General features: G+C 35.9%; 47 protein-coding genes and 1 riboswitch. Of the genes, 14 read left to right on the top strand and 33 right to left on the bottom strand.

What is annotated here, in order from left to right:
- Positions 1–162 precede the first annotated feature (162 nt).
- Both VB248_RS19620 and VB248_RS19625 read right to left on the bottom strand, forming a co-directional pair.
- Entirely contained in the window at positions 163–603 is a 441-nt protein-coding gene (locus VB248_RS19620) for a putative toxin-antitoxin system toxin component, PIN family (RefSeq protein ID WP_323298530.1), read from the bottom strand.
- Complete coding sequence (locus VB248_RS19625; protein WP_323298531.1) at positions 587–790, bottom strand: hypothetical protein; 204 nt, start codon at positions 788–790, stop codon at positions 587–589. Before VB248_RS19625 ends, VB248_RS19620 begins: the two co-directional genes overlap by 17 nt.
- Positions 791–1,001: 211 nt before the next feature.
- On the opposite strand from VB248_RS19625, the gene VB248_RS19630 reads away from it, so the two are divergent.
- A complete protein-coding gene (locus VB248_RS19630; protein WP_323298532.1) occupies positions 1,002–1,880 on the top strand; it encodes a helix-turn-helix transcriptional regulator in 879 nt (292 codons plus the stop codon).
- Between the two features lie 13 nt (positions 1,881–1,893).
- Entirely contained in the window at positions 1,894–2,313 is a 420-nt protein-coding gene (locus tag VB248_RS19635) for a DUF983 domain-containing protein (RefSeq protein ID WP_323298533.1), read from the top strand.
- A gap of 145 nt (positions 2,314–2,458) precedes the next feature.
- Here the strand turns inward: VB248_RS19635 and VB248_RS19640 are convergent, their stop codons facing one another.
- From VB248_RS19640 to VB248_RS19650, 3 genes are all read right to left on the bottom strand, one after another.
- Positions 2,459–3,898, bottom strand: coding sequence for a DUF1501 domain-containing protein (locus tag VB248_RS19640; RefSeq protein ID WP_323298534.1), 1,440 nt, complete (start codon positions 3,896–3,898; stop codon positions 2,459–2,461).
- 204 nt (positions 3,899–4,102) lie between these two features.
- Positions 4,103–7,408, bottom strand: coding sequence for a DUF1553 domain-containing protein (locus VB248_RS19645; RefSeq protein WP_323298535.1), 3,306 nt, complete (start codon positions 7,406–7,408; stop codon positions 4,103–4,105).
- Between the two features lie 182 nt (positions 7,409–7,590).
- On the bottom strand, positions 7,591–9,708 hold the full coding sequence (locus tag VB248_RS19650; RefSeq protein WP_323298536.1) for a peptidylprolyl isomerase: 2,118 nt from the start codon (positions 9,706–9,708) through the stop codon (positions 7,591–7,593).
- A 774-nt stretch (positions 9,709–10,482) separates the two neighbouring features.
- Between VB248_RS19650 and VB248_RS19655 the strand changes: the two genes are divergently transcribed.
- From VB248_RS19655 to VB248_RS19665, 3 genes are all read left to right on the top strand, one after another.
- Entirely contained in the window at positions 10,483–10,965 is a 483-nt protein-coding gene (locus VB248_RS19655; protein ID WP_323298537.1) for a hypothetical protein, read from the top strand.
- Between the two features lie 39 nt (positions 10,966–11,004).
- Positions 11,005–11,382: a VOC family protein gene (locus VB248_RS19660; RefSeq protein ID WP_323298538.1), complete on the top strand. Its 378-nt coding sequence runs from the start codon at positions 11,005–11,007 to the stop codon at positions 11,380–11,382.
- Positions 11,383–11,444: 62 nt separating this feature from the next.
- A complete protein-coding gene (locus VB248_RS19665; protein WP_323298539.1) occupies positions 11,445–11,951 on the top strand; it encodes a hypothetical protein in 507 nt (168 codons plus the stop codon).
- Between the two features lie 49 nt (positions 11,952–12,000).
- On the opposite strand, the gene VB248_RS19670 is transcribed toward VB248_RS19665, so the two are convergent.
- The gene (locus tag VB248_RS19670; protein WP_323298540.1) at positions 12,001–12,438 is read right to left on the bottom strand and encodes a GNAT family N-acetyltransferase; all 438 of its coding nucleotides are present in this window, start codon (positions 12,436–12,438) and stop codon (positions 12,001–12,003) included.
- A gap of 573 nt (positions 12,439–13,011) precedes the next feature.
- Complete coding sequence (locus tag VB248_RS19675) at positions 13,012–13,797, bottom strand: hypothetical protein (RefSeq protein WP_323298541.1); 786 nt, start codon at positions 13,795–13,797, stop codon at positions 13,012–13,014.
- A gap of 182 nt (positions 13,798–13,979) precedes the next feature.
- On the opposite strand from VB248_RS19675, the gene VB248_RS19680 reads away from it, so the two are divergent.
- On the top strand, positions 13,980–14,144 hold the full coding sequence (locus tag VB248_RS19680) for a hypothetical protein (RefSeq protein WP_323298542.1): 165 nt from the start codon (positions 13,980–13,982) through the stop codon (positions 14,142–14,144).
- A 56-nt stretch (positions 14,145–14,200) separates the two neighbouring features.
- Here the strand turns inward: VB248_RS19680 and VB248_RS19685 are convergent, their stop codons facing one another.
- The 18 genes from VB248_RS19685 to VB248_RS19770 form a co-directional block, all read right to left on the bottom strand.
- The gene (locus tag VB248_RS19685; protein ID WP_323298543.1) at positions 14,201–15,049 is read right to left on the bottom strand and encodes a prephenate dehydrogenase; all 849 of its coding nucleotides are present in this window, start codon (positions 15,047–15,049) and stop codon (positions 14,201–14,203) included.
- 288 nt (positions 15,050–15,337) lie between these two features.
- Positions 15,338–16,516: a pyridoxal phosphate-dependent aminotransferase gene (locus tag VB248_RS19690; protein WP_323298544.1), complete on the bottom strand. Its 1,179-nt coding sequence runs from the start codon at positions 16,514–16,516 to the stop codon at positions 15,338–15,340.
- A gap of 253 nt (positions 16,517–16,769) precedes the next feature.
- Entirely contained in the window at positions 16,770–17,090 is a 321-nt protein-coding gene (locus tag VB248_RS19695) for a type II toxin-antitoxin system PemK/MazF family toxin (RefSeq protein ID WP_323298545.1), read from the bottom strand.
- Positions 17,077–17,313: a hypothetical protein gene (locus VB248_RS19700; protein WP_323298546.1), complete on the bottom strand. Its 237-nt coding sequence runs from the start codon at positions 17,311–17,313 to the stop codon at positions 17,077–17,079. Before VB248_RS19700 ends, VB248_RS19695 begins: the two co-directional genes overlap by 14 nt.
- Before the next feature lie 123 nt (positions 17,314–17,436).
- Positions 17,437–19,785 (bottom strand): ChbG/HpnK family deacetylase, encoded by a 2,349-nt coding sequence (locus VB248_RS19705; RefSeq protein WP_323298547.1) that lies wholly within the window; start codon positions 19,783–19,785, stop codon positions 17,437–17,439.
- 89 nt (positions 19,786–19,874) lie between these two features.
- The gene (locus VB248_RS19710; protein WP_323298548.1) at positions 19,875–20,948 is read right to left on the bottom strand and encodes a CHC2 zinc finger domain-containing protein; all 1,074 of its coding nucleotides are present in this window, start codon (positions 20,946–20,948) and stop codon (positions 19,875–19,877) included.
- A gap of 110 nt (positions 20,949–21,058) precedes the next feature.
- The gene (gene atpH / locus VB248_RS19715) at positions 21,059–21,595 is read right to left on the bottom strand and encodes an ATP synthase F1 subunit delta (RefSeq protein ID WP_323298549.1); all 537 of its coding nucleotides are present in this window, start codon (positions 21,593–21,595) and stop codon (positions 21,059–21,061) included.
- Positions 21,596–21,717: 122 nt separating this feature from the next.
- Complete coding sequence (gene atpF / locus VB248_RS19720) at positions 21,718–22,212, bottom strand: F0F1 ATP synthase subunit B (RefSeq protein ID WP_323298550.1); 495 nt, start codon at positions 22,210–22,212, stop codon at positions 21,718–21,720.
- 202 nt (positions 22,213–22,414) lie between these two features.
- Positions 22,415–22,660 carry an ATP synthase F0 subunit C gene (gene atpE / locus VB248_RS19725; protein ID WP_323298551.1) on the bottom strand — a complete coding sequence of 82 codons (246 nt, stop codon included), beginning with the start codon at positions 22,658–22,660 and terminating at the stop codon, positions 22,415–22,417.
- Positions 22,661–22,784: 124 nt separating this feature from the next.
- On the bottom strand, positions 22,785–23,852 hold the full coding sequence (atpB, locus tag VB248_RS19730; protein ID WP_323298552.1) for a F0F1 ATP synthase subunit A: 1,068 nt from the start codon (positions 23,850–23,852) through the stop codon (positions 22,785–22,787).
- A gap of 105 nt (positions 23,853–23,957) precedes the next feature.
- Positions 23,958–24,320, bottom strand: a complete 363-nt coding sequence (locus tag VB248_RS19735; RefSeq protein ID WP_323298553.1) for a hypothetical protein — start codon at positions 24,318–24,320, stop codon at positions 23,958–23,960.
- 156 nt (positions 24,321–24,476) lie between these two features.
- Positions 24,477–25,820, bottom strand: a complete 1,344-nt coding sequence (accC, locus tag VB248_RS19740) for an acetyl-CoA carboxylase biotin carboxylase subunit (protein WP_323298554.1) — start codon at positions 25,818–25,820, stop codon at positions 24,477–24,479.
- 89 nt (positions 25,821–25,909) lie between these two features.
- Complete coding sequence (accB, locus tag VB248_RS19745) at positions 25,910–26,392, bottom strand: acetyl-CoA carboxylase biotin carboxyl carrier protein (RefSeq protein ID WP_323298555.1); 483 nt, start codon at positions 26,390–26,392, stop codon at positions 25,910–25,912.
- 19 nt (positions 26,393–26,411) lie between these two features.
- On the bottom strand, positions 26,412–26,975 hold the full coding sequence (gene efp, locus VB248_RS19750; protein WP_323298556.1) for an elongation factor P: 564 nt from the start codon (positions 26,973–26,975) through the stop codon (positions 26,412–26,414).
- 172 nt (positions 26,976–27,147) lie between these two features.
- Entirely contained in the window at positions 27,148–28,143 is a 996-nt protein-coding gene (locus tag VB248_RS19755) for a beta-ketoacyl-ACP synthase III (RefSeq protein WP_323298557.1), read from the bottom strand.
- Between the two features lie 96 nt (positions 28,144–28,239).
- The gene (plsX, locus tag VB248_RS19760) at positions 28,240–29,178 is read right to left on the bottom strand and encodes a phosphate acyltransferase PlsX (RefSeq protein ID WP_323298558.1); all 939 of its coding nucleotides are present in this window, start codon (positions 29,176–29,178) and stop codon (positions 28,240–28,242) included.
- Positions 29,179–29,353: 175 nt separating this feature from the next.
- On the bottom strand, positions 29,354–29,548 hold the full coding sequence (gene rpmF / locus VB248_RS19765; protein ID WP_323298559.1) for a 50S ribosomal protein L32: 195 nt from the start codon (positions 29,546–29,548) through the stop codon (positions 29,354–29,356).
- Between the two features lie 68 nt (positions 29,549–29,616).
- Complete coding sequence (locus VB248_RS19770) at positions 29,617–30,234, bottom strand: YceD family protein (RefSeq protein ID WP_323298560.1); 618 nt, start codon at positions 30,232–30,234, stop codon at positions 29,617–29,619.
- 115 nt (positions 30,235–30,349) lie between these two features.
- On the opposite strand from VB248_RS19770, the gene VB248_RS19775 reads away from it, so the two are divergent.
- On the top strand, positions 30,350–30,991 hold the full coding sequence (locus VB248_RS19775) for a phosphatase PAP2 family protein (RefSeq protein WP_323298561.1): 642 nt from the start codon (positions 30,350–30,352) through the stop codon (positions 30,989–30,991).
- 5 nt (positions 30,992–30,996) lie between these two features.
- Here the strand turns inward: VB248_RS19775 and VB248_RS19780 are convergent, their stop codons facing one another.
- On the bottom strand, positions 30,997–31,764 hold the full coding sequence (locus VB248_RS19780) for a response regulator transcription factor (protein ID WP_323298562.1): 768 nt from the start codon (positions 31,762–31,764) through the stop codon (positions 30,997–30,999).
- A gap of 33 nt (positions 31,765–31,797) precedes the next feature.
- Positions 31,798–33,486 (bottom strand): sensor histidine kinase, encoded by a 1,689-nt coding sequence (locus tag VB248_RS19785; protein WP_323298563.1) that lies wholly within the window; start codon positions 33,484–33,486, stop codon positions 31,798–31,800.
- Between the two features lie 454 nt (positions 33,487–33,940).
- Between VB248_RS19785 and VB248_RS19790 the strand changes: the two genes are divergently transcribed.
- Together VB248_RS19790 and VB248_RS19795 are read left to right on the top strand one after the other, a co-directional pair.
- Positions 33,941–34,954, top strand: a complete 1,014-nt coding sequence (locus VB248_RS19790; RefSeq protein WP_323298564.1) for a right-handed parallel beta-helix repeat-containing protein — start codon at positions 33,941–33,943, stop codon at positions 34,952–34,954.
- A gap of 55 nt (positions 34,955–35,009) precedes the next feature.
- Positions 35,010–44,585, top strand: coding sequence for a T9SS type A sorting domain-containing protein (locus VB248_RS19795; protein WP_323298565.1), 9,576 nt, complete (start codon positions 35,010–35,012; stop codon positions 44,583–44,585).
- A 294-nt stretch (positions 44,586–44,879) separates the two neighbouring features.
- Here VB248_RS19795 and VB248_RS19800 read toward each other — a convergent pair whose 3' ends face one another.
- The 3 genes from VB248_RS19800 to VB248_RS19810 all read right to left on the bottom strand — a co-directional run bounded on the left by VB248_RS19800 (position 44,880) and on the right by VB248_RS19810 (position 48,503).
- Positions 44,880–45,959 (bottom strand): homoserine O-acetyltransferase family protein, encoded by a 1,080-nt coding sequence (locus VB248_RS19800; RefSeq protein ID WP_323298566.1) that lies wholly within the window; start codon positions 45,957–45,959, stop codon positions 44,880–44,882.
- Between the two features lie 45 nt (positions 45,960–46,004).
- Positions 46,005–46,262: a hypothetical protein gene (locus tag VB248_RS19805; protein ID WP_323298567.1), complete on the bottom strand. Its 258-nt coding sequence runs from the start codon at positions 46,260–46,262 to the stop codon at positions 46,005–46,007.
- 107 nt (positions 46,263–46,369) lie between these two features.
- Positions 46,370–46,498, bottom strand: a riboswitch (SAM riboswitch).
- Between the two features lie 379 nt (positions 46,499–46,877).
- A complete protein-coding gene (locus tag VB248_RS19810; RefSeq protein WP_323298568.1) occupies positions 46,878–48,503 on the bottom strand; it encodes an amidohydrolase family protein in 1,626 nt (541 codons plus the stop codon).
- Positions 48,504–48,596: 93 nt separating this feature from the next.
- On the opposite strand from VB248_RS19810, the gene VB248_RS19815 reads away from it, so the two are divergent.
- From VB248_RS19815 to VB248_RS19825, 3 genes are all read left to right on the top strand, one after another.
- On the top strand, positions 48,597–49,478 hold the full coding sequence (locus VB248_RS19815) for a hypothetical protein (protein ID WP_323298569.1): 882 nt from the start codon (positions 48,597–48,599) through the stop codon (positions 49,476–49,478).
- Positions 49,479–50,118: 640 nt separating this feature from the next.
- Complete coding sequence (locus tag VB248_RS19820; RefSeq protein WP_323298570.1) at positions 50,119–50,832, top strand: hypothetical protein; 714 nt, start codon at positions 50,119–50,121, stop codon at positions 50,830–50,832.
- A 224-nt stretch (positions 50,833–51,056) separates the two neighbouring features.
- Complete coding sequence (locus VB248_RS19825) at positions 51,057–51,938, top strand: Rpn family recombination-promoting nuclease/putative transposase (protein ID WP_323298571.1); 882 nt, start codon at positions 51,057–51,059, stop codon at positions 51,936–51,938.
- An 82-nt stretch (positions 51,939–52,020) separates the two neighbouring features.
- On the opposite strand, the gene VB248_RS19830 is transcribed toward VB248_RS19825, so the two are convergent.
- Both VB248_RS19830 and dnaG read right to left on the bottom strand, forming a co-directional pair.
- Complete coding sequence (locus tag VB248_RS19830; RefSeq protein WP_323298572.1) at positions 52,021–52,521, bottom strand: SixA phosphatase family protein; 501 nt, start codon at positions 52,519–52,521, stop codon at positions 52,021–52,023.
- A gap of 21 nt (positions 52,522–52,542) precedes the next feature.
- Positions 52,543–54,615, bottom strand: a complete 2,073-nt coding sequence (dnaG, locus tag VB248_RS19835; protein ID WP_323298573.1) for a DNA primase — start codon at positions 54,613–54,615, stop codon at positions 52,543–52,545.
- 197 nt (positions 54,616–54,812) lie between these two features.
- On the opposite strand from dnaG, the gene VB248_RS19840 reads away from it, so the two are divergent.
- Positions 54,813–55,628 (top strand): hypothetical protein, encoded by an 816-nt coding sequence (locus VB248_RS19840; protein ID WP_323298574.1) that lies wholly within the window; start codon positions 54,813–54,815, stop codon positions 55,626–55,628.
- A 119-nt stretch (positions 55,629–55,747) separates the two neighbouring features.
- On the opposite strand, the gene VB248_RS19845 is transcribed toward VB248_RS19840, so the two are convergent.
- On the bottom strand, positions 55,748–55,960 hold the full coding sequence (locus tag VB248_RS19845) for a hypothetical protein (RefSeq protein ID WP_323298575.1): 213 nt from the start codon (positions 55,958–55,960) through the stop codon (positions 55,748–55,750).
- Positions 55,961–56,226: 266 nt separating this feature from the next.
- On the opposite strand from VB248_RS19845, the gene rimO reads away from it, so the two are divergent.
- Complete coding sequence (rimO, locus tag VB248_RS19850; protein WP_323298576.1) at positions 56,227–57,537, top strand: 30S ribosomal protein S12 methylthiotransferase RimO; 1,311 nt, start codon at positions 56,227–56,229, stop codon at positions 57,535–57,537.
- The last annotated feature ends 134 nt before the right edge of the window (positions 57,538–57,671 follow it).

Consider the following 57,671-nt stretch of genomic DNA (forward strand, 5'->3'; position numbering starts at 1 on the left):
AGATGTGCCTTGGGCATAATAAAACCTCCTGTTTTTTGTGTTTGTCGTAATTCACAAAATAAACAAGGAGGTTTTTATTTGTCAAGTCATACCCAAAATTCGGGATGACTCATGTTGTATAGTAGAATTGGTGAAATTCTATTATCAAAAACTTTAACACTCTTAATATTCTGAGACGTAAGTATTTAAAATCTCAAGAAATTTTTCGGCTTTAATAAGATTGATTGGAGGGAAAGGCAACTCACTCAGAAATGAAAAGTGTTTATCATTTGTAACTAAGTAATCTGCCTGTGAAGCAACAAAAACATCTACAAATTTATTATCGTCAGGGTCTATATCAATCAAATTCCACTGATAGTACACGTTCTGATGATGAATGTTTTCTAAATGTAGAATTAATTCAAAAACATCATTTACAGTTTGTTTATCATATCTTTTTGAAATAATTTCATCATATTCAGCAAGTATTTCAGTACTGATTACTAATTCAAATGTTTGATTTAGTAAAGCATCAAAAATTAATGCAAATGGCGATTTGGGTGCTAACGACACTAAAAACACGTTGGTGTCAAGCACAATCCGAAGTCTATTGCTCTTCTTCATTAAGCCAATTGTTCATCGTTTCTTCACTATATCCTTTTTCTTGCCAAATTAAATCAGTTCTTTTTCGGATTCTTTGAGCAAAAAATTGTGTAAGTACTTTCTTTAATTCACCAAGTTCATCATCTGGCAACTGATAAGCAAAAGTATTTAAAAGCTCTACTTGTACATTCGTTAATGCTGGATTCATCATCTTTAAGGTTTATTTTATTACAATATTAATATTTATTCATACTTATCTGTATGATGCAGTTTGAATTTTATCAAACTGTTCGTCCATTATTTATGGAATGGAGTATCTTTTTCGCACAATCAGTAATTATTACCATTGATAGTCGGCTTTACACCATAATTCCTTTCATTTTCTGCTATACCTTTGGCATATCAAACCAATCAAAAAAATGCCCTTAACGAAGCCCAATATTCCACTTGTTGATATACGTACTTTGTCAGAACACAAAGAGGATGTTTTTCTGATTAGTCGCTTTGGGAGTTATTTAGCAAAACATCAAAATTTACATTTGGCTCACCGTCATAGTTTTTATCATTTGGTATTTTTCACCAAAGGTGCTGGTTTTCACACGATTGACTTTACAAGATTTGAAACCAAGCCTTATCAAATTTACTTTATGATTCCCGGACAAGTACATAGTTGGAGTTTTGAAGGTGAAATTGATGGCTACGTCGTGAATTTTTCACCTGCATTTTTTCAGTCATTTTTGTTGCGTCCTGATTATTTAGATTCCTTTCCTTTTTTTAACAATATCGTTCAAGACAGTGTGATTAATTTAGAAAGTCCACTGAATGAAAAAATCAAAGGACTTTTTGAAGAAATCATTCTTCACGACAGTCAAAAAGAAGTATTTCAAAATGATATTATCAGGGCCTTACTCTTGCAAATTTTTATTCTGATAGACCAAAATCACTTTGCCTCTAAGCCACAAACCATTCCACAATACAATTATGCTTTGCTAAAAAACTTTCAGAAGTTGATTGAAAAAAATTATACCAACCTAAAGCTACCAATGGAGTACGCAGATTTACTCTACATTACTCCCAACCATTTGAATGCACTTTGTAAAGAACATTTGGGGATTCAGGCGGGAGAAGTCATTAGAAATAGAATTATTCTGGAAGCAAAAAGGCTGTTAATCAATCAGCAAACAAGTATTAGCGAAATCGCTTATTTTTTAAACTTCAAGGATAATTCGTATTTCTCCAAGTTTTTTAAAAAACAAGTTGGCATTACACCAGAAGAGTTTAGAAAAAAAACACATTAATCATTTAAAATCCATGAAAGACTATCAAAATATTCAGTTTGACAACCAACGTTCACGTTTTCAAGCCATTACAGAAATGCGTTGCCCGCAGTGCCGTCAAGGTAAAATGTTTAAATACAGCAATTGGCGAATAGACAAATTTGATGATATGCACCAAAATTGCCCAGTTTGTAATTTACATTTTGAAGTAGAACCCGGCTTTTGGTACGGAGCAATGTTTGTGAGTTATGCCTTTTCAATTTTGATTTTAGGCATTTTAGGACTTATTATTTATTGGGGCTTCGGTGACCCTTCTATTATGGGCTACATTATACCGATTCCGATTGTATCCTTGTTGGCTGTTCCTTTTAATTTCAGAATGTCGAGAAGTGTGTTTTTACACTTATTTGGTTTTGTGAAATATAAGCCCGAATTGGGGAAATTGGTAGCCTAAGGATTATGGTTTTGAAGTCTTGCTTTTTATAAATTGTTTTTCACGTGGCGGTAACTTTTACGGTTACCGTTGCTTATTTTGGTCAAACGGTAACCGCAAGGGTTACCGCTACGGATTTCATCTAATAATCAAAAAATTGAAAAACTTACACTAAAATTGGTCGAACTACTTTTCCTGAAACATCTGTTAAACGATAGCGTCTTCCTTGATGTTTGAAAGTCATTTTTTCATGGTCTATACCCATTAAATGCAATAAAGTAGCTTGGAAATCATGAACATGAACAGGGTCACGGACGATATTGTAGCCAAATTCATCAGTTTCGCCATAAGTCATACCTTTTTTTACGCCAGCCCCAGCCATCCAAATCGTAAAACATCTTGGATGATGGTCTCGCCCATAATTATCTACCGTCAATTTACCTTGTGAATAATTAGTTCTTCCGAATTCGCCACCCCAAACTACCAAAGTATCATCCAACATTCCTCTTTGTTTTAAATCTTTAATCAAAGCAGCAGAAGCTTGGTCAACATCTTTTGTAATTTTCTTGATATTTTCAGGAAGTCCGCCATGATGATCCCAACCTTGATGATACAATTGAATGAATTTTACATCTTTTTCAGCCAATTTTCGAGCTAACAAACAGTTGGCAGCAAAAGTACCGGGCTTACGAGCGTCGTCGCCGTACATCTGATAAATATAATCGGGTTCTTTAGAAATATCTAAAGTTTCCGGAACAGAGGTTTGCATTCGGAACGCCATTTCGTACTGATTTACTCTTGAATTGATTTCGGCATCTTGCTCGTGTTTAAATTGTTCATGATGAAGTTTACCAAGATAATCCAACATTCTTCTTCTTGAAGTTCTGTCCATGCCGTCGGGGTCGTTCAAGTACAAAACGGGGTCTTTACCAGCTCGAAACATTACGCCTTGATGTTCAGAAGGCAAGAAACCGTTACCCCACAATTTAGCGTAAAGCGGTTGGTCGTAATTGTTGGAACGAGAAAGTAAAACGCAAAAAGTTGGTAAATTTTTATTGTCAGAACCCAAACCATAACTCACCCAAGAACCCATCGAAGGGCGACCAGCCTGCTGATTTCCCGTTTGGAAAAACGTCACCGCTGGGTCATGATTAATGGCTTCGGTGTGCATGGATTTAATAAAAGTAAGCTCGTCGGCAATCTGATGATGATGTGGCAATAAATCACTCATCCAAGCTCGTGAATGTCCGTACTGAGCAAACTCAAATTTCCCCATTGCCAAAGGAAAAGACTTTTGGTTCGATGACATTCCTGTCAATCTTTGTCCACCACGCACCGAGGCTGGTAATTCTTGCCCAAACATTTGCTTGAGCTTAGGTTTGTAGTCAAAAAGTTCTAATTGCGAAGGAGCTCCCGACTGAAACAAGTAAATCACTCTTTTTACTTTCGGCGTAAAATGCGGGCCAATCGTATTTCCAGCCAAAGCTTCCAATGGGTTCAGCATCGAACCCAAAGCAGTTGCACCCAAAGCCAAACCCGACTTGAATAAAAACTCTCGACGACTCAATTGGCGTTCAACGTCTTGAATATGTTCTTTTACATTCATGTTTTTTATTTGTGAATGAGTGATTTAAAAGTAAACCTATTATTTGTTAATGGTTCAGTAAAAGGAATAAATTAAGGGAACTATTTCATCAAAAAAAGACTATAAAATAGCTCATAGCTCATAGCTCATAGCTCATAGCTCATAGCTCATAGCTCATAGCTCATAGCTCATAGCTCATAGCTCATAGCTCATAGCTCACAGCTCTTACCTCTTAATAATCGTTCCATCAAAATTGATTAAGGTCATAGCCAAAACAGTATTGGCAGCCAACTCATTTTGATTGAGTTTTGTATCAATTGGCGACTCTCCGACACTCAATAATTCTTTTACTCTTTTAGGTTTTGTTTTTAAATCTGTCAATTCTTCTTGATACATTTCTGTCAATACCTTAATTTCCTCTGGACGAGGATACCTCGAAATCATGGCTTTGTATGCCAATTTTATTCTTTCTTCAGTACTTTCGCCACCTTCACGCATCATTCTTTCGGCTAATTTTCGAGCCGCCTCATTATATTGTGGGTCGTTCATCATTACTAAAGCCTGCAAAGGCGTAGAGGTTTTTTGGCGTTTCACTACACAGAAGTATCGCTCTGGTGCATCGAAAGTAATCGCAGACGGAGGCGGAGATGAACGCTTCCAAACAGTATAAAGTCCACGACGATACAATGAATCGCCATGCTGTTGGCGATAAGTAGTAGCATTGCGTGTTGCCAAAGCTTCCCAAATACCGCTTGGTTGATAAGGATAAACACTTGGCCCACCGATTTTATGTACCAGCAAACCACTTCCAGCCAAAACAGCATCTCTGATTTGCTCGTGAGCATAACGATAACTTGGTCCACGTGCCAGCAAGCGATTTTCTGAATCTATTTCCATTAACTCTTTGCGTTTTTTAGAAGACTGCTGATAAGTAGCCGACATCACAATCAACTTTTGCATGGCTTTTACATTCCAGCCAGATTCACGGAAAGTAACAGCGAGCCAATCTAACAAAGCAGGATGCGAAGGCATTTCGCCCTGATTTCCAAAGTCATCTGAGGTTTTACAAAGTCCGAAACCAAAATAATTTTGCCAAAAACGATTCACTACAACTCTTGCAAAAAGCGGATGACGTTCGTCTAAAAGCCACTGTGCTAAACCCAATCTATTTTGAGGCAAATCGTCATCAAAAGATAAAAGTTTGTTGATAACACCAACATTAACTTCCGTTGAAGGAGCATCATACGCTCCACGATTAAGAATAAATGTTTTACGAGGAATCTTGCGTTCGCTCATCACCATTATTTCTTTGATGTCGGTTGCTAAAAGGTTTTCTTGTTCTCTGAGCTTCAGTAAATTTCTGGAGTATGCTTTAAAGTAGGGGTCGAAATTCAAGCGATAGTAATCGAATAATTGCTGTTCTTGCGTTTCTGTCCATTCATTTCTTGGTGTTTTTAAAATGGCGGATACTTGTTCTTTATTTTTCGCCAAAGCCAATACTTCAATTTCAGCCAATTGACGAGTATAAACTTTCAATTCATCCACGGCAAAGTTTTGCATTGTCTCGTGAAATTCCTTTCCTATCATAAAAGTAAGGTCTGACCAATTGGTATGGTGTTCTCCAAACTTCATGGATTTGTGTAAATTATCAGCCAGCAAAGTAGTTTTCATTTCTTTGCCGTCCAGATAAATCTTCACGCCTGTTGCTTTGCTACTTCCATCATAAGTAAGCGTAATATTTTGCCATTGTTTATATTGTACTTTGTCCGTCGTAACGAGGTCGATACAATTGGCTGGCCAAACATAGCTGAGACTTACCTGTAAAGTACCATCTGGCAAAAGCCAACATCTATATCCTCTTTGTCCTTCAAACTCGCCATTTGCTGAACCATAAATTGGGCCGTGTTCGCCTACTTTCAAAGGATTTATCCATAAACTAATCGAAAAAGGCTGTACTCTTTCAAAATCTAAAATTCGGTGAAAATCAATGCCACAATCACCTCTAAACAAAATACCATTGCCAATTTTACCTTTAATAAACTTCGGACTTCTATCCATATCACCCGAAATCCAAGCTCCAATGGAATCCACCGCTGAATTTTTATAAGCAATGTTTTTTACTTCTGTGATTTCTTTCTTGAGATTATTGTCAAAATACTTATTGATTTTGGGTACATTTTTCTCGAAAGAAAAATTAGCAATAAGGTTGTTATTGCTCTCAGCAAATTTTGTAGGTGCTTTTTGTGCTTGTTGAATCCACTGTTCAAAATTCTTGCGATAAACAGGATACGAAGGCTGAATAGCACGCTGATAAGGAGCAATTTTCTTTTTGATAAAATCAATTTTCGCCTGCACATCAGCCGTCGGGAGCATGATGGTTGGTGCAGCTTCGCCATTATAAGGCACAATTCCCGACTCGTTGTTGTGATTAAAAAATGCCGATAATTGATAAAATTCTTTCTGAGCGATAGGGTCGTACTTATGGTCGTGGCATCTGGCACATTCTACCGTCAAGCCCAAAAAAGCTCTTCCAAAAGTATTTACTCTATCCAATACATATTCAGTGCGGTATTCTTCTTCCACCACACCGCCTTCTTGTGTTTGCGGATGATTTCTCAGAAAACAAGTAGCCAATTTTTGTTCTTGTGTAGCATTAGGAATTAAATCACCCGCCAATTGCCAAGTGACGAATTTATCATAAGAAAGATTTTTGTTGAAAGCATTGATTACCCAATCTCGCCACGGATAAGTATTTCTCATGCCATCGTCTTGATAGCCATGAGAATCTGCATAACGAGCAATATCAAGCCATTCTACACCCATTTTTTCGCCATAATGTGGTGATTTCAGTAATCTGTCCACTACTTTTTCATAGGCATTTGCTGATTTATCTTTCAAGAAATCATCTAACTCTTTCACCGTAGGCGGCAAACCCGTGATGTCCATAGATACTCTACGAAGTAAAGTCGCCTTGTCGGCTTGTGGCGAAGGTTTGATATTTTTTTCTTCTAATTTTTGTAAAATAAAATTATCAATAGGATTTTTCACCCATTGGTTTTGTTGTACTTCAGGAATTTCAGGTTTTTCAATTTTTGTAAATGCCCAATGTTCCTTGTACTCTGCCCCTTGCTTAACCCATTTGATGAGCAAAGCTTTTTCTTCGTCACTCAGGGTAAGGTTTGAAGCAGGCGTAGGCATCACCATTTCTGGGTCGTGCGAGAGAATCCGCTTGATGAGTTCGCTTTTGTCGATATTCCCAGCCACTACTGCCCTATTTCCACTTTTAAGTTTTTCGGTCGCTCCTTCAAAATTGGTTAATTGTAGTCCAGCCTCAACCTTGTTTATATCTGGGCCGTGGCATTTAAAGCATCTATCTGAAAGAATGGGTTTGATATGAAGATTGTAGTCGATTTGTTCGGGCAATGTACTCTCTAAAGCCGAAATTTCTGGAGGCGTTTCACTTTGTCCACACGATAAGAGCGAGTAAACTACGAAATATATTACCGATATTTTTAATATTCTGATTATCATAAACTTATCATTATTGATGAATGAATATGTAAATATAATCTTGAAATATTCAAATTCAACAAGGTATTATCTGCTTCATTTTTTTGAGTATTTAAAGTGTTTTTTTCCTTTTGATTAATTGGCATAAACAAAAAAAGCACTTCCGAAGAAGTGCTTTTTTATATTGCTAAGAAAAATTATTCTTAATAGAATTTAGCTCTGTTATCAACAATTTTAGCATTTTCTTTGATAGCTTCGTTGATATAGAAAGAAGTTCTTTGTGCTGCTAACATTTTAGCAGAATTCTTATAGATAGTCAAATCTGCAATTGCTGGAGCAGGAGTAGATTTGATAGTTTCCATAATAAACACACCGCCTTCACCTTTGAATGGTTTAGATCTTTTACCTACTTTCAACCCAAATGCTTTACCTAAAGCTGTTGGGTCTGCACCAGCACTTGTTAAAACACCTTGAGCTAAAGTAATGTCATTCGCTGTTTCAACCAATGCACCTGCACCATATTTTTGTGCAATTTGCTCTAAAGTACCAGAAATACCTGCTAATTTTTCAGTGATTTTCTCTGCTTTCAAATCAGCTCTAACACCTGCTGTTAATTCTTCTCTGAAATCATCAATTTTCACATTCTCAGCATCAGTACTTGCTGTCAATAAAGCTACAATATATTGGTTGTCGTTTTGGAATACTTTAGATACATCACCGATACTTCTTTCGTCGTCAAATGCCCAACGAACAATTTCACGAGCATTCTGTAAGTTATTGAAGCTTGTTGAACCTTCTAAAATTTTATCGGCACGAAGCATTAATAAAGATTTGTCTTTTTTCAAACTTGCTTCAAACTCAGCCTTCGACTGATTGTCTGCTGCAAAAGCATCTGCTTTACGCAATACTTCGTCCATCGTAGATTGACTTGGCGAAATAGTACGGTTGATAGCAGCCAATTTGTAACGAGTGTTTGTTTTAGCTTCTGTTACTTTTACTACGTGGAAACCGAAATCTGTTTCAACAATACTTGGTAAAAGACCTGTTCCTGAGAATCCAAAAACGGCGTTCTCGAAAGGTTTCACCATGCCACCATTATTTTTGAAGTAACCTAAATCTCCACCTTGTTGTGCAGTACCATCTGAACCAAATTGTTGAGCCATTGCTTCAAAGCTTGCACCACCTTTGATTTGAGCTAAAATACTTTCAGCACGTTTACGAGCAGTAGCACGTACAGAATCAGAAGCACCTTTAGGAGCATTTACCAAAATGTGGCTTGCACGAATGGTATATAATGAATCTTTTTGAATACCACCATACTTATAGATTGAATACGACATTCCGTTTTTGAATGGCCCGTAGATACCGCCAGGAGTCATATTTCCTAATTGACCTTTTACATCTTCTGGAATTTCAGCTAAAGTAGCGTAATAAGGAGTTTTGATGTCCGAATTCATCATAGCAAAAGCTGAATCATTTTTAGCAACTGCTAATTCTTTCGCCAAACGCTTTAAATCGTTGTAGAAAGAAGCTGTATCCAATTTTGAAGGAATAATTGGGAACGTCACATACTGAATAGAACGAGTGTCTTGTCCTTTGAACATCTCTTTGTGAGCGTTCAAATAGTCAGCCAATTGATTATCTGTAACTGCAATAGATGAATCAGGCATTGAATAAAAAGGAACATACAAATAACGAACGCTCGCTTTAGCTGTTTGAGCATTGTATTCTTTCTGAGCTTCAACATTCGTTGTATAAGTTGATAACTTCAAAAGGTTTTCGTACTTGCTTCTCAAACGGTCTTGGCTCAATGATTTTTCAAAATTCACCCATGCTTGTTGTTGTGAAGCAGGAAGTGTTTTGAAGTTTTTCAAAAACTGAATTACATAGTTTTTGTCGAACTGTCCAGTCTGAGGATTTGAAAATTGCTGACGAACAGAAGGGTGAATATTGTTACCTTGTACCATATCCACTAATTCTTCTGGAGAAACTGCAAGCCCAAGAGCTTCGTACTCTTTGCCATAAGCAAAGTCTAAAACGTATTGATTCCACACCTGGTCACGAATCATAGATAATTCTTGCTCACTTGGGCCACGTCCTGACTGCTGTGTGTATTGTTGTGAAATTTCTTCAACTTTTGATTGGAAATCTTGGTATTTAATTTTCTCTCCTCCGATTTCACCCACTACATCTTTAGAGCCTCCGAAGAAACTTGAACGCCCCTGAAAAAGGTCTGAACCGATAAGGAAGAGAATTAAACTGATGGCGATTGCCCCCGCCGCAATCCCCGACTTTTCTCTGATTTTGGTAATTAATGCCATTTTGAAATATTAAGTTATTGATTTTCGCTATCTATCAGCTCCAAAGCATAAAAGACAAGGTTTTTGATAAAGATGATACTGTTTGCTAATCTTCTGATAAATTCATGAGAACCCAAAAGAAACGCAAAATAATTACTTTCTTGGTTAATATCAAAATGTGAATAATTCTTAACGATGGAAGAAAAATCATAAATTATAGAAAGAACTCTGCCTCAAGTTGCTAAAAAAGCCCTTTTTAGTGTTTTTCGTTAGTCAAATTTTTCCTATAAGTATTTGATATTCATTGTACTTATATCTCAGTTGCAAGGTTGGTACAATTTATTATTCTCGTATAGTTTAATACTTGTTGAATTATAATTTTTTATAAATTTTGTTCAAATATTGTTACTTATTACTTGTTTCACAGTCTTTTATAAAATATATGTGTTGATTTTAGTGAAGAAAGCCTAAGCATTGTTTTTCATTGGTTATGAAAGATGTTGATTACATTCTGTTATTAAAGCATTTTCGGGGCGAAACTACCGATGACGAAAACGCTATGATTGTAGTATGGAAAGAACAAAATGTAGTAAATTCTCTCACCTACAAGCGACAATTCCATCTTTTTCAACATACAGAAGAAACAAAAATTTGGAAAAATATACTCTCTAAGATTACGAAAGAAGATTCACTTCAAAATTAAAAGCTACAATTTGCCTCCTTTGCTTTTGTTTCTTGTCAATAATCCTATTAACTTATTGATGTTTTTATCTTTTCAATCATAAATTATTCATTATGAAAATCCGCTTATTACTCATCTTATTTTCTATGCTTTGTATCAATAAAGCTTTTTCACAAAACATTACCAGCCCCGAAGAACAAACACAAATCAAACAAGTAATTACGGAAGAAGCCAAGTATTTTTACAACAAAAATCTTGAAAAATGGAGTACTTTCTATCGCCAAACACCTCAAACCTATTGGGCAATTGCTGAGAAAGATTTTTCTGGACAAGCAGAAACTTGGGATAAAATTCTTCAATTAGTCGGTAATCATTTTAGTCAAAACCCAAAAGCGATAAAGGCTACTTTCAAAAGAGAAAATTATACTTTCAGAAAAGTAAATCCAACTTATATCTGGGTGACATTCGACCAAACACGGAGTACAGACAACAAGAAATTTACAAGCAAAGAATTAAGAATCGTAGAATTAATAAAAGGTGAATGGAAAATTGTAAACCGCACAGGTTTTAGTATCAATTCTGAGAATTTGAAGTAAATAAAAACTGTAATACGAGTTTCCAACTCGTAGAAACCCATGAAACTAAAACTAACTTCCATCATCATTTTTGTTCAAAGCATAGAAGTACTGAAAGACTTTTATGTAGGTATTTTGGCATTGGAAATCGTTGAAGAATACGGTAACAATTGGTTACTCTTAAAAGCAGGGGATTGTCAAATCGGATTGCATAAAATAGGAGAACAATATTTAGAGGAAAATCAAGAAGCTTTCAAATTTGATAACAATACCAAAGTTGTTTTTGAAGTTGATGAAGACCTTTATGCGTTGAGAGAGCAATTAATTGCCCAAGAAGTAACATTGGACGAAGTAAAGACTTTTGATAATTACGACTATTTTCTCTGTGATGGAGAAGACCCAGAAGGAAATGTATTTCAATTAAAGCAGAAAAAATAAATCTGTAACACGAGTTTTCAACTCGAAAAAAATAAATCTATCATTTTATAACCTCAATATCTATGAAATTAGCCTTTATTCCAACCTTATGTATTTGTCTATTCCTAACATTTTGTACAAAAGCACAGTCATTAAACAAAAACCAAGTCGGAGTAGAATTCGCTGGAAACAATGTTATTTACAGCCTTTACTATCAAAACAACATTCCGATAAAGAAACATTACTTAGGACTAAAGTTTGGTATTACTCCATACTTTCCGGGTTATAGTAGTGCCGTAAATGGGGAAATAAATACAACATTAGGAAGTACAAACAGATGGTTTCTGGGGTCAGGTTATACTCGTATTAAGATTGATGAAAACCATTTTGATCATGGCGGAGTTAGAGCTGACAATGATATTCCACTTCAATTATTAATGCCTCAGATTGGCTACCAAGTTTTGACAAGAAATCAACAAAACTTTTGGAGATTCAGTATGATTGTACCTATTCAGGTAAGTGCTAAAGGGAGTACAGAATTGGTTGTACCAGTGTGGGGTTCAATTTCATTTGGCTGGATTTTTAATTAGGCTTTTACTGTTAATTTGTTACAAAAAGTAAACGGGATAAAATCCCGTTTTACAATTGTTTTTTCATTTTCCAATGAGGAATTTCTCCGAAAAGTAAATACGATTCTGCATAGATTTCGTAGCCGATGGCTTTATAAAATTCAAGGGCATTGATACGGGCATCCAGAATGATTTCTGTTAAACCTTTTTCTTTTCCTAAATCTTCCAGATATTTCATCAGAAACTTCCCTACTCCTTTTCCTTGTGCATTGTTGGCAACTGCCACGCAGCGTACTTGTCCTTGTGTAGCCGAATTCATTTGCAAACGAGCAACGCCCAATAACTCATCGGTATCGGCATCCACCGCCATTACGTGATGAGCTTGGTCTTCGTCGGGCAGTACTTCACTTCCTTTTTTTTGATGCCACGGTTCACGCAAAATCGTGAAGCGTAAATCATAATATTTTTCCCATTCTTGGGCTGTATTGGGTATTTTAGCGATAAGCATTTTTTAGCTTTAAGCTTCGAGCGATGAGCTTTGAGCTTGTTTTTAAGTTTAAGTTGTTAATCAAAACATTTCACTAAAAGCATTGAGTGATTTAAATTTTTACATTGAACTACGCAAAAGCTATTTTGTAATTAAAAAGCTTTTAAGCTTTAAGCTTCGAGCGATGAGCTTTGAGCTTGTCTTTAAGTTTAAGTTGTTAATCAAAACATTTCACTAAAAGCATTGAGTGATTTAAATTTTTACATTGAACTACGCAAAAGCTGTTTTGTAATTAAAAAGCTTTTAAGCTTTAAGCTTCGAGCGATGAGCTTTGAGCTTGTTTTTTAAGTTTAAGTTGTTAATCAAAACATTTCACTAAAAGCATTGAGTGATTTAAATTTTTACATTGAACTACGCAAAAGCTATTTTGTAATTAAAAGCTTAAAGCTCATTGCTCAAAGCTTTTAAGCTTTTAAGCTTCGAGCTTGTTTTTAAGTTTAAGTTGTTAATCAAAACATTTCACTAAAAGCATTGAGTGATTTAAATTTTTACATTGAACTACGAGCTTAAAGCTCATTGCTCAAAGCTTCTAAGCTACAATTCTGTTACCTCAGCAGCTACGCCCAACTCTTTAAAAAGTCTTTGCCAATAAGCCGAAATTGCAGGATTATTGAGTTTTCTGGAAGCAGTTGGCTCAAATGGTTTAGCAATATAGATTTTTGCCATATTGATATTGGGTAAAGTACTTTGCAGTTTGTCGGCATCTTCTCTGGCCCAACCAACCGCCGAAGCATCATCAACAGGAGGATTTTTATGAAAATCACGGCGATTGGCGGTAGTCATACTTTCAACCATATCCGAAAGAAAATATGCTTTTACTTGAAAACCTTTGCCGATAGCATTGTCAATTATAGGCAAAGCAGCCAAAATATCAGTACTATTTTTACTTGAAGAAGTATTCTGTGCCGTAAGTTGACTACTTACAATTTTCTTAAAAACAGCCTTTTCTTTATTGAGGTCGATATTAAATTCTGTTTGTTTAGCCTCTGCATCCGTCGCACTTGCTCCTTCCAAATCCTCCATTTCGGTACGAGCCATTAGTTCTGACACTTTGGCTTGACCTGTATTTTCATGAATAAAATATACTTCTATTTTATCGCCTTTTGCCTTGATATTTTCATCAATTAATTGGTTAATAATTCGAGTATATTTTTCATTGATAAATTTTTTATTGACATTCACACTCACCGATTTATCAATAAAAATCATCGAACAAGTATTCGTGATTGTGTTAGCGTTTTCGTACTTGGTAGCTGGACTTGAACAGGAAAAGAGAATTGCACAAAAAGAGAAGAAAAAATAATGAATGTTATTTTTCATTGTTATTAGGGTTAAATTTCAGCGTTTTGAATTGATAAAAGCTTGATTTGTTGATTGCTAATTAAAACATTTGCAAAATAATCAGATTTGCTTTAGAATCCATCATTCGCACAAACTTATCCTTTATCAATATGTTATTATCTTTGACGCATTATTCAGTTTTGAATTAATTCAGATAACACATGAACAAAAATCAAAAAATATTTCGCTGGGTTTTTATCATTTTTACCCTCATTATGGCAGGTTTGGCAATACAAATGGCAATGAGTACAACTGCTCCGTGGAACAAGAAAAAGCATAAAACCAACATCGAAATCGGGAGCGACACAAGATTATTTTTATTCTAAAACAAAAAGACTTTCCAAGTTAAACTCGGAAAGTCTTTTTTGTTTTAGATAACTTTTTACTTATTCAAAATTCGTTTAATATCATTGGCTTGCGTAAGATATTCGCCAAACTTCTCGTAGCTTCCAGAAAGCATTAAACCTTTGAAGGTCAACAAAGTAGTAATATAAGAATCGAGTACATCGATGATATTTTCTTGGTTTTGTCGGAAAATCGGAATCCAAGTATCTGGACTCGACTTTGCCAAACGTACTGTTGATTCAAAACCTGTACTTGCTAAATTAAAAATACTCTCTTCATCTTTCTCTTTCGCTAAAACCGTTGAAGCCAAAGCGAAAGAACAAATATGTGAAATGTGCGAAATATAAGCCGTATGAATATCGTGTGCGACAGAATCTAAATAAGTAATTCTCATTTTCAAACCTTCGATATACATTTTCTTGATTAATTCTACCAATTCAGGTTTTGAATCTTCAATATCACAAAGTACACAGTTTTTACCATCAAAAAGATGACGAATGGCAGCTTCTGGCCCAGAAAATTCTGTTCCAGCCATTGGGTGAGTCGCCACAAAATTGCCTCTGTTTGGATGATTTTTCACCGCTTCTATTACTGCTTTTTTGGTAGAACCTACTTCAATTACTACTTGGCTTTCAGTAATCTGATTCAATACTTCTGGCAATAAAGTCAACAAAGCATCTACTGGCACAGCCAAAATAATAATATCCGATTGTTTTACAGCATCTTGTAAAAGAGCCACACGGTCGATAAGCTTTAATTCTAAAGCCTTAATAATATGTTCGGTTTTGTTATCGACACCAATCACCGTATCAGCAAAACCGTTTTCCTTTAAACTCAAAGCCATTGAACCACCAATCAGCCCAAGTCCAACTACTGAAATAATCATAATTTTGTATTTGGCTTTGAGCTTTAAGCTTTGAGCAATGAGCCTTGAGCTATCGGCTTTGAGCCTTTATTTTTAAAATTCTTTTTTATAATCTTTTATTCTAAAAGCTTTCAAGTAATTTCTCTACTACTTCTTACATCTTGTATCTCAAAATCCTAAAGTCTTATATCCTTCAATCCTAAAATCTCAAGTCTTGTATCTTTTGTCTTGCTTCTCATATCTTCAATCTCAAAAGTCTCAAGTCTTATATCTTGCGTCTTGCTTCTTTAATCTAAAAGTCTTACAGTCTCAAAGCTCATCACTCAAAGCTAAAGAGCTAACAATCCTCCCAATCGCCTGCTCAAAAACTGATACTTCAGCACACAAAGAAGTACGAATATAAGCATCACCTGCCGAACCAAAAATTCCCCCCGGAGTAATGAAAACACCCGATTTTTCAAGAATCGCATCCGATAATTCAAACCCTGTTTGATAGTTTGCTGGAATTTTTGCCCAAACAAACATTCCAGATTGATTTTTATCGTACTGACAATTCAGTAAATCCATCATTTCAAAAACCTTCTGCTGACGTTCACGATAAATAGCGTTCAATTCATCAAACCAAGACGAAGGATTTTCTAAAGCCTTCACCGCCGCCATTTGCAATGGTAAAAACATTCCAGAATCCATGTTTGATTTAAAACGTAAAACAGGATTGATAAACTCGGCTTTCCCAACCAAAACGCCCAAACGCCAGCCAGCCATATTATGCGATTTCGACAATGAATTCAGTTCCAAAGCTACTTCTTTCATTCCTTCTACGGCTAAAGCACTTTCGGGGTCATCGTTCAAGATAAAACTGTAAGGATTATCATTTACAATCAAGATATTATTCGCTAAAGCAAAATCTCTTAATTCTTCAAAAAAGGCTTTGTTGGCTTTTGCACCCGTTGGCATGTGTGGATAATTTACCCACATCAATTTTACTTTAGATAAATCTTTTTCAGCCAGTTTTTTCAAATCGGGCAACCAACCATTTTCTTCTGAAAGGTCATAATCAACCACCGTAGCTCCCGTCAATAAAGAAGCCGCACGATAAGTTGGATAACCCGGATTTGGTACTAAAACTTCGTCACCTACTTCCAAATATGCCATTGAAATGTGCATTACTCCTTCTTTTGAACCAATCAAAGGCAATACTTCATCCACAGGATTTAAGCTTACACCGTAGGCATTTTGATAGAATTTCGCAAAACCCTCACGCAAAGCAGGAATACCTACATAGCTTTGATAGGCATGGTTTTTAGGGTTTTCTGCTGCTGTTGACAAAGCTGAAATAGTTTCAGCAGAAGGCGGTAAATCGGGGCTACCGATACCCAGATTCAACACATCAATACCTGAAGCACGCATCGCTGCGATTTGTTTTAGCTTGGTCGAGAAGTAATACTCCTGCACCAAATCCATTCGGGAAGCTGGTTTTACATTCATTGGTTAAAAGCCTTTTCGTACTTGGAAGAAGGCACAAAAAAAACCGACTTTTTCAAGTCGGTTTGTGTATATGTATTTTTTGATTTTCAAAAAGATTAGTCAAAACACAACCGACTGCTACTGTGCGTAGTAGTAATAATAAGTACGGTATGTGTTCGCTGAATTATTCATGGCTTCAAAGGTAATGTGATTTTTTTATTTTGGCAAGAATTTGTTTTGGGAATTGAAAAAATGGTAAAGAATTATTTGTTTTTTAAGCAAGCTGAAATAAATCTTTAAGTTTAGCATTTAACTCTTTGATTTCAATATTATCAAGTTCTCCTAATTTGCCTAATGCTAAAGATTTATCTATGGTAGCTATCTTAGATAAACGAATTAATGAATGTTTTTTAATCCCATTTACTTTTGAAGGGAAAAGCTCTATGTCTGTATCTTCTTTCCACTTTAGTTGAGTAGTAATAAAACATACAGTTATATCCTTTGAAGAATCCACTAAAATTACAGCTGGTCTTAGCTTATTTCCAGTTAAATCAGTAAAAGGAAATGGTATAAGAATTAAATCACCCTTGTTCATGATATTTCTCTTTCAAATCATCCAAAGTATAAATTTCCTCTTCCTCATCTAAAAAACTAAAGGATTTACTCTGTTGAACCAACTTTTGAATATGTTCATTTAGCAGTTGTTCCTCATGTTTTTTCATAATAAAATCAGCAAAATCAGATATTTCAGAAGCTTTATCTTCTGGAAGTTGACTAATCACCTGAACAGTTTTATCTATAATCGTTTGAAGTGTCATTCTTGTCAATTTTTATTTCAAATATACGATTTTTGCTTATTATCGTTATTCATTAAAATACAAAAACCGCTTCCAATAAAAGTTTTTCTTTTATTAAAAGCGGCTTAAAATCAATCTGTTTCGTTATTTCACGGCTTCTATTACTTCTTTATAACTTACTAATTGTATTCCTTTTTTAAGAATCGCCGTTCTTACTTTTTCACTCGTAAAAATCGTCGTTACATCTTGACGACCCTGTGCTACGTCTTCATAACCAATATGTGAAATCGCTCGGAGTTCGTCATTATCTAAACCGGGATGCTCTACAAAAACATAGGCTTTGCCATCCTCCAATTTATCCAACATTCCTATAAAACCTTCTATTCTTTGCTCGGTATTTTTATTATTAAAATCAAAACCTGTATAGGCTACTTTTAGGTCTTTCATCGAATCTACATCTACCATTGTCAGTTTGTATTCTTTGGCTACTCTTCTTGCCATATCTTTTACTTCTTGTGTAAAAGCGGTACTTCCCATGTGTCCTGAAACGTGGCTAAGTCTTGGAATGTACTTCAATGCCATTTCAATCTGAGCTCTTAGCTCTTTTTCAATGTCTTCTATTTTCCAGTCATTGTCCAACACGGCTTGCTTTGGATAATTGTTGTTATGGAAAAGCATTGGATAGAAGTATCCATCAACATTTCTTAAACTTTTGGCTTCGGTGAGTGGTCGCCATTTTACATTATCCCACTCGCTCGTAATGGCAAAATGCAGACCTACATCTACTCTTTTGTTTTCGGCTAATAATTTCACCGCCTCTGGAAACCACGGCGAAGCTACAATTACTTCTATTGAGGTTTCGATGCCTTCTTTATACGATTTTATCAAGGCTTCATTGCCCGAATGAGAGTAACCCATATCGTCACCTCTGACGATTAATTTCGGTGCGTTGGCTTTTGGCGTAAATACAATGCCTTTTGAAATCGTTCTTTTACGATTGATATTGAAAATACTTTGAAAATCTATCGAAACATTATCGCCATCAAAAGTACAAACTATTGTTTCGGTATGTGGACTTTCGATGTAACGAAGCGTTAATTCGAGCGTGTTTTCGTCTTTCCAAGTATAGCTTCCTGCTACTTTAAAAGCTGGTAGCCCTACTCTATTGGCTTTTGCCGCTGCCACTAAATATGGGCCAAATTTGGTAGTTTCAGACAATTCCCATTTTCCTGCTCCAAACGGAATTTGGTGGGTAGTTGAATCTGTTTTGAAACTTACTTTACAAATGCCGTTGCTGAAATCGAATTTTACATTTTCAAAACTTCTATCGCCCGTAACCATTCCAAAAGTTTTACCTGACATTTTTGATTCTGTACTTGAACTAACATTTTTATTTGGAATCGGCAAAGCTAAAGAAGCTGATTTTTCTTTCAATTTGGCAAGCATTGCTGGGTTGGCAGGTAATTTTTTATCGCCCAATGCTGGATAAATGTACTTCCAAAGTAAATTAAACTCTCCTTGCATATCGGGTGCTTCGGCTGTTACAATCATTACCGCATCCTTTTCTGGCAATACAATAATAAATTGACCATTTGCACCGTCGCCTCTGTAAGCATTATTTCTACTTCGCCACATCTGATAGCAATAACCTTGAAGCCAATCACTTGAGTCTTTTTTAGCTTGCGTAGCATTTGGGTCTTGCATGATTTTCATGGTACTTGCTTCTTCCACCCAAGCAGTAGGTAAAATTTGTTTGCCTTTCCACAATCCTTTTTGCAGAAACAATTGCCCAAATTTTGCCATATCTTCTGTTTTCAAACGGATTCCCCAACCACCAGTATTAATGCCTTTGGGGTCAACTTCCCAGTCGATTCCTGTAATGCCTAAAGGTTCAAATAATCTTGGTTGTAAATAATCTATTACTTTTTGTCCCGTTACTTTCTGAACTATCGCCGAAAGCATGTAAGTGGCGGCGGAATTATACAAAAATTTAGAACCTGGTTTGTTCACAATGGGAGTACGCAAAAATGCCTTTACCCAATTTTCATTTTTAGCACCAATTTCTCCAGTAGGGTCGGTCTGATGCCCCACACTCATTGTCAATAAATCTTTGATTTTCAATTCTGCCAAGTACGGACTTACTTGTGTAGGCAAATCTTCTGGAAAAAATGAAACCACTTTATCCTCTACGGTAATTTTCTTTTCCGAAACAGCAAAACCGATTGCCGTAGCTGTAAAACTTTTACTTACCGAATACATGGTATGTTTCAAATCGCTGCGGTAGGGATTCCACCAAGATTCAGCCACTACTTTTCCGTGGCGAAGTAACATGAAACTATGAAATTCATGTTTACTTTTTGAAGCGGCTTCCAGAAAATTAATAATAGCTTCCGACGAAACGCCTTCGGCTTCTGGCGTACTTCTTGGAAGCGTAACAGGCTTTTGAGCCAACAACTGCACACTTACGAAGAGAAGAGTCAATATTTTTTTCATTAGCAAATAAGGTATGTTTTGAAAAGCTGATTGTTTTGAAACAAATTAAAACGAATAATTTACTCGATAATCCTGTTCTGTATATTTACCTAAAACATTCCTAATTGTTCGTTACTTCCCAGTCTCCCTGTATAATATTCATTTACGTCTTTATAGCTTTCAGGAAGGTTTTTGCGAGTACAAGAAATATTAAAATGCGTAAAAATCTTTTCTAATTCTTCGGCGGCTTTATGCCCAGCTTTGTCGTTATCCAAATAAAAAACCACATTTACTCTTTTGAATAATTTTGCCCATTCTCTTTTAAAAATATTGGCTGTACCCAAACTTACTGCCGTTTTCCCTTCTTGAACCAAACGCATACAATCAAAAGCTCCTTCGGTAATATACACAGTTTCGCCAGTTTTGGTTTTCTTCAAAACATCGGCATTGAAGAGCGTCAAGGGTTGATTATTCAAAAAGCAATAACGGTTTGTTCCTTCGGGTGGCTTACCAATTACTCTTCCTTGCAAATACACAATTCTTCCCTCTCGATAATAAGGAATTATCAAAGCATGAGAATAAAAAATCAAATTATTTCGCTGATTGTATAAACCAGATTCTTGTAAATCTAAGGTTGAAAAACGTTGTTTCAAGTACCAAGTAACTTCTGTGTAATCTTTGATGGCGAAAAGTCTGAATTCTTTAATTGTTTTTTCAGTAAAACCTCTTTGCTTTAAATAGTCAAGTGCTTTTTGAGATAATTCATTGGATTTTTGTTGTAAACAGAAGTCTCTAAAACTTTCATAAATCTGTGAATGTATTTCTTCCGTAGGCTTTTCTTTGGCTTGTATTCTTCTAATTTCGGCTACATCAAACAGATTGCTGGTGGGTATTTTCTTTTTAGTAAAATTTTTATTTTGCTGAAAATCAGAAATATACTCTACTGCCATTTCTTGAATGGTTGACTTTATATCCATTTTTTTTATTTCTGAATACAAACTAATACCATTGCCCGTTTTGGCACAACCAAAGCAGTAAAAACTATTTGTATGTGGATACAGTACGAGCGAAGGAGTATCGTCTTCATGGAAAGGACAAACCATTCGATGTCGTTTTACATCCAAACCTAAATCTTCCGCAATTTGTAAAATAGATACTTGATTGAGTTCGTCTAATACATTCATATTTCAAAGGATGAGCCATGCAATTTAGAGATTTTAAGTTTTATCTAAAAAAGAAAACCCCGTAAGAATCAGTATTCTTACAGGGTTTTGATATAAATCATCAATAAAGTTTAGTTAAGAAACTTCATTTTCAAATCATTCAATTTAGTTTTAACAGAAGTATCAATCTGACGGTCGTTTACTTTTAAGATATAACCACCAATAATGCTTTCGTCAATTTTCTCAATTACTTCTACACTCTTACCAGTTGCATCAGTAACGATTTTCGTAAACTCTGCTTTCTGAGCTGCCGTCAAGGCTGTTGCAGTAGTAATATATGCTTTTTGAATACCTTTGTACAATTCGTATTGAGCAAGATAATCTTCAGCAATTAAAGGTAATACAGCCTCACGATTTTTTTGAGTAATGATTTCAAAAATAGCCATCGTAGAAGCATCCACTTTACCAGCAAAAATATTTTTTAAGATTGTAAGCTTGTGGTAATGTGAAACAATTGGGTTTTTCAACAGTAAATAAAACTGATGATTTTCGTGGCATACTGTACTGAAGAGTTTCATATCTTCATAAACCTTACTTTCCACGCTTTTTTCTATGGCTAAATCAAGCAAGGATTTAGCGTATCTGAATGCAACGGCTTGCTGGGACATATCAATTTTGGATTTTGGATTTTGAATTTCAGAATACAATAACCTTAATTCGTAATTCAAATCATCAATCAGATTAAGGATTTATAGATTGCACTCGGCAATACAAAACCTGCCATCTGATACTAATTTAATTTAGCGTCTGCTAATAAAGTTGAAACCAAAGCTTCTTGAGCAGAACGGTCAGCTAATTGATTACGTAAAACTTTTTCTGCAATTTCTAAAGATAAAGAAGCAGCTTCTTTTCTTAAAGCAGCTACTGCAGCCACTTTCTCTTGATTAAATGCAGCACGAGCTTTCTCAATTTCTTCAGCACCAGCTTTCTGAGCATCAGCTTTTGCTTTCGCAATTAAAGCTTCGCTTGCTTCTTTAGCTTCTTTCAATACTTTATCTCTTTCAGCACGAGCATCAGCGATTAATTTTTCGTTACCAGCTTTCAATTCAGCCATTTCTTGGCGTGTTTTTTCAGCTAATTCTAAAGCACTTTCAATAGAAGCTTCACGCTCGTGTAAAGAACTAATGATAGGCTTCCAAGCAAATTTAGCTAAAACAACAAACAATACGCCAAAAACCACTAACTGCCATACGATAAGACCTAAGTCTGGAGTAAGTAATTCCATAATAATAAATGTTTTGTGATTGATACTTATAAGAATAAAGTATCGCTCAATAAATTATAGTTTAAAATTAGTATTCTTCAAAAACTTCGTGGCCAAAACCTAATGTTTTGTGCCACGAAAGATTTTTTTTGCTGTATTAACAAGAAGCCTCGTACAAAACTACTTTTTACACGTTCTATCTTGTAACAGTTGATAGCAAAAACTATTTGTTAGCTACCAAGAAACAGATAACCGCTGCGAAAAGAGCAACCGCTTCAACGAAAGCAGCTACAACTAACATCGCACCTTGGATTTTTCCAGAAGCTTCTGGCTGACGAGCAATACCTTCCATTGCACGACCACCGATGTTACCGATACCTAAACCAGCACCGATTGCTACTAAACCAGCACCAACACCAGCTAAACCTGTACCTACTGAAACTTCCGATAAGATTGACAAAAGTGACATGATTGTTATTTGTTTTATTATAGTGAAAAAAATTATTTACAAAATGAAATGATAAGTAGTGTTATGAGGAAAGTTTTTAAAGTTTTAATAATTATTACAATTCAAAACTTTGCACTCAGCACTCTTAATGGTGGTGTTCTTCAACTGCTGAACCGATATAGCTTGATGCCAACATTGTAAAGATAAATGCTTGCAAAAATGCTACTAACAATTCGATTACGTTCATAAATACGGCGAAAATCGTAATTACTGGCGTTACTGTCCAAATTTTCAAAATGAAAATCAAACCGATGAAGCTCAACATAATGATGTGTCCTGCTGTAATGTTAGCAAAAAGACGAATCATTAAAGAAATTGGTTTTGTGAAAATACCGATGATTTCTACTGGCGTTAAGATAACCAACAACCATTTCGGTACACCTGGCATCGCAAAAATGTGTCCCCAATAAGTACTTTTACCATTAAGGTTAGTTACTAAGAAAGTAATTACTGCTAAAACCATTGTTACAGCAATATTTCCTGTTACGTTAGCTCCACCCGGTAAAAGACCTAACAAGTTGTTAATCCAGATAAAGAAGAAAAGCGTTAATAAATATGGTAAAAACTTTCTGTAATGTTTTTCGCCAATATTCGATTTCACTACTTCGTCACGAATGAAAATAATGATGGGTTCTATTAAAGACTGGAAACCTTTAGGTGCTTTGCCAGCTCTTTCTTTATAAGATTTAGCGACTGAGAAGAAAATTAAAACCATCAAAACAGCACTTAATAATAAAGAAGCTACGTTTTTAGTAATTGAAATATCAAAAACATGTGAGCCATCTTCGGCATGGATTTTACCATGTTCCAAAATCAAGCCTTCGTAAGCAACTGGATTTCCGTGTTCGTCTTCCAAATTACGAGAAGAAAATATTTTCAATCCGCTTTCTGTTTTTACGATACAAGGTAAATAAATAGATACACCATGAGCAAACTCCCACTTATGGTCATCGCCAATGTGGTGCATAATCATGTGTCCTAAATCTACTTTACCTTCCTCATGTGCTTCTCCTGATGCTTCCGGAGTATGTGCTACTGAAGTCGTTGTAGAAGAGTCTGCCTGAGCTGATTCTTCAGAATGGTGTTGTGCAAATACTGATGTGGCAAAAAAAACAAGAAATGCCAAAATATTTGAAAAATATAATTTTCTCATCACGAATTGAAGGATGAACATATTAAGAGTTAAGAAATTATCTTTGAGCCATTTTTAAATAAAAAGCTGTAAATCAAACACTTACTTTTTACTTACTTTATCTGACTAAGAAATATGTCGCAATTTACGATACAATCCGCTAATTTCAAACGATGTGTAACATAAATAGAGTACAAAAAAATTGCTAATGAATATATAGATGTCTTTAGTTCCCAGATAACCAAACATTCCGATGAAGCCAACACTTAGGATTAAGCGAACAATAATACTTCCTAAATAGTACTGCACAAAATGTTCTCTATTGTTGGCAAAGCCCAATTTCATTAGAAAATGATTGAAATAAGAAATTGCAAAGAAAAATGCTAAAATGAACCACTTGTCAGCATGGACATATTGAGCTATTCCAATAAAATTGGCGAAATAAAATATCAAACCAATGACAAATGTGAGGATAGTGATTCTAATCATATTTTTTTGCAAAATTAGAAAAACAGAAGATAAACAGAAAATTATTTATGCTTTATAAGATATATATCATTGAAAATGTGAATGATACAATAAAAAGAGGCTATGTTAAAATTACAAGTATAATTCTAACATAGCCTCAATATCTAAAAGTATTACTTACAGGTCGCTCAAATCAAAACCATCCATGAAAGCAGTTGTGAATTGTCCTGATTTAAAACGTTCGTCATCCATCAATTTAATGTGGAATGGAATAGTTGTTTTAATTCCTTCAATCACAAACTCTTGTAAAGCACGTTTCATACGTAAAAGTACTTCTTCACGGGTTTGTCCTGAAACAATTACCTTAGCAATCATTGAATCGTAGTTTGGCGGAATTGTGTAACCAGTATATACATGGCTATCAATTCTTACTCCTTTTCCACCTGGAAGATGTAAATTAGTAATTTTCCCTGGAGATGGACGGAAGCCATTTTTAGGGTCTTCTGCATTAATACGACACTCTAATGCGTATAGTTTAGGGAAATAATTTTGCCCCGAAATCGCAATTCCAGCGGCTACTTTTATTTGCTCCTTAATCAAGTCAAAATCTGTAACTTCCTCAGTAATAGGGTGTTCTACTTGGATACGAGTATTCATTTCCATAAAGTAGAAATCACCATTTTTATCAACTAAGAATTCAATCGTTCCTGCTCCTTCATAACCAATCGCAGCAGCACCTTTGATGGCAGCTTCACCCATTCTTGCTCTTAGCTCTGGAGTAAGGGCTGGCGAAGGGGTTTCTTCACACAATTTTTGATGACGACGTTGGATTGAACAGTCACGTTCTGATAAATGGCAAACTGTACCGTACTGGTCTCCTACAATTTGGATTTCAATATGACGAGGTTCTTCAACATATTTTTCCATATAAAGACCGTCGTTTCCAAATGCAGCAGCTGATTCAGTTTTAGCATCCGTCCAAAGTTTATCAAATTCTTCTTCTTTGCGGATGATTCTCATACCTCGTCCACCACCACCAGCAGTTGCCTTGATGATAACAGGATATTTGATTTCTTTGGCCAAAGCTTTTGCCTCTTCAACAGTATCAATCAAACCATCAGAACCAGGAATTACAGGAACTCCAGATTTTTTCATGGTATCTTTCGCTGTTGCCTTGTCGCCCATTGAGTTGATTTGGTCGGCAGTAGCTCCGATAAATTTGATGCCATACTCAGCACAAATTCTTGAAAATTCAGCATTTTCAGATAAGAATCCATAACCAGGGTGAATAGCATCAGCCCCAGTAACTTCAGCAGCCGAAATAATAGCTGGAATATTTAAGTAAGATTGACGGCTTGGAGGTGGCCCAATACAAACCGCTTCATCAGCAAACTTCACATGAAGGCTTTCACGGTCGGCAGTTGAGTAAACAGCCACCGTTTTCACACCCATTTCTTTACAAGTCCTAATGATGCGAAGAGCAATCTCACCTCGGTTGGCGATTAATATTTTTTTAAACATGATTCAATTTGAGAATTTGAAAATTTGAGAATGTATTCATTGAAAACCAAAAATATATTTGAAGGTTTTCAAATCAATCAATTTTCAAATTAAGCCACTTCAACTACAAATAGAGGTTGGTCGAACTCAACTGGAGTTGCATTTTCAACCAAAATTTCAACTACTTTACCTGAGATTTCAGATTCAATTTCGTTGAACAATTTCATAGCTTCAATAATACAAACAGTTTTGCCTTTTGTAACATCTTTACCTACTTCTACAAAAGAAGGAGAATCTGGACTTGCAGAACGATAGAAAGTACCAATCATTGGAGATTTAATCGTTACTCTGTTACTTGCAGCAGCAGGTGCGGCAGCTACTGGAGCAGCGGGTGCAGCAGGGGCTGAAGCTGGAGCAGCAGCTACTGGAGCTGGGGCAGCTACAACTGGTGCAGGAGCAGCTACTTGCTGAATAACAGGAGCTACACCATATCTTTTTACTGACAATTTTAACTCTGAAGTCTCAATATTTACTTCATCAAGGGTTGATTGTGCAATAAAGTCAAGAAGTTTCTGAATTTCTTTGTTTTCCATGTTAGGGAGTGTGGTTGGGTTACTTTACTCTTTCAGCGTACTCATAAGTACGAGTATCTACTTTAATTTTTTCGTCAGTTTGAATAAACAAAGGTACAATAATCGTTGCACCTGTCTCTACAGTAGCAGGTTTTTTAGGAGAGTTGGCAGTATCGCCTTTAATGCCTGGTTCAGTGTAAGTTACGGTTAATTCTACAAATGGAGGCATTTCACATGAAATTGGCAATTCTGTTTCTGCATTGATCAAGATTTCAACTTCTTGTCCTTCTTTCATCAAATCAGCAGCCTCAACCATTTCTTTGTTAAGTGTAATTTGGTCAAAAGTAATGTTATCCATAAAGGTATAACCAAACTCTTCAGCATATAAATATTGAAATACTCTACGTTCAACTCTTACTGGATAGATATTCACCCCTGAGTTAAAGGTATTATCAATTACTTTTCCTGAAGTTAAAGACTTCAATTTTGTTCTTACAAAAGCAGGACCTTTTCCTGGTTTTACATGCAAGAATTCAATAATTGAATATAAATCGTTGTTAAATTTAATTACTAAACCGTTTTTGATGTCTGCAGTAGTTGCCATTTTGTTATTTGGTTATCAAAAGTGTTAGATTGTTACTTTTGAAAGCCCTCAATTAATTTTAATAAATTTTGTTGTTTACTGATAAAATAAAGCGTCTTGCAAAATTAGTCTTTTATTTATAAATCCTAAAATAAATTATAATATTGTTTTAACCAGACTAAATATAAACTTTTCAAGAATTAATTGCCCACTTCAAATACACACTACCCCAAGTAAATCCACCTCCGAAAGCCGCTAAAATTAGATTATCGCCTTTCTTGAGTTGAGATTCATACTCCCATAAACACAGTGGAATGGTAGCAGCAGTGGTATTGCCATATTTTTGAATTGTGAGCATCACTTTTTCAGGACCAATGCCCATTCTATTAGCAGTAGCGTCGATAATTCTTTTATTTGCTTGATGAGGTACTAAAAAAGCTACGTCTTCACCTGTTAAATGATTACGTTCCATAATTTCGGCAGAAACGTCAGCCATTCTTGTTACAGCAAACTTAAATACCGCTTGTCCTTCTTGATGAATATAATGTAATCGTTGGTCAACAGTTTCGTGAGTTGGTGGATAAGCACTTCCTCCAGCTTTTTGAATCAGATGATTTGCTCCTGAGCCATCCGATTTAAGAATAAAGTCTTGAATTCCTAAACCTTCAGTATTAGCTTCTAAAAGAACAGCTCCGGCACCGTCACCAAAAAGTACGCAAGTGGTTCTATCGGTATAATCAACAATAGAAGACATTTTATCTGCCCCAACCACCACTACTTTTTTATAGCGACCAGCTTCAATGAACATCGCACCCGTAGTAAGTGCATTCAAAAAGCCCGAGCAAGCTGCAGCAATATCAAAAGAACCTACATGAGAAATCCCAACGGCTTCACAAATAATATTAGCAGTTGCAGGGAAAAAGTGATCTGGAGAAATAGTAGCACAAATAAGTAGATCTACTTCTTCGGGTTTGGTATTAGTTTTTGCTAATAGCCCTTTTACTGCTTCAATTGCCATTACAGACGTACCTTTGCCTTCACCACGTAAAATATGACGTGTTTTAATGCCTGTGCGGCTTACAATCCATTCATCCGTGGTATCAACAAATTTTGCAAGGTCTTCATTAGTCAATATATCTTCGGGGACATAACCTTGTACTCCCGTGATTGCTGCAGTGATTTTGGTCATGATTTTAAGGGAAATGAGCAAATAACAAAATGAAATTTGATGCTAAAAGAGAAACAAATTCTCTTTTAGCATTTTATATTATCATTCGATATTACTTCAAGCAAATGCTTTTTTAATTTTTTCAGTAAGCTTAGATTCAACGATTTTATGGCAAAGATGAACCATATTTTTAGTAGCTAAAGCAGACGATGAGCCATGAGCAATAACAACGTTACCATTCACACCAATAATCGGACTTCCGCCTACTGCTTCATAATTTGTTTTGTCAACAAAATCATCTTTAATACCTCTATCCGATAAGATTCCATACAAAGACTCTCCCATTTTTAGGAGAATGTTTCCTGTAAAGCCGTCTGTCACGATAACATCGGCTTTGGCTTTGAAGAAATCTTTTCCTTCGATATTACCAACGAAATTGATTTTTTTCTCTTCGCTCAGCAGTTTATAAGCTTGTTGAACAATTACCGAGCCTTTTTCAGGTTCTTCACCAATGTTCATCAAAGCTACTCTTGGCGATTCTATTCCCATTGTTGCTTTAGCATAAATAGAACCCAAAATGCCAAATTGAACTAACATTTCAGGTTTTACGTCAGCATTAGCACCGATATCAAGAATTACGGCGAGGTTGCCATCTATTTGAGGAGCAAAGCCAGCGATTGGAGGACGCTGAATTCCTTCAATAGTTTTAATAGAAAACAATGAACCAACCATCATTGCTCCTGTATTGCCCGCTGAAGCAAATACATCTATTACGCCTGTCTTTAAAAGTTTAAACCCAACTCCTATGCTGGAATTGGGTTTAGACTGTAATGCTCTTACAGGATGTTCACCCATTTCTATTGTTTCATTTGCTTCCACAATTTCAATGTTAGAACCCGAAAAATTTTGGTTATCAATAATTTGCTGAATTTCGGCAGTTTTACCTATCAAAACGATAGTTACACCAGCCGGTAATTCTTGTGCTGCCAATACTATTCCTTCAACGATAGCTTTTGGGGCGTAGTCTCCGCCCATTGCATCAATCCCTATCTTCATTCAATTATTATTTGGTTATTCACTAACAGAATGACAAAAATAACATTTTATGAAGTGTGAAACAGCGTTTTTCTATGAAAATAGTTTTGAAAATTGATTCTTTTTTGTCAATTCTTACTTTGAATATTGATATTCAGTACATTAAGCACGCAAAAATGTAGCCAAAATCAATATATTATGCTTGTGCAGCATAACCTTCTACAATCATTTTACCTTTGTAAAACAAATTTCCTTCGAACACGTGAGCACGGTGGCGTAAGTGAATTTCTCCAGTTGTTGGATCTGTAGTGATAGTTTTTGGAGTTCCAAAATCGTGTGAACGTCTTTTATCTCTACGAGTCGTTGAGTGTCTCCGTTTAGGATGTGCCATTTTCTTATTTCTTTATGTTATGATTCGTGAATTATGAAATGTGATTTGTACTTGACAGAACAAATCGATTAATTATTGTTCAATTTCTTTAAAATTGCCCAGCGTGGGTCAATTTCTGGTTCAGCATCTTCTGCTTTTTCTTCCTCCTCTTCCTCTCCATCATCAGTAGAAGTTGAATAAACTATTTCGCCCTCATCTTCCCAGATAAACTCTTCTTCATCATCAAAAGCATCGTCGTCTTCATCGAATGTTTTCAAACTTTGCTCTTCATTAATAAAGCGAGGGTGAAGTTTTTTCATCGGAATTTGTAGACCAATAAACTCATAAATATCTTGAGCTACATTGATATACTGAGTGTTTCTGTCAATTAATATCAGTTCGTCAGAAACTTCTTCGGTATGATCCGAAAACTTCAAAATTAAGCGTTGAGTAACATCAATCGGGAAATCAAAAGTATCTAAACTTCTGTCGCAGGTTAATTCAACCGACCCTACGATATGATACAATAGCTGTATCATCACCTCCGACTTATCAAGCGTTACCTGTGCCTTAAAATGTCCTTTTTCAATTAAATCCTGTTCTAAAGCGGCAAAAAAATTATCATCTCCCTCAAATTCATGCAAATACTGCTTGTTTTCAAGGCGAAATATGTCAATTCTAAAAGTATTTAATATGCTCTTTTTCACTTGGTTTCATCGAAAAGTCTGCAAAATTAGGGAGTATTTTTCACAAAGGCAAGTATTGAACAAAATATTACAGCTACTTATTGTCAAATATCTTTGTACTCACGACCTTTGCGATATGAAACAAATACTGAAAAACAACTCATTATACTTCACTTTGTACCTATTTATCTGGCTAACAATACTTATTTGGGTGCTTAGTTACGATAAATTAACCCAAATGAGTATCATCAACAGCCATTACAGTAATTGGGCTGATTCTTTTTTTATAGGAGCTACCCAAATGGGCGAAGGCTGGTTTTTTGGAGCAATCATTGTCGTTTTTCTATTTATCAGATTTTATCAAGCCTTGACGCTTACAGTTTCTTTAGCTTTAGGGTCGTTACTTTCAGTATGTTTAAAGTTCAGTTTTGATACACCTCGCCCACACCTTTTTTTTGCTGGAAAAAATATTGATTGGCATTTTGTGGACGGGCTTACGATTCATATACATAATAGTTTCCCTTCGGGACATACCATTACCGCTTTTTCGATTGCTACTTTATTGGTAATTTTTCTTCCAAATAAATACTTATCCGTACTGTTTTTATTTTTAGCTTGTTTGGCAGGTTATTCAAGATGCTACCTTTTTCAACATTTCCCTGAAGACGTTTTGGGAGGCTCATTTGTAGGAATATTCAGTAGCCTTTTAGCATTTATTTTGATAGACAAAGTAATGCGGTTGTATCCTAAGAAATGGTATAAGAAAAAATTGTTATAGCATTACTACTTACCTCTTATGATATTAAACTTACTGAGAACACTTTTGCTTTTGCCGTCTGGAATTGGAATTTTATGAGACTGCACAAAAATACAGGTAGGGTCTATCTTGTCAATAAAATCTGGGTTGACCAGATATGATTTATGAAAAGAAATAAAGTTTGAAGGTAACTTATCTGTAAGACGAATCATCGGAACAGCAACACTAATGTACTGATTGGGTAAGTTTGGATATATTCTGGCGTATTCGCTTTTGGTTAAAAATATTTTTGATTTCATCTTATCTGCCTCAACGAACAAGATTTCTTTAGTTTGTATTTTCACATAAAAAGATTTGTTTACTTCTTTTATATAGATAGAGTCTTCTTGTTTTACTTCTACCTCTGAAAAAATGCCATTACTAAAGTTTTTCAAGGCCAAATCTATCTGTACCGAAAGCTCCCGCATTCTTAGCGGTTTTTCTAAAAAAGCCGCAGGACAAGTTTTTTCCATCGCTTCATGAAGTTCAAGTGGCGTATTTCCTGTAATGTAGATGATAGGTATGCGTTTTATTGCTCTTATTTCTGAAGCCACAAGTACGCCATTATCATTTCCTTTGAGTTGGATATCAATCAGAGCAAGATTTACCTCATGCTTCCCCATGATTGCCACGGCGGTTTTTAAAGTATTGGCAATTCCAACGATATGAAAGCCATCTTTCTGAAGACTTTGCTTAATATTTTCGGCAAGAATTAAATCGTCTTCTACAATAAGTATATTTTTTTCAGTAAGCATAACAGTATAGTGTATTCATGTAAGTGTTTTTTACTACAATTCAAAAGACAGCTCAAAACAACAACCATTTTTAAAAGAGTATTTTCCTTTCGCATTTATTTGCTCACAGAGCAGATGTATTAGTTTTAGCCCAAATTTTGATTTTGTCTCTTCAAGGGAAAACCCATTACCATTATCACAAAGTTTCAAACTAATGATACCACTATTTTTAGTACAAATAATTTGTAAATGCGGATTAGTATGATTCGCAAAGGCATATTTACAAGCATTGGTGACAAGTTCATTGATAATAAGCCCCAGAGTAGTCGCTTTTTCGACATGAAGCCAGTCAACAGCAATAGTATAATCAGTTTGCATTTCTTGGATGTGATAGGTTCTTAAAACATTATTTACCAAATCAGGAATATACCTTTGGAGGTTTACTTCAATTAGTTTTTCTCCTCTGTATAAATTTCCATGAATAGAAAGCATCGCCTCTACCCTCAACAAACCTTCCTGCAAAGCTTCAACAGCCACTTGGTCGGAAAGTCCGTAAAGTTGAAGACTTAATAAATCTGAAACAGATTGAAGATTATTCTTTGTTCTATGATTTTGCTCTTTTAATAAGAGAGCATTTAAACGGCTAATTTTTTTGTATTTAATAAATAAGATACCCAGAAGTAGGCATACAATACCTGCAAGCAAAAGTAAAATAGTAATAACGATTGTAAATTGCTTGTGAGCCTCAATATTTTTCTTTTGTAACTCAATCTCTCTTCGGTGGGCAATTAATTGTTGGTTTTTTATTTCATTTTCATAGGCAATGTTTACTGTTTTCATGGCAACGTTTCGATACTCATTTAACAGTCTTAATTCTACATTTGTAGCATCCACTTGGTAGGAAAAAGCCTTTTGCCAGTTACCCAATTTTTCATAATAAGAAGCTTTGGTTTGAAGAATAGCTACTTGTTGCCGATGATAAATCTTTGTTTCAATCCTAAAATAGGTTTCAGCACTATCCAACCAAATTTTAGCTACGGGTAATTTATTACTGAGAATGTACTGTTTTGCCATTTCCAAGTAATAATCAATCAGTCGATGATTGAGTTTATTAGCTTTACATACATCTAATAGTTTTCTTTTATAATAAATACTCTTTTCTAAATCTTTGGAAGACATAATCTGACTCATCAAAAGATAAGACTCAATTAAATCAACAGGATTTTTGAGGCTTTCGGCTATTAGCATAGTCTTTTTAGCATAGGTGATTGCACTATCTGATGCCCATGGATATTTTTTAGCATACACTTTACTCCGTTCTAAGAGCATGTAATTATAACCTAAAGCCCTAAAAGCCCCCATTTTCACATTGATAGATTTTGCTTTTATCGAATAATTAAGTGCCTGTCGTCTATAATTGAGTGCCTTTTCAATATTGGTTTCAATTTCCCCCATTCTCAGAAATACTTTACCAACATCCTCATAGCGATTTAAAGCTTTTTTAATGGCTAAAGCTCTTAGAAGTAATCTTTGACCTTTAACATCATAACCTAAATCTATAAAACGCTTAGCAAGAATATAGGTTGCTTCCGCAATCTCAGCCGAATCTCGACTGGCATTGGCTTGATTAAATCTTTTTTGAGCTTCCAAGAGTCGAGGATAGGGATTTTGTCCTTTAGCAAATACAACAAAAAAGATGAGTATCAATAATGTTAGTGTATATTTTAAACGTAGCAAAGGCATAAAATCACGGGTGATTTATTTACAAATAGATTCAAGCAAAATAGATATAAATATAAGACTTAGTACAATACAAGTCCTAAAATCACGAAGATAAAAATAAGAAAAGCAGTCTCTAATAAATGTATTATAGAAACTAAAAAACCGTATTGAGAAGCAAAAAACAGGGTTTCAGCATTTTTCTGTTTTTGGGGTTTGTAAAATGCTTTTTTTTGGGGAGTTAAAATACATTTTGAAAAAAAACTGTCACATACAACATTTACCAAAGTATTATTCCTGCTCAACTAAAACCCAAAAAAACATCGCTTATTTATATTTTTTATCACTCAAAATACTCAATTGCCGTAAAATAAGTTTTCAGCAAAATAGCTTAAAAGTCAATAGCAACTTTTTACATTTGTTAATGTTCATCATGATTTTGATGACAAAAACTCTAAATTAAAAATTAACCCGTACCATGAAAAAACTTCTCCTCCTCGCCCTTTTTTTTGTTTCGCAAATCACTTTTGCTCAGAATATTCTCCGTGTCAATAACACAACTGGTGTTAAAGGTGTTGGAGTTTATGATTCTTTTGATGCTGCCCAAAAAGCTGCTGTAAACGGTGATATTATTTATTTAGACCCATCTTCAACAAGTTATGGTTCAATTACTATTACAAAAAAATTAACCATTATTGGCAACGGCTTTCATTTAGCCAATAATACAAATGCTTCATTTGATAGAAGAACGGCTATTCTGAGTTATGTATATTTCAATCAAGGTAGCCAAAACACCACACTAATAGGTTTACATATTACAAATGCAATTGATGTTAATGTAGAAAATATTACTCTTAAACGTTGTAGGCTTGATGATAGAGTAGACATTGATGCTGACAGGTTTAGCCTAATACAGTCTTTGGTAATGTATAGTGGAGTGAATGGATATAACAGTAATAAAAAAAGTGCAAACTGTATCATTAGTAATAACATTTTTCTAAATAGTAGTAGAGTAACATATCTTTCAGGAGCATCCATAATAAATAATGTTTTTGAATTAGGAGGAAGTCTGCTCTATGATTTAGAAGGTTGTATTTTCTCCAATAATATTATTGATACTGGAACATATACAACTGGTATTTTTGATAAAAGTGCCGTAGGAAATTCCATTAGCAACAATATTTGTACTTCTCCTGCGGGTTTGCCAAGTGGTTCTGGCAATGTAAATGACGTCAATATCTCTACTATCTTCAAGATAAGTAATCCTTGGGATGATATTAATACCTTAGAAGCCAATCTTCAATTAGCTGATAATTCTCCTGCTAAAACGGCTGGTGCTGGTAAAACGCCCATAGGTATATATGCAGGCGTTAATCCCTATGTTCAGTCTGGCTTACCTAATATTCCTACAGTAACTACATTTAATAGTAGTGGATTTGGCACGGTGAATACACCTTTGAAAATCACTATTAACGTTCGTTCTGGTAATTAACATAGTTTGATTGTGATTGTATTTTTTTTGAGCTAATTACACAAACAGCGAATTTATGGAAAAGTATTCATTCTCTCGGAAATTACTGAGAGCCTATATATATGTCATTGCCTTTATGTTGGGATACTTACACCCGAATCATGGCTTTGGCACAAAAAACCTTTCGAGAATTACACTTAGTAATAGTTTTACATCTACTTTTAATATCAACATAGGTCCAAATATCGTCTATGCTGAATATTTTATTGATGATGACCCGGGCTTTGGGAAAGGAATATCTATTCCAATTACCGCAGGTTCTTCTATCGAACATACCTTTTCGGTTACAATGCCCTCAACATTGAGTAATGGACTACATCTTATCACGGTCAGATACAAAGATGCTTCGGGGAATTGGAGTATTTCAAGTCCACGTTCGTTTATTAAAGATAGTATTATCAGTACTTCTACAAGCCCAAATATCAGCTTTGCAGAGTATTTCATCGACGATGACCCCGGTTTTGGGAAAGGAACAGCTATCACACTTGCAGCTAAAAGTAGTAATTTTGAACATACTTTTTCTGTATTACTTCCTGCCAATTTGAGTGATGGTATTCACGTAGTAACTGTTCGTTATAAAGATGATTTGGGAAACTGGAGTATTTCAAGTCCACGTTCATTTCTCAAAGAAAGTCTTATCGGTACTTCGCCTTTGCCTAATCTTGTTTATGCAGAATATTTTATAGATGATGAACCCGGTTTTGGAAAAGGAAGTTCAATCACAATTACTGCCAATAGTAGTATAGAACATTCCGTTACAATACCTTTACCCTCTACATTAACTGACGGGCTACACACCATAACCGTTCGATATAAAGATGCTTTAGGGAATTGGAGTATTTCAAGCCCTCGTTCATTTCTCAAAGAAAGTCTTATTGGTACTTCGTCTTTGCCTAATCTTGTCTATGCAGAATATTTTATAGATGATGACCCCGGTTTTGGGAAAGGAACTGCCGTACAAATCACGGCAAATAGTACTATCGAACATAACCTAACCATTAATATTCCTTCGACATTATCAGAAGGCTTACATCTTATTACAGTCAGATACAAAGATGCTTTAGGAAATTGGAGTATCTCAAGTGCAAGAGCATTTATTAAAGAAAGTCCAACATTAGGAATGCCTTTGCCTGAATTGGTTTATGCTGAATACTTTATTGATAATGACCCTGGAATAGGTAAAGGTAAAGCTATTAGTTTCAAGGTTGGACAAACAATTCAAAATCTGTTATTTGATATTAATCTTAATAATTTAGGACTTACAAACGGACAACATTTTCTACAATTAAGAGTAAAAGATGTGAATAATGCGTGGAGTGTGGTTGGTACTAAAACCTTTGTATTGAGTAATGAACTTGTTAGAATAGCCCTGAATAATATTGTGGCTTGTTCGACTGGTTCTATACAGATTCCGTACCTTGTTGAAGGTGTTTTCGACGCAAATAATCAATTTAAAGTAGAACTTTCTGATGAAAAAGGAGAGTTTCCTACATCTCCAAAAGTATTAGGTTTTGTAACTTCAAAAGTAAATGGACAGATTCTAATATCAATTTCTGACAAAAGTTGGCTTGATAAATATAAAATCAGAATTGTAAGTACAAATCCTGTGCGTGAAAGTGACCCTGTAAATCTAATTTCTAAACCACTTTCACCTTCCATTACCACTACAAATACAGTGATATGTCAAGGGGTATCAACTATTTTAACTGCCAATGCTTGCGAGAATGGAATAATCACTTGGACAGGAGGTTTATCAGGGAATACAATTACTATTAAACCAACAAAAACAACTTCTTACAAAGCTTTATGTACAGTAAATAGCTGTAAAAGTGATTCGAGTATAGCCGTAACAATTACAGTTACTCCCAAACCAGCAACACCAGTTGCTCAAAGTAATAATACAAATGTTTGCTTAGGAACAAGTGCAGTTCTTTCAGCCACTGGCTGTGCAGGTACAGTGACTTGGACAGGTAATTTAACAGGCAGTTCTGTAACAGTTACGCCAAGTAAAACAAGCACTTACAAAGCCCTTTGCACAGTAAATGGCTGTAAAAGTGATTCAAGTACAGTAGTGACGATTACAGTTACTCCTAAGCCAACAACCCCAGTAGCGAAATCGAACAACAGCAGTATTTGTCAAGGAACGAGTGCAACCCTGACATCGACAGGTTGCACAGGCACAGTGACTTGGACAGGTAATTTAACAGGCAGTAGTGTAACAGTAACACCAAGTAAAACGAGTACTTATAAAGCACTTTGTACAGTAAATGGATGTAAAAGTGATTCGAGTATAGCCGTAACAATTACAGTTACTCCAAAACCAGCAACACCAGTTGCGAAAGCCAACAATGCCAGTGTCTGCTTAGGAATAAGTACTACACTTTCAGCCACAGGTTGCACAGGCACAGTGAGTTGGACAGGTAATTTAACAGGAAGTAGTGTAACAGTTACACCAAGCAAGACAAGTACTTACAAAGCCCTTTGTACGGTAAATGGCTGTAAAAGCGATTCAAGTACTGCAGTGACGATTACAGTTACTCCAAAACCAACAACTCCAACAGCGAAAAGTAATAATAGTTCTGTTTGTTTAGGAACGAGTGCGGTTTTAACAGCCACAGGTTGCACAGGCACATTGACTTGGACAGGTAATTTAACAGGAAGTTCTGTAACGGTAACACCAAATAAGACAACTTCTTATAAAGCACTTTGTACAGTAAATGGTTGTAAAAGTGATTCAAGTACAGCAGTGACGATTACAGTTACACCAAAACCAGCAACACCAGTTGCGAAAAGTAACAATAGCTCTCTTTGTTTAGGAACGAGTACTACACTTTCAGCCACAGGTTGCACAGGCACAGTGAGTTGGACAGGTAATTTAACAGGCAGTTCGGTAACAGTTACGCCAAGCAAAACAGCATCCTACAAAGCACTTTGTACAGTCAACGGCTGTAAAAGCGATTCAAGTACAGCGGTGACGATTACAGTTACTCCAAAACCAACAACTCCAACAGCGAAAAGTAATAATAGCTCTGTTTGTTTGGGAACGAGTGCGATACTTTCAGCCACAGGTTGTGCAGGTACAGTGACTTGGACAGGTGGTTTAACAGGTAGTTCTGTAACGGTAACGCCAACAAAAACTACTTCTTACAAAGCTCTTTGCACAGTAAATGGTTGTAAAAGTGATTCAAGTACAGCAGTGACGATTACAGTTACACCAAAACCAGTAACCCCAGTTGCAAAAAGTAATAATAGCTCGGTTTGTTTAGGAGACGTTGCCGTACTTTCAGCCACAGGTTGTGCAGGTACAGTGACTTGGACAGGTAATTTAACAGGAAGTGCTGTAGCGGTAACACCGAGCAAAACAGCGTCTTACAAAGCCCTTTGTACAGTAAATGGTTGTAAAAGCGATTCAAGTACGGCAGTGACAATTACGGTTACTCCAAAGCCAACGACACCAATTGCGAAAAGTAATAATGCCAGTGTTTGCTTAGGAACAAGTGCGGTTTTGACAGCCACAGGCTGTGCAGGCACATTGACTTGGACAGGTAATTTAACAGGGAGTTCAGTAACAGTAACGCCAACAAAAACTACTTCTTACAAAGCCTTATGTACGATAAATGGCTGTAAAAGCGATTCAAGCACAGCAGTGACGATTACGATTAATCCAAAACCAGCGACTCCAGTAGCGAAAGCCAACAATGCCAGTGTTTGCTTAGGAACAAGTGCGGTTTTGACAGCCACAGGCTGTGCAGGCACATTGACTTGGACAGGTAATTTAACAGGAAGTTCTGTAACGGTAACGCCAAGCAAAACAACTTCTTATAAAGCTCTTTGTACAGTAAATGGCTGTAAAAGTGATTCAAGTACAGCGGTTACTATTACAGTTACTCCAAAACCAACAACTCCAGTTGCAAAAAGTAATAATAGTTCAGTTTGTTTAGGAACAAGTGCAGTTTTAACAGCAACAGGCTGTGCAGGTACAGTGAATTGGACAGGTAATTTAACAGGCAGTTCTGTAACGGTAACACCAACAAAAACCAGTACTTACAAAGCCCTTTGCACAGTAAATGGCTGTAAAAGTGATTCAAGCTCGGCAGTGACCATTACAGTTACTCCAAAACCAACAACTCCAGTTGCAAAAAGTAATAATAGTTCTCTTTGTTTAGGAACGAGTGCGGTACTTTCAGCCACAGGCTGCGCAGGCACGGTTACTTGGACGGGCAATTTAACAGGAAGTTCAGTAACGGTTACGCCAAGCAAAACATCATCTTACAAAGCTCTTTGTACAGTAAATGGTTGTAAAAGTGATTCAAGTACAACAGTTACGATTACAGTTACTCCAAAGCCAGCAACACCAGTTGCTCAAACTAATAATACAAATGTTTGCTTAGGGACAAGTACTGTTCTTTCAGCCACAGGCTGTGCAGGTACAGTGACTTGGACAGGCAATTTAACAGGAAGTTCTGTAACGGTAACACCAAACAAAACAACGTCTTACAAAGCCCTTTGTACAGTAAATGGTTGTAAAAGTGATTCAAGTACAGCAGTGACGATTTCAGTTACTCCAAAACCAACAACTCCAGTTGCAAAAAGCAATAATGCCAGTGTTTGTTTAGGAAACGTTGCGATACTTTCAGCCACAGGTTGTGCAGGCACGCTTACTTGGACGGGCAATTTAACAGGAACATCGGTAACGGTAACGCCAAGCAAAACAACTTCTTATAAAGCTCTTTGTACAGTAAATGGTTGTAAAAGTGATTCAAGTACAGCGGTTACGATTACAGTTACTCCAAAACCAGCAACACCAGTAGCCCAAAGCAATAACAGCAGTATTTGCCAAGGAACAAGTGCAGTTCTAACAGCCACAGGTTGCACTGGCACATTGACTTGGACAGGCAATTTAACAGGAAGTTCTGTAACGGTAACACCAAATAAGACAACTTCTTATAAAGCCCTTTGCTCAGTAAATGGCTGTAAAAGTGATTCAAGTACAGCAGTGACGATTACAGTTACTACAAAACCAGCAACACCAACAGCGAAAAGTAATAATAGCTCTCTTTGTTTAGGAACGAGTGCGGTACTTTCAGCCACAGGTTGTGCAGGTACAGTCACTTGGACGGGTAATTTAACAGGGAGTTCTGTAACGGTAACACCAAATAAGACAACTTCTTACAAAGCCCTTTGCACGGTAAATGGCTGTAAAAGTGATTCAAGTACGGCGGTGACGATTACTGTTAATCCCAAACCAACAACACCAACAGCGAAAAGTAATAATAGCTCTCTTTGTTTAGGAACGAGTGCGGTACTTTCAGCCACAGGCTGTACAGGTACATTGACTTGGACAGGTAATTTAACAGGGAGTAGTATAACAGTAACGCCAAGCAAAACAACTTCTTATAAAGCACTTTGTACAGTAAATGGCTGTAAAAGCGATTCAAGCACAGCAGTGACGATTACAGTTACTCCAAAACCAACAACAATAGTTGCTCAAAGTAATAATGCAAGCGTTTGTTTAGGAACAAGTGCAGTTCTTTCAGCCACAGGTTGTGCAGGCACAGTGACTTGGACAGGTAATTTAACAGGAAGTTCGGTAACAGTAACACCAAATAAGACAACTTCTTATAAAGCACTTTGTACAGTAAATGGCTGTAAAAGCGATTCAAGTACAGCAGTGATAATTACAGTTAGTCCAAAGCCAACGACACCAATTGCTCAAAGTAATAATGCCAGTGTTTGTTTAGGAACAAGTGCGATACTTTCAGCCACAGGCTGTGCAGGTACAGTGACTTGGACAAGTAATTTAACAGGAAGTTCGGTAACAGTTACGCCAACTAAGACCAGTTCATACAAAGCTCTTTGTATGGTAAATGGATGCAAAAGTGATTCTTCCCTTGCAACAACTGTTAATGTTTTAGCTAAACCGAATGCACCTACCATCACATCTAAATCGACAACTGTGAGTTCTGTGGTTAAACAATGGGAGAAAACGCTTAAAGCCAAAGCAACAGATAAAATCAGAACTATGATTGCCACTTCTGATGGAGGGTTTCTATTAGGCGGAGAAACCAGAACTACATCAGATGGAATTATAAATGATGATTTCTGGCTCATAAAGATTGATGTAAATGGAAACAAGGTTTGGGAAAAAGCTTTTGGAGGAAATGGAACCGATAATCTTGTAAGTATTCTTACAACTAATGATGGCGGATACGTTTTAGCTGGAAATTCTGATTCCAATGTAGGTAGGGATAAATCAGAACCTTCAAGAGATGGAGGGAGTTATAATGCTTATATTGCTGATTATTGGATAATTAAAATCAATGGTAATGGTAATAAAATATGGGATAAAACATTTGGAGGAGTCGGACAAGATTTTTTTTCAAGTATTATAGCTACTACTGATGGCGGATTTTTATTAGGGGGAAATTCATTTTCGAATAAGGGTGCAGATAAATCAGAAGCATCAAGAGGAGGCTCTGATTATTGGATGGTCAAAATAAATAGTAGTGGCATCAAAATTTGGGATAAAACTTTTGGCGGTAGTGATGACGATTATTTTGCAAGCGTTGTAAATACTACTGATGGTGGGTTTTTATTAGGAGGAACAACGTCATCTGGCTTAAGTGGAGATAAGTCAGAAGCTTCTAAGGGTGTTTCTGATTATTGGATTGTAAGGATAAATTCTAACGGTAATAAGGTATGGGATAAGACCTTTGGAGGAAATACTGTTGATCAACTTTACAGCGTTCTTAATACTAATGATGGAGGTTATTTGTTAGGAGGCTATTCTATTTCAGATATTAGCGGAGATAAATCAGAAACAAAAGGTCTTTATGATTATTGGATAATAAAGATTAATGCTAGTGGTACTAAGGTTTGGGATAAAACTTTTGGGGGTGACAATGTTGACCTGTTTAAAAGTATGAATGCAACAATTGATAATGGTTATCTATTAGGGGGATATTCTGGCTCAGCAATTAACGGCAATAAGTCCGATGTGCTAAAAGGATACGTTGATTATTGGATAGTAAAAATTGACAATAATGGGACTAAAATTTGGGATAAAACACTGGGAGGTGATGGAAGCGATGATTTGACAAATATTGTAATGTCCAATGATGGGAGTTTTTTACTTGGAGGATATTCTGAATCAGGAATTAGTGGTGATAAAACCGAACCCTCTGTACAAGGACAAGCTGATTACTGGATTGTAAAAATCAAAGAAAACAAAACTACTACAACTACCCTCACAGCCACAGGCTGTAATGGTACAGTCACTTGGAGTAATGGTGCTACTGGGAATTCTATTACAGTCAGTCCAAGTACTGCTACTACTTATACTGCTACTTGTATGGTGAATGGATGTATTAGTTCGGCAAGCAATCCCATTACAGTATCTGTTACAGTAACAAAACCAACCACTCCAATCATTACAGTAAGTAATGCTACTATTTGTCCAGGAACAAACGCCACCTTAACTGCTTCTGCTTGTACAGGTGGAACTTTAACTTGGACAGGTGGTTTAACGGGCAATAGTATCTCTGTTTCACCAACAGCTACAAAGACTTACAAAGTAGTTTGTTCTCAAAATGGAATTAGTAGTGATTCAAGTGCTGCGGTAACTGTTACGGTAAATCCAAAACCCATACAACCAAAAATCACAGTAAGTAATGCTACCATTTGTGCTGGCGGAAGTGCGGTGTTGAGTGCAACCGCTTGTTCAGGTGGGACTCTGACTTGGACTGGTGGCTTGACGGGTACTTCAATAACAGTTTCACCAACGGCTACAAAATCTTATAAAGCAATTTGTGCAATCAATGGCTGTAAAAGTGATTCTTCTCTTGCAACCACTGTTACTGTCTTAGCAAAACCAAATGCTCCTACCATTACATCTAAATCAACAACTGCAAGTTCAGTGGTTAAGCAGTGGGAGAAAACTTATGGAGGAAATTGGTATGATTATCTAAGCTGTATTGTTCCTACCAAAGATGGTGGTTATTTATTGGGAGGTAATTCTTCATCAAATATCATCAGTGGCGATAAATCTGAAGATATTGTAGGTGGTTGGATTGTAAAGGTTAATGCAGACGGTAATAAAATTTGGAATAAAGTTTATGAAGGCATGGAAAGTGACATGAGTTCAATCGTTACTACTTCTGATGGAGGATTTTTAATTGGTGGTACTTCTTCTGCGAATATAGGAACAGGGAGGGATTATAGGATTATCAAAATAGATGCAAATGGAAAGAATATTTGGAATAAAACTTTTGGGGGAACAAAAGATGATTACCTTGTTAAAATAATAAGAACCTCAGATGGAGGATTTTTAATTGGTGGTACTTCTCAGTCAGGAGTTAACGGATATAATGATTATCTAATAGTGAAAGTAGATGTCAATGGAAACAAACAGTGGGCTAAATTTTTTGGAGGTAGCAGCACCAGTACCAATATACTTTCTAATATTGTCCAAACCTCAGATGGTGGTTATTTATTAGCGGGAGATTCTAATTCAAATATTAGTGGTGATAAATCTGAGAATAGCAAAGGTCTTTATACTTCTGATTACTGGATTATAAAAATAGATGTAAATGGCAAAAAAATATGGGATAAGACTTTCGGAGGAAATAACTCTGAAAAGTCTCCAGATGTCATTTTAACACCAGATGGTGGTTTTTTACTGGGAGGGAGTTCTCGTTCAAGTATCAGTGGTGATAAATCTGAAAATTATAGAGGTGATATAGGATATGATGATTTTTGGATTATTAAACTTGATAGCAAAGGCACAAAAATTTGGGATAGAACTTTTGGAGGAGATAAGAATGATGAGCTTATGAAAATTATGGTTACCCCAGATGGAGGATTTTTATTAGGCGGTTCTTCTTTTTCAGGTATTAGTATAGATAAATCGGAACAGACTCAAGGTCATTGGCTTATAAAAATTAACGCTAATGGTCAAAAAGTTTGGGATAAAACTTTTGAAGGAATTGGTCTTGGTGGTAGTAAATATGACTTATTACTAACTCCAGATGGTGAATATATATTTGGTAGTTCATCAAACTCTTCTAATTATGGGGGTCAAGTAATGGATTACTGGATTATAAAAATCAAAGAAAACAAAACCACCACAACTACCCTCACAGCCACAGGCTGTAATGGTACAGTCACTTGGAGTAATGGTGCTACTGGGAATTCTATCACAGTCAGTCCAAATACTGCTACGACTTATACTGCTACTTGTACGGTTAATGGTTGTGTGAGTTCGGCAAGTAATGCCATTAAAGTTAGCCCTGATGCAATAATTCCTAATGGTGGTTCGGCTTATGATGCCGCAAGAATTGAAACTACTACCATTGAGCCTAAAATTAATGCTCACAAAGTATTTCCAAATCCTGCAATTCATGAACTTAATATTGAAACTGATTTAGAAGGCGAAAGTACTTTCCAATTGTACAATGTATTAGGTCAAAAAGTAGCAGAAACTACTTTTGTCAAGAAAACTAAAATCTTGGTCGGAGACATCGGCAGAGGAAATCATTTCTACTCAATTCAAAATCAGGGAATTATACAGGATGGAAAAGTATTATTAGAATAGAGTTTAGTATTGCAGAATGTATCAAAAAAGCGGTCGAAAAATTAATTTCAACCGCTTTTTTGATTTTAAAATTAAGAGTATTTACTCAATTCATCTTTAGTTATGTACGAATTTTAAAGCTATTTAGGAATTGGGGTTTCTGATTTCAGAAATTTTAGGAAACACCCTCTTTTTTAAAATACTTCTAAAAAAAGTATGAATCTGAAATCCGACATCCGAAAGCCAAAATCAACAATTTCCATAATCCTTCGTACAAGCCTAACTCATCATTCATAATTAAAAACTCATAATTCCTTACACCGCCACCTCTTTCTTCTCCAATCGCTTAAAGAAATCATACATTGGATTGACATCTAAACGTACAAATTTTTTCCATAACTTAATGGCTTTGGTGATTAATTGGCTTTCTATCAAAAAACCGTCGTGTCCGTACAAGGAATCTAATGCTTGAAAAGTTGCTCCGGGTATATGTTTTGCCAAAAATGCTTGTTCGTTAATTGGGAAAAGGGTGTCCGACTTGATGCCCATTACCAAGGTTTTTGCCTTGATTTGCGAAAGTGCCTGTACAAGTCCTCCACGACCACGACCAACATCTTGCGAGTCCATTACTTGTGAAAGTACATAATAAGAATAGGCATTAAATCGCTGTGCCAATTTTTCTCCTTGGTATCGCTGATAACCCATCGCTCTATGAGCTTTCCCCAGCGGTTCATCATTACGGGCTTGTGTAATTCCGTAGGTTTCATAATTTCTATACGAAATCAAAGCCGTTGCTCTGGCGGCTTTCATGCCTTCGATACCTGCCTGCGGATGGCTTTCTTTCCAAGTTGGATCTACTTCTATCGCCATTCTTTGCGACTCATTGAAGGCAATCCCCCATGGAGAGTGTTGGGCATTGGTAGCAATTAATATCAAGTTTTTGATTAAATCGGGTTGCGAAATCGCCCATTCTACGGCTTGCTGTCCGCCTAAAGAACCGCCAATACAAGTTTTTATTTTCTGTATTCCCAGATGTTCACGAAGCAAATCAAATGAATTTACAATATCACGAATGGTAATGAATGGAAATGTATGATAATAAGGCTCGCCCGTGGCTGGATTGATGGAAAGCGGCCCTGTACTTCCATAATGCGAACCCAATACATTCACACAAATAATAAAATGTCTGTCTGGATTATATAATTTTCCTCTTCCTACTAAACCTTGCCACCAGTCTTCTACATCGTGACTTCCTGTGAAAGCATGACAAATCCAGACTACATTCGAGCAGTCTTTATTTAATTCTCCCAAAGTTTGATAAGCCAGTTCAAGCTCTGGTAAAATACCTCCCGCTTCGAGTTGGAAAGGCTGATTGTATTTAAAAAGATTATTCAATGTATAAAAAATGAGCTTCAATACTCTTTTGTGTGAAACCTTTATTTACTCAACCAAAAGTGAATTATAGGATAATTGCTTTTGTAAATCCTCAAAACTTTCCTCGTATTCCCAATACATCATTCTGCCATGCGAACCTGTTACTAAAATGTATTTTTCTGAAATAGACTGAATACGTTTGATAGCAACAATTTTCACCGTTTTTTCGGCAACGTTTACTTCTTCGATAATTTCTTTGTTGTTGGCGTCGAAGCCATGAACAATCAGGTAATTGCCTGTTGTTACTCGAATAAATTTTGACATAAAGCTGACAAATTAAGGTCACGAAAACGTGACGATTAACGAATAATTAAATCGTAAACCTGACGAAAACTTAACAGCAAAAAATAACTGGGAGAGTAATCGTAATTGGTTTATATTTCCTGAGTGTCCACAAAATTTGTTTCATTTATCAGGTAGGAATTAGCACCTTGCCGTTACGAAGCGGTAGGTTGCCAGAAGTTCATAGAGCCTATTCTCTCCCTTCTTCTTTATAAATCAATTACCTGTTGAGGAGGAATTCCTCGGAGGAAAATTGACTTGATGTTGCAAAGTAAAACTCCAACGCCGTGAAAAGCAAATTTTTTATACAATCTGAATGAGATTCTTTGTTAATTTGAAGATTTGTTAATTTGAAGATTTGAAAGTTAGTGATTGAAAATGATTTGCAGAATAAATCTTAATATTCAAAATCTTGTTTTCTGTTAGCGGGCGAATTAATTCACCCACTAACAGAAAAACAAGAAAGTTTAAACAGCTTCTGAGTGGAAAATTAAAACTATTGGTTTTAGTATCCTTAGTATTACTTATTTTACTGATTCAATTGCATATTGAGAATTTAAAATTCATAACTCGCAATTTGCAATTCAGCACTCCTACTTACTCCTTACTCCCCTGTACTTTCGTTCCTTTCTTTTTCTCTAAACCGGGTTGAAATATCTCGAAGTTTTCTTTCTTTTTAGCATCAGCAACGATTTTACGAACATCGGCTAAAAGTTTTTTAGCATCGTAAAGTACTCCGTCTTTAATCGTATATTTTACTCCGCCAACACGTACAACTTCGTTGTTTTCTGTCAATCTGATTGCTCCAGTTCCGTAAAGATTCTTTAGGTTTTTCAGTGGATTTTCTTCTAAAATCACCATATCCGCCAATTTTCCTACTTCTATACTACCAATCTTATCTGCCATTCCCAAAGCCTCCGCACCTTTTAAGGTTGCCGCACGAATTACTTCTAAAGGATGAAAACCAGCTTCTCTTAACAATTCTAATTCACGGATATAAGCAAAACCATACAACTGAAAGATAAATCCTGAGTCTGAACCTGCCGTTACTCTTCCTCCTCTGTTTTTATATTCGTTGATAAACGCCATCCATAGTTTATAGTTTTCTTTCCATTGTACTTCTTGCTCTGTTCCCCATTCTTGCCAATACGAACCATGCGAAATACGTGAAGGCTGATAAAAACGCCATAATTGTGGCATGGTGTATTCTTCATGCCATTCGGCACGACGAGCCAACATTAATTCACGATTGGCTTCATAAATATTAAAAGTAGGGTCGATAGTGAAATCTAATTTCAACAATTCGTCCATTACTTCATTCCAACGTTTTGAACCGGGTTTTGCAGCCTGTTTCCACAATTTTCCTGCTTCTTCAAAACGATTTTGTTCATTGCTATAATTATAATCGGCTGGATAATCCTGAATGGTTTGATGGTCGAAAAGTGCTTCTGGCAAACCGTACCAATGTTCCATCGAGGTAAGTCCTGCTCTGGCAGAGTTTAATACATTCCAACGAGCCACATCTACTTGTGCATGATGATATGCCGAACGTAAACCTAATTCTTTGTTTCTTTTGATAGCTACTTCGATTACTTCTGGTCTTGCTCCAAAAAATTTAATGCCGTCAGCTCCCTTTTTTGCATTTTCTTCAACCCATGCTTTGGCTTGCTCGGGCGTAGAAATAGTTTCTTTTGCTCCCATGCCAAAAGCAGTATAAGCTAATATTCTTGGAGCGGTAATTTCATTTTTTAATGACTTAGCTTTTTGGTCTAAAACCCATTCTAAACCATTGCCTGCTGATGGGTCTCGGATGGTAGTGATACCATGGCTCAACCATAGTTTATATACATACTCTGCTGGAGTACCTTGCGATTTACCTCCGATGTGTCCGTGCATATCTACAAAGCCCGGCAACATATACATTCCTGTACAATCTAATTCTTTATCGCCTGCATTTAATTGAGGGCGATTTTTGGGGTCAATTGGCACACCCGGATAACCGACTACCTTAATTTCTACAATCTTGTTTTTCTCTACCACAATATCACAAGGCCCTTGCATCGGCGAACCTGTGCCATTGATAAGGTTTACCCCTCTGATAATCATGCGATTGAATTGTCCTTCTCCTTCTGCTCGTGCTGGAGCTTTTTCTATTTGTGCCAAAGACACAAAACTAAAAGTAGTCAGTAATAATAAGGCTGTTTTGAATAAATGTTTTTTCATTTGTTGATTAATTTGATTCTCAATCCAAGATACGGATTTTCTTGAAAATGTGTAAATTGGCTTATCATACAATTCATAGAAAATCTTTATCGAATGAATCACTTCATCAGAAACAACTTTTTAGCTATTTGGGTAACAATGGCTGTTATTTTTGCTTTTGCCAGAAAAGCTACTGTTTATCAGCAAGAACCCAAAAAACCAGAAACGCCACTTTTCACTTCACCCTCTGCCACGGAAAAGGTATTTACAAATTATTGGTCAGCAGGTAAAACAGAAACAAGTACTTATCAAATCCAAGAAGAAATAGCTGGGAAAATCACCCAAGCAGAAGCAACTTTGACTTTTGCTATTAAGCCTTTTGATACCGATAAGCAAGTAGAAACTCCTTCTAACCAATCATCCGAAGCGATAAATGTTTTAAAAATGAGTTTGCAAGAAAAATATGATTTTTCTGCGATAAGTACTGTTTACGCTCCGCTTGATATAAAGCTGTTTCCTCATGCTCCAAAAGTGACTCATTCGTTTCAATCGCTTTCAAATCTTCTTGTATATCAACTAAATCAACACAATCGGGCTTATCAAATAGAAGAAAAAAGTTATGCCAATAATAAAGTTTCAAAAAGCTTGGAACTGAAAAGAGTATGGTTAGAAGATGAAATTTGGAATAGAATTAGACTCTCACCCGAAACTTTGCCACAAGATGAATTTGAGATTATTCCAAGTTTAAAGTTTTGCAGTGAAACACAGCAATCGCCTACCATCCAACAGGCAAAAGGTGAAATTAAAGATTATACAGGCACAGCATTGCAAGAGAAAGATTTAAAAGTATATGCTTTAAATTATCCAGCAACACAGCGTTCGATAGAGATAGTTTTCCAGAAAAACTTCCCCTATAAAATATTAGCTTGGACAGAAAAAGTACTTTTAAACAAACAACTCACAACAAGACAAGCCGTTCTGAAAAAAGCATTATAAACAATTGATTATTAGCAACAACTATATACTCATGGCATGAGCGATAGCTTATTATTACTTTACAAAGTAGTGAAGTGAGTCATGCCATGAGTTATTTCACACATTTTATTTACTCATGGCATGACTGATAGCTTATTCTTGCTTTACAAAGTGGTGAAGTGAGTCATGCCATGAGTACACCGAAAGTCATTTACCTTCATTTTAAAATCACATCACTCATAATAGCAATGCGATAGCTCATTCACAGCTTGCGATTACCTATTTACGTCGTGCGATTAGCTATTCGAACCGTGCGACTGCCTATATATACTGTGCGATTACTTATACTCACTGTGCGATTGGTTAAATACACTGTAAGATTACCTATTCACACCGTGCGATTGCTTATATACACAATGCGATAGCTCACTTTTACTGTGCGATTGGCTATATGTACAATGCGATAGCCTATTTACAAAAATACAGAATACAAAAAATAGTATTCTACTAAGATATTTACCGTTTAATAAGTTTTTTGTAATTATTGATTGGGAAGTTTGGGAGAGGTTTGGGGATTATTTAGCTTTGAGAAGAAAAGAATAGAAATATTAGCAAGTAGAGGTCATTACACATTATAAAAAATATCTAAACACAAAATCAAATGCTTGACATGAATAACGTTCCGTTTGACGAAATTTACAATCAAACCTTCAGTGGACTAACACTATATTACAGAGACACTACACTTTCAGAAGACTTAATCTCAAAATATGAGGTTGGACAAATTTTAATGGAACGAGGTCTTGTAGATATGTCTTTCAAAGGTGGAGGACTTGAAACTAATCTACGTTATTTAATTGCTTCTTCGAATGCGACTGATTTATCTTTTTTTCCCGAATCTGAAAAATTGGGACACGCACTTTTACCTGCAAAATCTTTTTTTAAAGTACTTGATATTTATAAGATTGGAGATAAAACACAGATTTTTCTTCTACAAATCCCTTATAATACTGTTGCTTTTTTCGCAAGTGCAGACACTAATATTGAAGAAGATATTACAATAAAAGCAAGAGGAAGCTTTGATGAAAAAGCAAACTCTATTCCTATCACAGAACTTCAAACGTCAGAATGGAGAAAAAGGACAATATTCCCAATAGGTATGGACGACAAAGGAGAGTTTTTCAAACCAGAGAATAGCACAAATCAAAAAGGAACTGCTGGTACTGAAAATGAAAAAGAGGATGTATTTCATAATCCAAAGGCAGCAGCACAAGAAGAAGAAATAGAAAAAAAGTACGCTGAATTTCCAAAGAATCCAGTTTCCGAAAATGATACTCAGATTCAAAAAGCGTCCCCTTGGTGGAAGTTTTGGTAATTATGAATAAAACTATTCTTAGGTTTTTCCTACGAACTAAAATGGTAAAGAGCGTCACGCACGCTTTATGATTCAAGTTTCGTAAATTATGTCAACATTCCCAGAGTGTGATGCTCTTCTTTTTTGTAGGTCTTAGGAGAGCCTAAAATCAGTTGAAGTACTTGGTTAGCTTTCTTAAAACAAGAAAATATTGTAAATTTAAGTTTAATTAAGTAGTTGATTATATGGACATTTACAACGAAAATAGAAGGTTTATCTCAATCCTTTCAGATTATGGTTTTAAGGCTACCTTTGGAAATGAAGCGGACACTACTTTTCTAAAAAAGGCTTTACAAGCCTTAATAGACTCATCTATTCCAATAAAATTAGTCGAGTTTGTTAAAAATGATATTTCTGCCATTACAATAGACAGCCGTAGCGGGATTTATGACATTGCTTGTGTTGATGAAAATGAAAATCACTTTATCGTGGAAATGCAGTTGAGTGAATACCCTGAGTTTATCCAACGCATGAAATTTTATGTTTTACATCGCTTTAATACCTTAGTAAAGAAAGGTGAGTATAAATTTGAAAATCTACCAAGGATTTATTGTATTGGAATTTTAGCAAAAAGTATTTTTTCACAAATAACTGACTATCATAACATTGCTATACTTCGCAATTCCAAAAATGAAACTATTGACGACCAAATGTCGTTCGTAACAGTAGAACTTGACAAGTTCAAAAAGAAGCAAACAGAAGTAACAACTGATTTAGATAAACTCATTTATACAATGCAAAATTTACATAAAGTTACAGAAACATCACAGTTTCCTACTTTTTGGAATGAGGATTGGCTCAAAAAAGCTATATCTGAATTAGACATTCGTAACATGACGCCAGAACAAAAATTAGCTTATGAAATGGCTATTTCGGCTAATGCTTTGGCGGTAAAAAACGAAAGTAAAAAAATACAAGAAGCAAGAGAAGCTGAAAACTTAGCAGTGAAAACAGAAACCATTATGAATGCTCTTTCTATGGAGCTGACGCTTGAACAAAGTGCTAAATTAGCAAATGTTTCTATCGACTTTGTTTTGTCTGTCCAAAAACAACTTACTGGTGAATAGACGTTTCTAATTACTCAAAGAACATTTTTATAGAAAGGGGTAGTGTGTGAGTGATACACGCTACCCTCTCCTTTTCAAACCCTCAATTCCCCAAAATACTTTCTGGCGTTTCGTAAAAAGTAAGCGTTGCTGATTTTTTGCCTACTTCTGCCCAAGTGAAATGCTCAATCGTCATGGCTACTACGCCACAAGTGGGCATTGAATCAATTTCTGCGTGAGTTAAGTACTCTGCAAAATAACTGATGCTCGGATTGTGTCCTACCAAAATAGCTGTTTGTACATTTTCAGGAATGGCATTGATGGCATCCAAATAATGCTTTGGCGAACTTTCGTATAAAGAACGACGTACAAGTACTTTGTCTTCGTCAATTCCCAATTGTTCACATAATACTTTTGCCGTCATTTGTGTACGTTCGGCATTAGAAGTAATGACTAAATCCACTGGGTTTTCTATCTTTTTGGATAAAAATTTGCCCATACGAGCCACGTCAATCATGCCACTGGAAGTAAGTGGACGCACTATATCGGGACTAACCGACTGTGAAGCAGTAGCATGACGAACCAAATATAATCTCTTTATCATCTTTTGTGGTTTTGTTTATTTCTATCTTCCAATTACAGTTCCAAGCTCTTTCGCAATTTGCTTTTCTATGGCTTTTGCTTCCATAAACAAACTGAGTAAATGCGTTTGCTCGGCTGCATCGTTGGTTGTTGCCATTTGTTGAATTAAATTTTTCATCTGTTGGTCATTAAAAGCCTTCTTGATTCTAAGAATATTTTGATAGGCTAAATCTGCCAATTTATCGTCTTCGGTAGGAACAATAATTTCATACTTGAGCCAAATTTCCGAAGCGGCGTAGCGTTCGGTAGCTAAATTGATGGCTTCTTGCTGAATGGCGTTATCGCTATGACTAATAAAGTAATTTGTATCTAAAACGATGCCTTCTAAGAATTTCGCACGACAAAGTGATAAAATACGCTGATAAATAGGGGTTTCAAAATTGATTCCTTCAATCTCCGACAAAATATATTGCATCAATGTAACGCCTGGTGCTACAACTGGGTCAACATCTTTAAAGCCATGATTCACCAATAATCTTACACATTCTCTTTCCTGTAAAGTAATTCCTGAAGGAACGCTTTTGGTGCTTTCTACTGGATTCGGCGTTTTTGGCGGAGGAGTATCCATAGGAAAACCCGAAAACTCCTCTTCTTCTGAAAAGCTTGGTAAATCATCAAAATTGATATTTTCTTTGGGTTTACTTAGGGTTACGCCCGAAGGTAAATCATTTTGTAATCGCTGACGATTTGACTCTCTCTGTGTGTCTTTTTCTTTTTGTTTTCCTCTTTCAAGCGTAATTTTATTACTTTCCGAAATCAGTACTCTTTCATCAATTTGCATCAAATTGGCGGTTTTCTGAAAAAATACAGACCTTTTGATTGAATCTGGAATTTTAGAAATACTTGCCACCATGTCTTTGATTAATTCTGCTCTTTTGAAAGGGTCATTTCCTGCTTCTTTCAGAAAAAGTTCAGCTTTGAAAGTTATAAAATCGCTTGCGGTTTTTTGAATATAATCGACAAAGGCTTCTGAACCAATTTTCTGAACATAACTGTCGGGGTCTTCGCCTTCTGGAAAAACTACGAGTTTTACATTGAGTCCTTCTTCCAAAATCATGTCCATTCCTCGCAAGGACGCTTTAATTCCCGCAGGGTCGCCATCGTACAAAACGGTGATATTTTGTGTAAATCGGGCAATTAAACGAATCTGCTCAATCGTCAATGAAGTACCCGACGAAGCCACTACATTTTCGATACCTGCTTGATGCAATGAAATGACATCGGTATAACCTTCTACCAAGTAACAAACGTCTTTGGTTCTGATGGCATTTTTGGCTTGAAAAATCCCGTAAAGTACATTTGATTTATGATAAACTTCGGTTTCAGGCGAGTTTAAATACTTGGCTTGTGATTTGTCATTTTTCAGAATTCTTGCTCCAAAGGCAATTACTTTCCCTGCTACATTATGAATCGGAAAAGTAACTCGGTTTCTAAAGCGGTCGAAAGTTTTTTGGTTTTGATAAGTACTTTCGTTTTCATTAGTTTTTAGAATCGTGAGTCCAGCTTTTACCAAAATATCCAAATTATAGCCATTTTTCTGGGCTTCTTTCGTAAAAGCATCCCAACTATCTAAGCTATATCCCAATTCAAAAGTACGAATGGTTTTATCATTAAAACCTCTTTCTTTGAAGTAAGGATACGCAATAGATTGCCCTTCGTCATGTTGAAAAAGGTTATTTTGATAGTAATTTTTGGCATAATTCAGAGCGATTAAAAGACTTTCTCGTTCATTTTGTGCCAATTGTTGTTCATCAGTAAGTTGCGTTTCTTGGATTTCGATGCCGTACTTCTTGGCAAGGTGGCGAAGTGCTTCACCATAACCCAAGCCTTCAATATCCATAATAAAACGGATAGAGTCGCCTGCTTTTCCACAACCGAAACATTTATAAATACCTTTGGCAGGTGATACAGAAAAAGAAGGAGATTTTTCGCCATGAAAAGGACAACAAGCCCAAAGGTTTGCTCCTTTTTTCTTTAAGGAAACATAGTCGCCGATTACGTCGGCAATATCAGCACTTTGTCGGATTCTCTCTATGGTTGATGGGTCTATTCGCATACGCCAAAATTACATCTTTTTAAAATGTTGTTATCATTTTCGTTTCAAAATGACAACAAATTAAAGATAAGAAGATATGATAAAATTTAAGAAATTTTAAGGGTAAAAGCCAGTTTAATTGTCGTACTTTTGACAATTAAAACCGTACTTTTGCGTTTGATTATTTTGATAATCAAACATTAGATTCAGGATTTACAATGAGACGATTTATACTTTTCTTCATACTTTCAAGTTTTGTTTCTTTTGGTGTTTCAGCCCAAAAAGCTGATAGCCTGAAGTTTATCACGATTCGTCCAACGGCTTCGGTCTTGAATTATGATTGGTTTGAAAAAAGTATTGTTGGAGAAATCGGGCTACAACTGAAAATACAAGCAAGCCCCAAAACAAATATTACTTTTGGCACAGGTTTATTTAAAAGCCTAAGTACTTCTCAGAAAAACGCTGTTGAGGCCGCTTCTTTATCTAACGTGTTTGATAAACAATTTAATGTTGGAAATGCCAACCTTCTCCCTAATTATCCACAAAAAAGATACAATGGTGGCTTTTTTAATGTAGATGTGGGCGTGCCTTTCAAGCTAAAAGACAGCACCAATTGGGTACTTGAACCATTTTTGGGTATTGAAGGAAAATTCTGGAATCGTACTTCCGAATACGGAACAGAGGGAAATCCGCTTACTGTTCAAGAAAAATATAAATTCCTTTCTCCTACTTTTGGAGCAAAAGTTAATTACACTACAAAATCTAAAGTAAAATTAACGCTAAGAATTTCAGCAAGTTATCCTGTTTTATCAAAAATAAAATTAGACGAGAAGAATCTAAATATGCCAAATGCTGAATTAGATTTGAAGAAACAATTATCGCCGTCTATCGAAATCGGAGCAAGAATTAAAAAGTTGACTATCAAACTCCGTTATGAAAGAATCAACATTGGTGCATCTGATTCTTTGCGTGGTTTCTCAACACCATCTTCAAAAGCTAATGTTTCAGGAGTTTCAATTGGTTATGATTTTTAGGTATTCAGCTATAAGCTTTGAGCTATGAGCTATAAGCAACGAGCTTTGAGCTTTTTAATTTAAAACCATATTGACAAAAAAAGCTCATAACTCAAAGCTGATGACTCACAGCTGACAGCTTACAGCTCATTCCGCTTAATCGCCTCATAATCCGTTTTCAAGCGTCCCATTTCTCTGGCAATAAAAGTTTGTAATTGAGTATTGAAAGATTTTTTATCTTCTTCGTTCAACGAAGCATAAAAATCCTTTAATTCTTGATTGATAGCTGCACGCTCTTCGGCTGAAGCGGCGTTGATTGAACGTACATGATATTGTTTGAAATTGAAATCCATGTTAATAATTTGAAAATTTGAAGATATGTTAATTTGAAAATTAACAAGACAATTCTGTCACGAAAAGAATGATACTTTCATTTTTGAACAACAAAGTTAGAGTTTTCAATAGAAATAAATTAAATTCTACCATTGATTTTAACACTTCTAAGCCATCACTTCAAAAGAAAAAAGCGAAGGCTTCTCTTCAAAGCTGAATGCTGAAAAATTTTGTTGTAAATTGCAGGCTAATTAAAAATTTCCCATCAGCATTTGGGCTTCTTGAAATGAAAACTAAAACATTACGTAAGAATAAAGTAAATATCGTAACGCTGGGTTGCAGTAAAAACTTGGTGGATTCAGAAGTAATTTACACGCAATTGAAAGGTAATGGCATGAATGTTACACATGAATCTAAAAAGGACGATGCCAACGTTGTGATTGTAAATACTTGTGGATTTATTGATAATGCCAAACAAGAATCTATTGATACAATTTTGAGATACGTGGATGCCAAAGAATCTGGCATTATTGATAAATTGTACGTTACGGGCTGTTTGTCGCATCGTTATAAAGATGAATTAGAGGCTGAAATTCCAGCCGTTGATGCTTTTTTTGGCACAAACGAATTGCCTCGTTTGCTAAAAACGCTAAAAGCAGACTACAAACACGAACTCATCGGCGAGCGTTTACTCACTACGCCAACACATTATGCTTATTTGAAAATTGCGGAGGGTTGCGACCGTCCTTGTTCTTTCTGTGCTATTCCTTTGATGCGTGGCGGACACGTTTCTCGTTCTATTGAAGATTTGGTCGTTGAAGCAAAATCATTAGTAAAACGTGGTACAAAAGAATTGATATTGATTGCCCAAGATTTAACGTATTACGGATTAGATATTTATAAAAAGCGTAATCTTTCTGAATTGTTAGAGCAATTTGCCGACATCGAAGGACTTGATTGGATTCGTTTGCAATACGCTTATCCAGCAGGTTTCCCGATGGATGTTTTAGACACAATGGCAAAATATCCAAACATTTGTAAGTATTTGGATATGCCTTTACAAAGTGGTTCTACAGAAGTATTGAAAAGAATGCGTCGTGGTATTACTCGTGAAAAAACTGAAGATTTAATCAACGCCATTCGTGACAGAGTACCAGAAATTGCTTTGAGAACAACTTTGATTTCTGGGCATCCAGGAGAAACCGAAGCAGATTTTGAAGAAACTTATCAGTTTGTTGAAAAAATGCGTTTCGACCGTCTGGGTGTTTTCACTTATTCGCATGAAGACGATACGCATTCACACACTTTTGAAGACGATGTACCTGCGGAAGTAAAACAAGAGCGTGCCGACGAAATTATGGCTTTGCAACAAGATATTTCGATGGAATTGAACCAGAACAGAATCGGGAATACTTACAAAGTACTATTCGACAGAAAAGAAGGTGGGTATTTTATTGGAAGAACACAATTCGACTCGCCTGAAGTGGATAACGAAGTTTTAGTTCCAGCTACGCAATACGTGCGTTTGGGCGATTTTGCCAACGTAAAAGTAAATCGTGCAGAGGAGTTTGATTTGTACGGGGAAGTGGTGGTGTAATTTTTTAATTTGAAAATTTGAGGATTTGAAGATTTGAAAATTGTAAGCGAGAAAGGATTATAAAAATCATAATTCATACTTTACAACATTTTCAAATCTTCAAATCCTTATTAGATTTTCAAATCCTCAAATTT

The organism is Arcicella rigui (assembly GCF_034929435.1).
Taxonomy (GTDB): domain Bacteria; phylum Bacteroidota; class Bacteroidia; order Cytophagales; family Spirosomataceae; genus Arcicella; species Arcicella rigui.

Excerpts from the sequence above, each read along its gene's own strand:
- VB248_RS19820 (WP_323298570.1), top strand. The coding sequence starts at position 50,119 with ATGCTTGACATGAATAACGTTCCGTTTGACGAAATTTACAATCAAACC.
- VB248_RS19665 (WP_323298539.1), top strand. The coding sequence starts at position 11,445 with ATGAAATTAGCCTTTATTCCAACCTTATGTATTTGTCTATTCCTAACA.
- VB248_RS19785 (WP_323298563.1), bottom strand. The coding sequence starts at position 33,486 with ATGCCTTTGCTACGTTTAAAATATACACTAACATTATTGATACTCATC.
- VB248_RS19810 (WP_323298568.1), bottom strand. The coding sequence starts at position 48,503 with ATGAAAAAACATTTATTCAAAACAGCCTTATTATTACTGACTACTTTT.
- VB248_RS19655 (WP_323298537.1), top strand. The coding sequence starts at position 10,483 with ATGAAAATCCGCTTATTACTCATCTTATTTTCTATGCTTTGTATCAAT.
- dnaG (WP_323298573.1), bottom strand. The coding sequence starts at position 54,615 with ATGCGAATAGACCCATCAACCATAGAGAGAATCCGACAAAGTGCTGAT.
- atpF (WP_323298550.1), bottom strand. The coding sequence starts at position 22,212 with ATGGAATTACTTACTCCAGACTTAGGTCTTATCGTATGGCAGTTAGTG.
- VB248_RS19710 (WP_323298548.1), bottom strand. The coding sequence starts at position 20,948 with ATGAATGTATTAGACGAACTCAATCAAGTATCTATTTTACAAATTGCG.
- VB248_RS19625 (WP_323298531.1), bottom strand. The coding sequence starts at position 790 with ATGAATCCAGCATTAACGAATGTACAAGTAGAGCTTTTAAATACTTTT.
- VB248_RS19675 (WP_323298541.1), bottom strand. The coding sequence starts at position 13,797 with ATGAAAAATAACATTCATTATTTTTTCTTCTCTTTTTGTGCAATTCTC.
- VB248_RS19755 (WP_323298557.1), bottom strand. The coding sequence starts at position 28,143 with ATGACCAAAATCACTGCAGCAATCACGGGAGTACAAGGTTATGTCCCC.
- VB248_RS19650 (WP_323298536.1), bottom strand. The coding sequence starts at position 9,708 with ATGGCATTAATTACCAAAATCAGAGAAAAGTCGGGGATTGCGGCGGGG.
- VB248_RS19620 (WP_323298530.1), bottom strand. The coding sequence starts at position 603 with ATGAAGAAGAGCAATAGACTTCGGATTGTGCTTGACACCAACGTGTTT.
- plsX (WP_323298558.1), bottom strand. The coding sequence starts at position 29,178 with ATGAAGATAGGGATTGATGCAATGGGCGGAGACTACGCCCCAAAAGCT.
- VB248_RS19640 (WP_323298534.1), bottom strand. The coding sequence starts at position 3,898 with ATGAATGTAAAAGAACATATTCAAGACGTTGAACGCCAATTGAGTCGT.
- rimO (WP_323298576.1), top strand. The coding sequence starts at position 56,227 with ATGAAAACTAAAACATTACGTAAGAATAAAGTAAATATCGTAACGCTG.
- atpB (WP_323298552.1), bottom strand. The coding sequence starts at position 23,852 with ATGAGAAAATTATATTTTTCAAATATTTTGGCATTTCTTGTTTTTTTT.
- accB (WP_323298555.1), bottom strand. The coding sequence starts at position 26,392 with ATGGAAAACAAAGAAATTCAGAAACTTCTTGACTTTATTGCACAATCA.
- VB248_RS19825 (WP_323298571.1), top strand. The coding sequence starts at position 51,057 with ATGGACATTTACAACGAAAATAGAAGGTTTATCTCAATCCTTTCAGAT.
- VB248_RS19670 (WP_323298540.1), bottom strand. The coding sequence starts at position 12,438 with ATGCTTATCGCTAAAATACCCAATACAGCCCAAGAATGGGAAAAATAT.
- VB248_RS19780 (WP_323298562.1), bottom strand. The coding sequence starts at position 31,764 with ATGCTTACTGAAAAAAATATACTTATTGTAGAAGACGATTTAATTCTT.
- VB248_RS19695 (WP_323298545.1), bottom strand. The coding sequence starts at position 17,090 with ATGAACAAGGGTGATTTAATTCTTATACCATTTCCTTTTACTGATTTA.
- atpE (WP_323298551.1), bottom strand. The coding sequence starts at position 22,660 with ATGTCACTTTTGTCAATCTTATCGGAAGTTTCAGTAGGTACAGGTTTA.
- VB248_RS19735 (WP_323298553.1), bottom strand. The coding sequence starts at position 24,320 with ATGATTAGAATCACTATCCTCACATTTGTCATTGGTTTGATATTTTAT.
- VB248_RS19660 (WP_323298538.1), top strand. The coding sequence starts at position 11,005 with ATGAAACTAAAACTAACTTCCATCATCATTTTTGTTCAAAGCATAGAA.
- VB248_RS19685 (WP_323298543.1), bottom strand. The coding sequence starts at position 15,049 with ATGATTATTTCAGTAGTTGGACTTGGGCTGATTGGTGGTTCAATGGCT.
- VB248_RS19805 (WP_323298567.1), bottom strand. The coding sequence starts at position 46,262 with ATGTCAAAATTTATTCGAGTAACAACAGGCAATTACCTGATTGTTCAT.
- VB248_RS19645 (WP_323298535.1), bottom strand. The coding sequence starts at position 7,408 with ATGATAATCAGAATATTAAAAATATCGGTAATATATTTCGTAGTTTAC.
- rpmF (WP_323298559.1), bottom strand. The coding sequence starts at position 29,548 with ATGGCACATCCTAAACGGAGACACTCAACGACTCGTAGAGATAAAAGA.
- VB248_RS19845 (WP_323298575.1), bottom strand. The coding sequence starts at position 55,960 with ATGGATTTCAATTTCAAACAATATCATGTACGTTCAATCAACGCCGCT.
- VB248_RS19815 (WP_323298569.1), top strand. The coding sequence starts at position 48,597 with ATGAATCACTTCATCAGAAACAACTTTTTAGCTATTTGGGTAACAATG.
- VB248_RS19795 (WP_323298565.1), top strand. The coding sequence starts at position 35,010 with ATGGAAAAGTATTCATTCTCTCGGAAATTACTGAGAGCCTATATATAT.
- VB248_RS19635 (WP_323298533.1), top strand. The coding sequence starts at position 1,894 with ATGAAAGACTATCAAAATATTCAGTTTGACAACCAACGTTCACGTTTT.
- VB248_RS19690 (WP_323298544.1), bottom strand. The coding sequence starts at position 16,516 with ATGAATGTAAAACCAGCTTCCCGAATGGATTTGGTGCAGGAGTATTAC.
- VB248_RS19790 (WP_323298564.1), top strand. The coding sequence starts at position 33,941 with ATGAAAAAACTTCTCCTCCTCGCCCTTTTTTTTGTTTCGCAAATCACT.
- VB248_RS19830 (WP_323298572.1), bottom strand. The coding sequence starts at position 52,521 with ATGATAAAGAGATTATATTTGGTTCGTCATGCTACTGCTTCACAGTCG.
- VB248_RS19840 (WP_323298574.1), top strand. The coding sequence starts at position 54,813 with ATGAGACGATTTATACTTTTCTTCATACTTTCAAGTTTTGTTTCTTTT.
- VB248_RS19705 (WP_323298547.1), bottom strand. The coding sequence starts at position 19,785 with ATGAAAAAAATATTGACTCTTCTCTTCGTAAGTGTGCAGTTGTTGGCT.
- accC (WP_323298554.1), bottom strand. The coding sequence starts at position 25,820 with ATGTTTAAAAAAATATTAATCGCCAACCGAGGTGAGATTGCTCTTCGC.
- VB248_RS19700 (WP_323298546.1), bottom strand. The coding sequence starts at position 17,313 with ATGACACTTCAAACGATTATAGATAAAACTGTTCAGGTGATTAGTCAA.
- VB248_RS19680 (WP_323298542.1), top strand. The coding sequence starts at position 13,980 with ATGAACAAAAATCAAAAAATATTTCGCTGGGTTTTTATCATTTTTACC.
- efp (WP_323298556.1), bottom strand. The coding sequence starts at position 26,975 with ATGGCAACTACTGCAGACATCAAAAACGGTTTAGTAATTAAATTTAAC.
- VB248_RS19630 (WP_323298532.1), top strand. The coding sequence starts at position 1,002 with ATGCCCTTAACGAAGCCCAATATTCCACTTGTTGATATACGTACTTTG.
- VB248_RS19775 (WP_323298561.1), top strand. The coding sequence starts at position 30,350 with ATGAAACAAATACTGAAAAACAACTCATTATACTTCACTTTGTACCTA.
- atpH (WP_323298549.1), bottom strand. The coding sequence starts at position 21,595 with ATGTCCCAGCAAGCCGTTGCATTCAGATACGCTAAATCCTTGCTTGAT.